Source organism: Rhodoferax antarcticus ANT.BR (genome assembly GCF_001938565.1).
Lineage (GTDB): Bacteria > Pseudomonadota > Gammaproteobacteria > Burkholderiales > Burkholderiaceae_C > Rhodoferax > Rhodoferax antarcticus.
Genome location: NZ_MSYM01000008.1, coordinates 172,101 through 229,003 on the forward strand (window position 1 = coordinate 172,101; position 56,903 = coordinate 229,003).

58 protein-coding genes (2 of these 58 cut by a window edge) are annotated in these 56,903 nt (G+C 58.9%); 33 read left to right on the forward strand and 25 right to left on the reverse strand.

Translation table 11 applies throughout. The features are described from left to right. From BLL52_RS05730 to BLL52_RS05755, 6 genes are all read left to right on the forward strand, one after another. Positions 1–743, forward strand: the 3' portion of a protein-coding gene (locus BLL52_RS05730) for a mechanosensitive ion channel family protein (protein WP_075585743.1). The gene continues 364 nt to the left of window position 1, outside the view; only the last 743 of its 1,107 coding nucleotides appear in the window; the start codon falls outside the window, past its left edge; its stop codon occupies positions 741–743. Between the two features lie 14 nt (positions 744–757). Next, entirely contained in the window at positions 758–1,633 is an 876-nt protein-coding gene (locus BLL52_RS05735) for a prenyltransferase (RefSeq protein ID WP_075585744.1), read from the forward strand. Between the two features lie 188 nt (positions 1,634–1,821). Continuing rightward, entirely contained in the window at positions 1,822–2,823 is a 1,002-nt protein-coding gene (locus BLL52_RS05740) for a TRAP transporter substrate-binding protein (protein ID WP_075585745.1), read from the forward strand. 128 nt (positions 2,824–2,951) lie between these two features. Then, positions 2,952–3,935 (forward strand): TRAP transporter substrate-binding protein, encoded by a 984-nt coding sequence (locus BLL52_RS05745; RefSeq protein WP_075585746.1) that lies wholly within the window; start codon positions 2,952–2,954, stop codon positions 3,933–3,935. Between the two features lie 78 nt (positions 3,936–4,013). Continuing rightward, positions 4,014–4,541, forward strand: coding sequence for a TRAP transporter small permease (locus tag BLL52_RS05750; protein ID WP_075585747.1), 528 nt, complete (start codon positions 4,014–4,016; stop codon positions 4,539–4,541). Continuing rightward, on the forward strand, positions 4,538–5,821 hold the full coding sequence (locus BLL52_RS05755) for a TRAP transporter large permease (protein WP_075585748.1): 1,284 nt from the start codon (positions 4,538–4,540) through the stop codon (positions 5,819–5,821). The genes BLL52_RS05750 and BLL52_RS05755 overlap by 4 nt, the downstream gene beginning before the upstream one ends. A 152-nt stretch (positions 5,822–5,973) precedes the next feature. On the opposite strand, the gene BLL52_RS05760 is transcribed toward BLL52_RS05755, so the two are convergent. The 7 genes from BLL52_RS05760 to BLL52_RS05790 all read right to left on the reverse strand — a co-directional run bounded on the left by BLL52_RS05760 (position 5,974) and on the right by BLL52_RS05790 (position 14,734). After that, entirely contained in the window at positions 5,974–8,550 is a 2,577-nt protein-coding gene (locus BLL52_RS05760) for a DEAD/DEAH box helicase (protein ID WP_241839019.1), read from the reverse strand. Then, positions 8,547–9,587, reverse strand: a complete 1,041-nt coding sequence (locus tag BLL52_RS05765; protein WP_075585749.1) for a Fic family protein — start codon at positions 9,585–9,587, stop codon at positions 8,547–8,549. Before BLL52_RS05765 ends, BLL52_RS05760 begins: the two co-directional genes overlap by 4 nt. Further along, positions 9,580–10,791 (reverse strand): PDDEXK nuclease domain-containing protein, encoded by a 1,212-nt coding sequence (locus BLL52_RS05770; RefSeq protein WP_075585750.1) that lies wholly within the window; start codon positions 10,789–10,791, stop codon positions 9,580–9,582. Before BLL52_RS05770 ends, BLL52_RS05765 begins: the two co-directional genes overlap by 8 nt. Continuing rightward, on the reverse strand, positions 10,784–12,400 hold the full coding sequence (locus tag BLL52_RS05775; protein ID WP_075585751.1) for an Eco57I restriction-modification methylase domain-containing protein: 1,617 nt from the start codon (positions 12,398–12,400) through the stop codon (positions 10,784–10,786). The genes BLL52_RS05770 and BLL52_RS05775 overlap by 8 nt, the downstream gene beginning before the upstream one ends. Continuing rightward, entirely contained in the window at positions 12,397–13,218 is an 822-nt protein-coding gene (locus BLL52_RS05780; RefSeq protein WP_075585752.1) for a KilA-N domain-containing protein, read from the reverse strand. The genes BLL52_RS05775 and BLL52_RS05780 overlap by 4 nt, the downstream gene beginning before the upstream one ends. 134 nt (positions 13,219–13,352) lie before the next feature. Further along, positions 13,353–14,018 carry an N-6 DNA methylase gene (locus BLL52_RS05785; protein ID WP_075585753.1) on the reverse strand — a complete coding sequence of 222 codons (666 nt, stop codon included), beginning with the start codon at positions 14,016–14,018 and terminating at the stop codon, positions 13,353–13,355. Between the two features lie 74 nt (positions 14,019–14,092). Further along, positions 14,093–14,734 (reverse strand): MBL fold metallo-hydrolase, encoded by a 642-nt coding sequence (locus BLL52_RS05790; protein WP_075585754.1) that lies wholly within the window; start codon positions 14,732–14,734, stop codon positions 14,093–14,095. Between the two features lie 597 nt (positions 14,735–15,331). On the opposite strand from BLL52_RS05790, the gene BLL52_RS05795 reads away from it, so the two are divergent. From BLL52_RS05795 to BLL52_RS05805, 3 genes are all read left to right on the forward strand, one after another. Next, entirely contained in the window at positions 15,332–15,727 is a 396-nt protein-coding gene (locus tag BLL52_RS05795; protein WP_075585755.1) for a glutaredoxin family protein, read from the forward strand. A 74-nt stretch (positions 15,728–15,801) separates the two neighbouring features. Further along, complete coding sequence (locus tag BLL52_RS05800) at positions 15,802–16,572, forward strand: sulfite exporter TauE/SafE family protein (protein WP_075585756.1); 771 nt, start codon at positions 15,802–15,804, stop codon at positions 16,570–16,572. A 15-nt stretch (positions 16,573–16,587) separates the two neighbouring features. After that, positions 16,588–20,082: an EAL domain-containing protein gene (locus BLL52_RS05805; RefSeq protein WP_075585757.1), complete on the forward strand. Its 3,495-nt coding sequence runs from the start codon at positions 16,588–16,590 to the stop codon at positions 20,080–20,082. A gap of 85 nt (positions 20,083–20,167) precedes the next feature. On the opposite strand, the gene mtnA is transcribed toward BLL52_RS05805, so the two are convergent. From mtnA to BLL52_RS05820, 3 genes are all read right to left on the reverse strand, one after another. Next, positions 20,168–21,283 carry an S-methyl-5-thioribose-1-phosphate isomerase gene (gene mtnA, locus BLL52_RS05810; RefSeq protein ID WP_075585893.1) on the reverse strand — a complete coding sequence of 372 codons (1,116 nt, stop codon included), beginning with the start codon at positions 21,281–21,283 and terminating at the stop codon, positions 20,168–20,170. After that, on the reverse strand, positions 21,280–22,563 hold the full coding sequence (gene mtnK / locus BLL52_RS05815; RefSeq protein WP_075585758.1) for an S-methyl-5-thioribose kinase: 1,284 nt from the start codon (positions 22,561–22,563) through the stop codon (positions 21,280–21,282). Before mtnK ends, mtnA begins: the two co-directional genes overlap by 4 nt. 300 nt (positions 22,564–22,863) lie before the next feature. Beyond that, positions 22,864–24,987: a bifunctional aldolase/short-chain dehydrogenase gene (locus tag BLL52_RS05820; protein ID WP_075585759.1), complete on the reverse strand. Its 2,124-nt coding sequence runs from the start codon at positions 24,985–24,987 to the stop codon at positions 22,864–22,866. Between the two features lie 146 nt (positions 24,988–25,133). Between BLL52_RS05820 and BLL52_RS05825 the strand changes: the two genes are divergently transcribed. The 3 genes from BLL52_RS05825 (at position 25,134) to BLL52_RS05835 (ending at position 27,925) form a co-directional block, all read left to right on the forward strand. Next, positions 25,134–26,120 (forward strand): sugar-binding transcriptional regulator, encoded by a 987-nt coding sequence (locus BLL52_RS05825; protein ID WP_083633807.1) that lies wholly within the window; start codon positions 25,134–25,136, stop codon positions 26,118–26,120. Between the two features lie 183 nt (positions 26,121–26,303). Beyond that, positions 26,304–26,585, forward strand: a complete 282-nt coding sequence (locus BLL52_RS05830) for a helix-turn-helix domain-containing protein (RefSeq protein WP_075585760.1) — start codon at positions 26,304–26,306, stop codon at positions 26,583–26,585. Next, positions 26,585–27,925, forward strand: coding sequence for a type II toxin-antitoxin system HipA family toxin (locus BLL52_RS05835; protein ID WP_075585895.1), 1,341 nt, complete (start codon positions 26,585–26,587; stop codon positions 27,923–27,925). The genes BLL52_RS05830 and BLL52_RS05835 overlap by 1 nt, the downstream gene beginning before the upstream one ends. 137 nt (positions 27,926–28,062) lie before the next feature. On the opposite strand, the gene BLL52_RS05840 is transcribed toward BLL52_RS05835, so the two are convergent. Together BLL52_RS05840 and BLL52_RS05845 are read right to left on the reverse strand one after the other, a co-directional pair. After that, positions 28,063–28,275, reverse strand: coding sequence for a hypothetical protein (locus BLL52_RS05840; protein WP_075585761.1), 213 nt, complete (start codon positions 28,273–28,275; stop codon positions 28,063–28,065). A 7-nt stretch (positions 28,276–28,282) separates the two neighbouring features. Beyond that, positions 28,283–28,693, reverse strand: a complete 411-nt coding sequence (locus BLL52_RS05845; RefSeq protein WP_075585762.1) for a hypothetical protein — start codon at positions 28,691–28,693, stop codon at positions 28,283–28,285. A 203-nt stretch (positions 28,694–28,896) separates the two neighbouring features. On the opposite strand from BLL52_RS05845, the gene BLL52_RS05850 reads away from it, so the two are divergent. Together BLL52_RS05850 and BLL52_RS05855 are read left to right on the forward strand one after the other, a co-directional pair. After that, positions 28,897–29,619 carry a TerC family protein gene (locus tag BLL52_RS05850; RefSeq protein ID WP_075585763.1) on the forward strand — a complete coding sequence of 241 codons (723 nt, stop codon included), beginning with the start codon at positions 28,897–28,899 and terminating at the stop codon, positions 29,617–29,619. Positions 29,620–29,632: 13 nt separating this feature from the next. After that, on the forward strand, positions 29,633–30,061 hold the full coding sequence (locus BLL52_RS05855) for a universal stress protein (RefSeq protein ID WP_075585764.1): 429 nt from the start codon (positions 29,633–29,635) through the stop codon (positions 30,059–30,061). A 46-nt stretch (positions 30,062–30,107) separates the two neighbouring features. On the opposite strand, the gene BLL52_RS05860 is transcribed toward BLL52_RS05855, so the two are convergent. The 12 genes from BLL52_RS05860 to mnmG all read right to left on the reverse strand — a co-directional run bounded on the left by BLL52_RS05860 (position 30,108) and on the right by mnmG (position 40,012). Next, positions 30,108–30,890: a class I SAM-dependent methyltransferase gene (locus BLL52_RS05860; RefSeq protein ID WP_075585765.1), complete on the reverse strand. Its 783-nt coding sequence runs from the start codon at positions 30,888–30,890 to the stop codon at positions 30,108–30,110. A gap of 85 nt (positions 30,891–30,975) precedes the next feature. Continuing rightward, entirely contained in the window at positions 30,976–31,959 is a 984-nt protein-coding gene (locus BLL52_RS05865; RefSeq protein WP_075585766.1) for a ParB/RepB/Spo0J family partition protein, read from the reverse strand. Between the two features lie 14 nt (positions 31,960–31,973). After that, positions 31,974–32,516 (reverse strand): RBBP9/YdeN family alpha/beta hydrolase, encoded by a 543-nt coding sequence (locus BLL52_RS05870; RefSeq protein ID WP_075585767.1) that lies wholly within the window; start codon positions 32,514–32,516, stop codon positions 31,974–31,976. Positions 32,517–32,571: 55 nt separating this feature from the next. After that, positions 32,572–33,357 (reverse strand): ParA family protein, encoded by a 786-nt coding sequence (locus tag BLL52_RS05875; protein ID WP_075585768.1) that lies wholly within the window; start codon positions 33,355–33,357, stop codon positions 32,572–32,574. A 70-nt stretch (positions 33,358–33,427) separates the two neighbouring features. Continuing rightward, complete coding sequence (locus BLL52_RS05880) at positions 33,428–34,042, reverse strand: LysE family transporter (RefSeq protein ID WP_075585769.1); 615 nt, start codon at positions 34,040–34,042, stop codon at positions 33,428–33,430. Positions 34,043–34,841: 799 nt separating this feature from the next. Continuing rightward, positions 34,842–35,474: a 16S rRNA (guanine(527)-N(7))-methyltransferase RsmG gene (rsmG, locus tag BLL52_RS05885; protein ID WP_420852620.1), complete on the reverse strand. Its 633-nt coding sequence runs from the start codon at positions 35,472–35,474 to the stop codon at positions 34,842–34,844. Between the two features lie 40 nt (positions 35,475–35,514). Further along, the gene (locus BLL52_RS05890) at positions 35,515–36,138 is read right to left on the reverse strand and encodes a DUF4124 domain-containing protein (RefSeq protein ID WP_075585771.1); all 624 of its coding nucleotides are present in this window, start codon (positions 36,136–36,138) and stop codon (positions 35,515–35,517) included. After that, the gene (locus BLL52_RS05895) at positions 36,135–36,755 is read right to left on the reverse strand and encodes a hypothetical protein (protein ID WP_139313315.1); all 621 of its coding nucleotides are present in this window, start codon (positions 36,753–36,755) and stop codon (positions 36,135–36,137) included. Before BLL52_RS05895 ends, BLL52_RS05890 begins: the two co-directional genes overlap by 4 nt. A 44-nt stretch (positions 36,756–36,799) precedes the next feature. Further along, entirely contained in the window at positions 36,800–36,973 is a 174-nt protein-coding gene (locus BLL52_RS21970) for a transposase (protein ID WP_075585773.1), read from the reverse strand. Beyond that, complete coding sequence (locus tag BLL52_RS20290) at positions 36,970–37,392, reverse strand: transposase (protein WP_139313316.1); 423 nt, start codon at positions 37,390–37,392, stop codon at positions 36,970–36,972. The genes BLL52_RS21970 and BLL52_RS20290 overlap by 4 nt, the downstream gene beginning before the upstream one ends. After that, positions 37,326–37,796, reverse strand: a complete 471-nt coding sequence (locus BLL52_RS05910) for a helix-turn-helix domain-containing protein (RefSeq protein WP_158025661.1) — start codon at positions 37,794–37,796, stop codon at positions 37,326–37,328. Before BLL52_RS05910 ends, BLL52_RS20290 begins: the two co-directional genes overlap by 67 nt. 176 nt (positions 37,797–37,972) lie before the next feature. Next, positions 37,973–40,012, reverse strand: coding sequence for a tRNA uridine-5-carboxymethylaminomethyl(34) synthesis enzyme MnmG (gene mnmG, locus BLL52_RS05915; RefSeq protein ID WP_075585774.1), 2,040 nt, complete (start codon positions 40,010–40,012; stop codon positions 37,973–37,975). Positions 40,013–40,167: 155 nt separating this feature from the next. On the opposite strand from mnmG, the gene BLL52_RS05920 reads away from it, so the two are divergent. The 15 genes from BLL52_RS05920 to minE all read left to right on the forward strand — a co-directional run bounded on the left by BLL52_RS05920 (position 40,168) and on the right by minE (position 52,626). Continuing rightward, on the forward strand, positions 40,168–41,382 hold the full coding sequence (locus BLL52_RS05920) for a 6-phosphofructokinase (RefSeq protein WP_075585896.1): 1,215 nt from the start codon (positions 40,168–40,170) through the stop codon (positions 41,380–41,382). A 185-nt stretch (positions 41,383–41,567) separates the two neighbouring features. After that, entirely contained in the window at positions 41,568–42,176 is a 609-nt protein-coding gene (gene gstA, locus BLL52_RS05925) for a glutathione transferase GstA (protein WP_075585775.1), read from the forward strand. 41 nt (positions 42,177–42,217) lie between these two features. Further along, positions 42,218–42,961, forward strand: coding sequence for a rhodoquinone biosynthesis methyltransferase RquA (gene rquA, locus BLL52_RS05930; RefSeq protein ID WP_083633809.1), 744 nt, complete (start codon positions 42,218–42,220; stop codon positions 42,959–42,961). A 78-nt stretch (positions 42,962–43,039) separates the two neighbouring features. Further along, entirely contained in the window at positions 43,040–43,675 is a 636-nt protein-coding gene (gene ccmA / locus BLL52_RS05935; RefSeq protein WP_241839023.1) for a cytochrome c biogenesis heme-transporting ATPase CcmA, read from the forward strand. Then, positions 43,672–44,358 (forward strand): heme exporter protein CcmB, encoded by a 687-nt coding sequence (ccmB, locus tag BLL52_RS05940; protein ID WP_075585776.1) that lies wholly within the window; start codon positions 43,672–43,674, stop codon positions 44,356–44,358. Before ccmA ends, ccmB begins: the two co-directional genes overlap by 4 nt. Further along, positions 44,355–45,092 (forward strand): heme ABC transporter permease CcmC, encoded by a 738-nt coding sequence (gene ccmC / locus BLL52_RS05945; RefSeq protein ID WP_075585777.1) that lies wholly within the window; start codon positions 44,355–44,357, stop codon positions 45,090–45,092. Before ccmB ends, ccmC begins: the two co-directional genes overlap by 4 nt. Continuing rightward, complete coding sequence (gene ccmD, locus BLL52_RS05950; protein WP_075585778.1) at positions 45,079–45,273, forward strand: heme exporter protein CcmD; 195 nt, start codon at positions 45,079–45,081, stop codon at positions 45,271–45,273. Before ccmC ends, ccmD begins: the two co-directional genes overlap by 14 nt. Then, positions 45,270–45,713, forward strand: coding sequence for a cytochrome c maturation protein CcmE (gene ccmE, locus BLL52_RS05955; protein WP_075585779.1), 444 nt, complete (start codon positions 45,270–45,272; stop codon positions 45,711–45,713). Before ccmD ends, ccmE begins: the two co-directional genes overlap by 4 nt. Positions 45,714–45,748: 35 nt before the next feature. Beyond that, positions 45,749–47,752, forward strand: a complete 2,004-nt coding sequence (locus tag BLL52_RS05960; RefSeq protein ID WP_075585780.1) for a heme lyase CcmF/NrfE family subunit — start codon at positions 45,749–45,751, stop codon at positions 47,750–47,752. Beyond that, complete coding sequence (locus BLL52_RS05965; RefSeq protein ID WP_075585781.1) at positions 47,749–48,273, forward strand: DsbE family thiol:disulfide interchange protein; 525 nt, start codon at positions 47,749–47,751, stop codon at positions 48,271–48,273. Before BLL52_RS05960 ends, BLL52_RS05965 begins: the two co-directional genes overlap by 4 nt. Then, a complete protein-coding gene (locus BLL52_RS05970; protein ID WP_075585782.1) occupies positions 48,270–48,737 on the forward strand; it encodes a cytochrome c-type biogenesis protein in 468 nt (155 codons plus the stop codon). Before BLL52_RS05965 ends, BLL52_RS05970 begins: the two co-directional genes overlap by 4 nt. Continuing rightward, positions 48,734–50,080, forward strand: coding sequence for a c-type cytochrome biogenesis protein CcmI (gene ccmI / locus BLL52_RS05975; protein WP_075585783.1), 1,347 nt, complete (start codon positions 48,734–48,736; stop codon positions 50,078–50,080). Before BLL52_RS05970 ends, ccmI begins: the two co-directional genes overlap by 4 nt. Positions 50,081–50,714: 634 nt before the next feature. After that, the gene (gene minC, locus BLL52_RS05980) at positions 50,715–51,497 is read left to right on the forward strand and encodes a septum site-determining protein MinC (protein ID WP_241839025.1); all 783 of its coding nucleotides are present in this window, start codon (positions 50,715–50,717) and stop codon (positions 51,495–51,497) included. Between the two features lie 49 nt (positions 51,498–51,546). Further along, positions 51,547–52,362 (forward strand): septum site-determining protein MinD, encoded by an 816-nt coding sequence (minD, locus tag BLL52_RS05985; protein WP_075585785.1) that lies wholly within the window; start codon positions 51,547–51,549, stop codon positions 52,360–52,362. A gap of 3 nt (positions 52,363–52,365) precedes the next feature. Further along, a complete protein-coding gene (gene minE, locus BLL52_RS05990) occupies positions 52,366–52,626 on the forward strand; it encodes a cell division topological specificity factor MinE (RefSeq protein WP_075585786.1) in 261 nt (86 codons plus the stop codon). A 140-nt stretch (positions 52,627–52,766) separates the two neighbouring features. Here the strand turns inward: minE and BLL52_RS05995 are convergent, their stop codons facing one another. Further along, on the reverse strand, positions 52,767–54,992 hold the full coding sequence (locus BLL52_RS05995) for a heavy metal translocating P-type ATPase (protein WP_075585787.1): 2,226 nt from the start codon (positions 54,990–54,992) through the stop codon (positions 52,767–52,769). A 76-nt stretch (positions 54,993–55,068) separates the two neighbouring features. On the opposite strand from BLL52_RS05995, the gene BLL52_RS06000 reads away from it, so the two are divergent. The 4 genes from BLL52_RS06000 to ppk1 form a co-directional block, all read left to right on the forward strand. After that, positions 55,069–55,266 carry a heavy-metal-associated domain-containing protein gene (locus tag BLL52_RS06000; protein WP_075585788.1) on the forward strand — a complete coding sequence of 66 codons (198 nt, stop codon included), beginning with the start codon at positions 55,069–55,071 and terminating at the stop codon, positions 55,264–55,266. Positions 55,267–55,269: 3 nt separating this feature from the next. After that, positions 55,270–55,944 (forward strand): Crp/Fnr family transcriptional regulator, encoded by a 675-nt coding sequence (locus BLL52_RS06005; protein WP_083633810.1) that lies wholly within the window; start codon positions 55,270–55,272, stop codon positions 55,942–55,944. Between the two features lie 159 nt (positions 55,945–56,103). Beyond that, entirely contained in the window at positions 56,104–56,292 is a 189-nt protein-coding gene (locus tag BLL52_RS06010; protein WP_075585789.1) for a YgaP family membrane protein, read from the forward strand. 406 nt (positions 56,293–56,698) lie between these two features. Further along, positions 56,699–56,903, forward strand: partial view of a polyphosphate kinase 1 gene (gene ppk1, locus BLL52_RS06015; protein ID WP_241839027.1) — the start only. It continues 1,883 nt past the right edge of the window; the window shows 205 of its 2,088 coding nt (coding positions 1–205); the start codon lies at positions 56,699–56,701; the stop codon falls past the right edge of the window.

The following is a 56,903-nucleotide window of genomic DNA, read 5'->3' on the forward strand; positions in this document are numbered from 1 at the left end:
TCCAACGCGCCGCCAACGGCGACGATGTCGACCCCACCACCATTGACGCCCTGGTCAAGCTGACCCGCTTGTTGACGGTGGTGGTGGCGATGATCACCATTGCCCAGACCCTGGGCTTTCACATTGGTGGCCTGCTGGCACTCGGTGGTGTGGGTGGCTTGGCAGTAGGCCTGGCCGCCAAAGACTTGCTGGCCAATTTTTTCGGCGGCCTCACCATCTATCTGGACCGGCCGTTTGGCGTTGGCGAGTGGATCCGCAGCCCTGACAAAAGCATTGAAGGCACGGTGGAATACATCAGCTGGCGGCACACCCGCATTCGGGCGTTCAACAAAAATCCGATCTACGTGCCTAACGCGGTTTTCACCAGCATCATTGTGGAAAACCCGTCGCGCATGAGCCACCGGCGCCTGAAGGAAACCATTGGCGTGCGCTACGACGATTTTGACAAAGTTGCGATCATCGTCGCAGACATTCGCCTGCTGTTGCAGGCACACCCCGGTATTGACACCTCGCAGACGATGATTGTGAATTTCAATCTGTTTGGCCCGTCATCCCTGGACATCATGGTGTACACCTTCACCAAAACCACCGACTGGATCGCCTTTCACGGGGTAAAGCAAGAGGTCTTGTTGCAAATTGGTGAATGCATCAAGCGCCATGGTGCGCAGATCGCCTTCCCCACCCGCACACTGCACCTTGAGACTGAGGCCTCAGCCCAGATGCCCACCGTGCCTACAACTTGAAGGGGCACCAGCCCATGATGCCCCAAACCCCCCACAACCTGTCACCTGCCACCGTGTGGCAGTTGGCGCGGCCCGCCTCTTTGACCCCGACCGGGGTGGCCTGCGTGCTGGGCACAGCCACGGCAGCGGGCTGCGGTATCCAACTGGACTGGGCCGCTGCGCTGGCTGCCCTGCTACTGGCCGTGGGGCTGCACGCGGGCGCCAACCTGTTGCAGGCTGGCTACGCGCAACGCGGTAGCACAGCCGCACCCACCGGCCCGTTTGCCGACAGCGGCCTGCGTTTGATGCAAGACGGCTTGGTCAGCCAGGCCGAAATCCGTCAGCTCGCCTGGGCAGTGTTGGGCATGATGCTGGCCGCTGGCCTGGTGCTGTCGGTCAGAGCCGGGGGGGGTCTGCTGCTGGTCGGATTCGGTGGCGTGCTGCTGGCGGTGCTGTTTGCCGTGCCGCCGTGGCGACTCGGTACGCGAGGCTTGGCTGAGGTTAGCGCGGTGCTGGCCTGGTGGCTGGTGGTGCTGGGCGCAGACTATGTGCAGCGGCACCATTTCTTTTTAATCTCGGTGGTGGACGCGGTGAGCTTTGCGCTGCTGGTGGGGGCTGTGCCGCTGGTGCAGCGCCAGCGCCCTGGCAGTTGGGTCGTGCCCGCGCTGTACGGCTTACTGATGGTACTGGCCTATGGCTGGCTGGTGGGCGGTGTGGCGCTGCTGTACCACCCGCAGCCTGCGCTGTGGGGGCTGGTGTCGCTGCCGCTATCGTTACTGGCCGTGGGCCTGCTCTGGGGCGCCGCGCTGCGACCGCGCTGGGTCTGGCTGGCACCATGGCTCAGCGTCGCAGCGGCGCTGTTGCATGGCTTGACGATGGCGGGCGGCTTGATGACGGTGACGATGTTCTGATGTGCAGCGCAATGGTCAGCGCAGCGACCGGGCTCGCTGTAGGCTTTATGCATTAAATAGGCCTCTAGCCCTTATGCAACAAGCGCTGGCAGCTTCTTTAAACATAGCAGCTATGCCACGGTAAAACGCCTGTCAATCGCGGGGCAGTGGTCATAATGCCCACCATGTCAACTCACCTGCTCCCACCAATGCAACGGCGCGAGTGGCTTGGCGCCTGTGCCGGTGCGGCGCTGCTGCCTGCGGCCCGCGCCGCCATGCCACAGCCGGAAATTACCCTGCGGTTTTCGCATGTGGTGGCCGAAGAAACCCCCAAGGGCCTAGCTGCCAACCGCTTCAAGGTGCTGCTGGAGCAGCGTTCGAGCGGGCGGATTGGCGTGCAGGTGTTTCCCAACGCCCAGCTTTACGGCGACTCGGATGAGATGCGGGCGCTGCAACTCGGTGCGGTAGATCTGGTGGCGCCGTCACTGTCCAAGTTCGGGCGCATCGGACTGCCCGAGTTTGAGCTGTTTGACCTGCCATTTTTGTTTGACGATCTGAGCGCGGTGCGCCGCATCACCCTGGGGCCGCTGGGCCAGCGCCTGCTGCAAGGGCTAGAGCGCCAGGGGTTGGTGGGCCTGGGGTACTTTGACAACGGTTTCAAGCAGATGAGCGCCAACCGACCCCTGCTGGAGCCGAAAGATTTTGTCGGCCTGCGCATGCGGGTGCAGGCCTCGCAGGTGATTGCCGCGCAGATGCGTGCGCTGGGTGCCCGGCCAGTCACGCTGGCCTTCAGCGAAACCCGTCAGGCGCTGGCCAGCGGGGTGGTGGACGGCACAGAGAACCCGGTGTCCAACTTCTGGACGCAAGGCATGCATCAGGTGCAAAGCGACGTGAGCCTGACCAACCACGGCTACCTGGGCTATGCGGTGGTCACCAACCAGCGCCTATGGCAGTCGCTGGCGCGCACTGAGCGTGGGTTGATCAACCAGGCGCTGCAAGAAGCGCTGGGCTTTGCCAACCAAATTGCCGACACGCAAAACGACAAGGCCCTGGCCGCCTTGCGACAGACCAGCAGCGTACACATCCACCGCCCAACGCCCGAGCAACGCCAGCGCCTGCGCCAAGCGGTGCAGCCGGTGCAGCAGCAGCTGGCCAGTCGACTGGGCCAACGCTGCATCAAAGACCTGCAAGCGGCCCTGAACAAGGGTTAAGCGCTACAACTTCCGGACATCGGGGTAAACCCTAGCTGTTGAACACCACAGTTGCAATGTCGCCCAGCGGCCACTAAAGTCCGGTTTTAGCGTGCGGGCGCTCCCATTTTTTTAACGAGGAGATTGACATGGCATTGAAGTTGAAACTGGTCGCTGCTGGCGTTTTGCTGGCCTTTGGTTTGGGCGCGCAAGCCGCTCCGATCATCATCAAATACAGCCACGTGGTGGCCGACGTCACGCCCAAGGGGCAGGCGGCGCTCAAGTTCAAAGAACTGGCCGAGAAGAAACTTCCCGGCAAGGTCGAGGTCCAGGTGTTCCCCAACAGCCAGTTGTTTGGCGACGGCAAGGAAATGGAAGCCCTGTTGCTCGGTGACGTGCAAATCGTTGCCCCCTCGCTGGCCAAGTTTGGCAAGTACACAGATCAGATCCAGATTTTCGATTTGCCTTTCCTGTTTGACGACATCCAGGCGGTGGACCGCTTCCAGTCCAGCCCTGAGGGCCAGAGCATGCTGAATTCAATGGAGAAAAAAGGCATTAAGGGCTTTGGCTACCTGCACAACGGCATGAAACAACTCTCGGCCAACAAGCAGCTGAGCTTGCCCGGCGACGCCAAAGGCCTGAAATTTCGCATTCAGGCATCTGACGTGCTCGACGCACAGTTCCACGCGGTCGGCGGCAACCCACAAAAACTCTCTTTTGCCGAGGTTTACCAGGCGCTGCAAACCGGCGTGGTGGACGGCACCGAGAACCCTTGGTCCAACATCTACAGCAAGAAATTCCACGAAGTGCAGAAGTACATCATGGACAGCAACCACGGCGTGCTGGATTACATGGTGATTGGTAACGCCAAGTGGTGGGCTGGCCTGCCGCCTGACGTTCAAAAGGGGCTGTCCGAAGCCATGGTCGAGTCGATCAAGTTTGGCAACAAGGTGGCCTTTGATGAAGACTTGGCTTTCCGCCAAAAAGTCATCGACGACAAAAAGGCCATTGTGGTGCCCATGACCAAGGAGCAGCTTGCCGCCTGGCGCACCGCCATGCAACCGGTGTGGAAGAAGTTTGAGGGCGAAATCGGCAAAAATCTGATTGACGCCGCACTGCGCGCCAACAAGTAAGCCGTCTTACAGTCCCCACCACCCCGGCCTGGAACCTGCATTAGCGGGCCTGGACCGGGGTCTTTTTTGGAGCATTCCATGAGATTTCTCGACCATCTGGAAGAGTGGATCGTTGCCGGCATGCTGGCGGCCATGACCGCTCTGACCTTTTTACAGGTTGTGATGCGCTATGTGTTCAACAGCGGCTTTTCCTGGGCGCTGGAGCTGACCACGGTGTTTTTTGCCTTCATGATTTTTGTCGGTATCTCATATGGTGTGCGTGTGGGCTCCCACATTGGTGTGGACGCGCTGGTAAAGATGCTGGGCCACAACGCCCGGCGCAATGTGTCGATTCTGGCGGTGCTGCTGTGTCTGTTGTATGTGGGTTTTGTGCTCACCGGTGCCAGCATTTATGTCTTGAAAATGAAGGAAGTCGGCATTGAATTTGAAGACATGCCGATCGAGCGCTGGCAGGTGCTGGCGGTCATGCCGCTGGGCTACCTGCTCACCGGCTGGCGTTTTCTGCAGATTCTCAACGGGCTGATCAGCGGCAAAACCGAAACCCTGACGCTGGCAGACGAGGCCGCTGAAGCCATGAGACTCAAAGCCGAGGACACCCCATCATGAACACCCTGGTGCTGTTTGCGGCGTTGTTTTTCTGCATGGCCATTGGCATGCCGATTGCCATCAGCTTGGGCCTGTCAAGCCTGCTGACCATCTTTTTCTTCTCGCAAGACTCGCTGGCGTCGATGTCGATCAAGCTGTTTGAAACCAGCGAGCACTACACGCTGATGAGCATTCCGTTCTTTGTGCTGGCCGGGGCCTTGATGAGCACCGGCGGCGTGGCCAAACGCATGGTGGTGTTTGCCATTGCGGCGGTGGGCCATTTGCGCGGCGGCCTGGCGATTGCCTCGATTCTGGCGTGCATGCTGTTTGCGGCGGTGTCGGGGTCGAGCCCGGCCACGGTGGTGGCGATTGGCTCGATCGTGATTGCCGGCATGGTCAAAAACGGCTACCCGAAAGCGTTTGCTGCGGGTGTGATCTGCAACGCAGGCACCCTGGGTATTCTGATTCCGCCTTCCATCGTGATGGTGGTGTATGCCGCCGTGACCGAAGTGTCGGTGGGCCGCATGTTCATGGCGGGCGTCGTTCCGGGCTTGCTGCTGGGCCTGATGCTGATGCTGGCGGTGTACTGGCGCGCGGGCAAACTCAAGATCACCCCACCGCCCAAAGCCAGCACCAGCGAAATTTTCAAGGCGTTTCGTGAATCCATGTGGGGACTGGCGCTGCTGGTCATCATCATGGGCGGTATCTACGGCGGCATCTTCACACCCACAGAGGCGGCAGCGGTGTCGGCGGTGTATGCGCTGGTGGTGGCGATGTTTATCTACAAAGACCTGGCACCCAAGCAGATTCCGCATGTGTTTCTGGAGGCAGGGCGCACCACGGTGATGCTGATGTTCATCGTGGCGAATGCACTGTTGTTTGCCCACGTACTCACCACCGAGCGCATTCCGCAGACCATTGCAGAACACATCGTCAGCATGGGCATGACGCCGTGGATGTTTCTGCTGGTGGTCAACATCATCCTGCTGATAGCGGGCAACTTCATGGAGCCCACCGGCATCATTTTGATTCTGGCGCCCATCTTCTTTCCCATTGCCACCCAGCTCGGCATCGACCCGATTCACCTGGGCGTGATCATGGTGGTGAACATGGAGATTGGTATGGTGACGCCACCGGTGGGGCTCAACCTGTTTGTGACCAGTGGGGTGACCGGCATGAGCCTGGTGCAGGTGACCAAAGCGGCGCTGCCGTGGTTGTCGGTACTGCTGGTGTTTTTGGTGATGATCACCTACATCCCGCAAATCACGCTGTTCCTGCCCGATATGGTCTTTGGTAAATAAGAGGGCTGAACTGAAGTTATCAGCTTTTTAGGGCTCTAGCCCCTATAGAATATGCGCTGGCAGCTATTATTTAAATAGCTGCCAGCGCTTTTTTTATTGGCTATCGGCCTCTGATATCCGCCACATGTGGGTTGCTCAGCGCTTGCTGCCCCTCAGTCCCGCGCCACCACCGTGTCATACAAGCCGTAATGGGTCAGTCCATCGTGGCTCAGGAGTCCGGTGTAGCGCAGTGAAGCATCCTCATATCGCCGAAACGCAAACACCGCCGCATTCATCTGCTCGGTGTTGAATACTTTGAGCCGCACCAGCAGGTGAAAGTCCTGCACGGTCAACCCGGTCACGGTCAAAAATAGCTCTGGCTCCAGCTTGGTGATCACATCTTGCAAGGTGTTCTCTCGAAAATCGGTCAAGTACATGAACGCCGGGATGCGCGTGGCAAACTTGATCAGCTTTTCCTGCACCAGCCGGCGCTTGGACTTGTATTCCTTTTCTTCAGCCGAAAGCTCTTTCTTTTCTTTATCCGTCAGCTCCCCGTCTTTGGCTTTGGTCTTCAGGTCTTTGACCTTTTCACTCTTGTTGATGATGGTCTCAATGACGTTGTCTCCCAGCGCGCGCCAGCCCTCGATGCGGCCCACCGCATCCATCGCCTCGGGGCTGTCCAGAATGCGGCGCAGCGTGCCGTTGTCCACATTCACCAGCAGCGCGCTTTCCCACTTGCGCGCCAAGAGCGTGGCCGAGGTGCCCGCCATGGCAATGTCCAGAATGCCGCCCGCATCAATCTGCGTCATGTGGGCACCGTCAAAAGCCAGCACGGGCAAAAAGGCCACCAAATCCCGCACCGCATTTTCGGGGTTGGTCTCGTTGGGCGACAGGCCAATACCGTATTCCGACAACTGGCGCAGCGCCCGCGTGGGCGCAAAGTCGAACACAAAGCACACGGGCTTCAGGATTTCCTCCTCGTTTGGGTTGTCGCCGTTGGGGTTTTTGATGGACCACGGCGACTGCACCCGAAACGCCGCCTGAAAATAACTCTCTGGCGATTTCAGGTTACGCAGCATCAGGATGGCCGACCACTGCGCCACCGTCACGCCCGTGGTGAGCTTGCCGCAGGACAGCGTGATGGTTTGGGTGTCAAACCCACTGCCAATGGCCTTGCGCACCGGCGGCAGCGCCTCCAGCCCAATACCTGCCGCGCTACCAGCGGCCATGATGACCTGGTAGCCAAGCCAAAAGGTGTTGTGCCGCTCGGCTAGCAAGTTCGCCATCGCCTGGCAGGCCGCCACGTTTGGCAAATACCAGAACGAATGCTGCAAATAGGGCAACAGGCGCACGTCAGAGTACGGAAACGGTGGCCGGGTGCCGGTTTTTAACAACTCTGCCGACTGGGCCACATTGCCACCGCGAATGATGTCCAGCCATTTCTGCACGTCGCTCTTGTGCTTGAACTCTGCGGCGGCACCTGTGCCCGTGGCCTCAAAAAACGCATTCAGATCGAACTCATCAAACTCCCCACCGCTGGCAATGGCCAGCAACTCGTCAGGCATTTGGTAGGTGAGCAGCCGCATTTGCGGCAAAGCGGCATAAGGGTTGCGCTTGGGCTGGTGCGTGGCCGCAAGCGCTGCAGACTCCGCAAAAGCCGCTTTGGCGCGCTGCTCGTCGGTGTAGGTCCAGTTGAAGATTTGTTCCTCAATGAACTCGCCCGTGGCCAGCGCCTTAAACGGTGTGCCCGACAGGTACAAATAGGCCCGGGTCGTGATGGGCAGAAAATCGGCCTCTATGTTCGACAGCACGGTCAGGTCTTCGTTGATGGCGTCCAGCTCACCTGCATATTCCAGCTTGGCCTCTTTCTTGGCGACAGAGTCGTCCTCGCCCTCAAACAGCTCCTTGGCCGTGTCGCGCCAAGCACCAAAGTGGTACTCGTCAAACACCACCAAATCCCAATTCACCGCGTGCAGCCACTCGTTGCGCGGCTTGATGTTGCCCGCTGCATCACGCCCCAGCAGGTCTTGAAATGAGCCGAAATACACCACCGGCTTGGCGCGGTCAATCAGCAAAGGGTCGCCCCCCGTGGTGCGCGACAGGTATTGCCAACCGTCAAAGTCCACATGATTTTCCAGGTCGGATGCCCAAGCATCTTCCACCGCTGGTTTGAAGGTCAGCACCAGCACGCGCTTGGTCTGGAGCGTTTTGGCCAACTGGTAGGTGGTAAAGGTTTTTCCAAAACGCATCTTGGCGTTCCACAAAAAGCGCGGCACGGCGCTGGCATCATCAAACCAGATCGATCGGTAATAGTCCCGCGTTTTGTTGACCGCATCAAGCTGCTCATCGCGCAGACCAAAGGTCTCGTGGTGGGTGCCACCCAGCGGCTTCCCGGTGCGCAACTCGGCCAGCACGGTCGCCACATCGGCCACGGAGCAGCGCACCCATTCCAGCGTGGTGTTCTCAAAGCCTTTTTTGACCAACGCCGCCCGCACTTCATGGTCGGTAAAGAGGGAGCCATCGTCACGCTCGGCGGCCTCATCGAGTTCAATGGTGAAGTTCTGGATGGCGGCTGTTTTGAGCTGCTCGGCCACGCGCCGCTTCACATGGCGCGTGGTCTGGCCCACCTTGAGTTGGCCGTGGTGTGCGGCATCGGCAATCGTGTAGGCGTAGATGCGAGGGCGGGCTTCGGGTTTGGGCGTGAGGACTTCGTCGATGGAGGGTTTAGCCACAAATTTGGATTGACTCACGCTGCTCTTTCGATGATTTGCCAATGACCGACCTTGTCCGAACCCACGCGCAGGATTTGACCTTGCTCACGCAATGCTTTGAGATGGCGCTCAATGGTGCGGGTGGTTTTGTTGAGCAAGCTGGCAATTTCTCTGGCTGATAGCTGGGGTTGTTTTGTCAAAAGCGCCAATATTTGCGCAGTTACACCGACATTTACACCGACCCTTGCACCGACATTTACACCGACATCGACCACTGTCCGCGCCGCCACATCAATGTATTTGTAGAGCGAATTGGCAATGGCATCGAGCATAAAGTCGATAAACGGGCGGCAATCCACAACAGCCGTGGCGTGTGAATCCTGCAAGGCCTTGTAATACAGCATCTGGTTGTGATGCACCAGTGTCTCCATCGGCATCCAGGCAAACAGCGGATTCCATTGCGCAAGAATCAGCGTTTGCCACAGCCGCCCAATGCGGCCGTTGCCGTCCCGGAACGGGTGGATGTATTCCAGCCGGTAGTGAACGGCAGAACTCGTGATGAGCGGATGCGCCTCGCTGGTTTGCCCCCACTGCAGCAGCTGATCCACCAAGTTGGGAACTTGGCTTGACAGCGCGCCACGGTGCAATAGCGTGCCATCACTGCCCACCACCGCCACGCCGCCTGTTCGGAACTGTCCTGATTCGCCAATCAGCGTGTCGGTGAGGTTTGCATGCGCCCGCAGCAAGTCGTCCACTGACCACGGCGCATAGCCGGGCATCTCGTTGTAGGCGTGCCAGGCGTTTTGTACCTCTTTGATGTCCTTGGGTGGCCCCCAGACCGGTTTGCCGTTGATGACATCGGTGACCTGGCCCAAGGTAAGCTGGTTGCCTTCAATAGCGGTGGATGCGTGTACCGACAGGATGCGGTTGAGCCGGCGCAGGTGCAGCACATCGCCCGACTGCTCCTCGCTGATCTTGACGCGCTCCATCAAGGCGTGAATGGCACCGATCTTTTCGTGCCACCTCGGGGCTTCTGTGAAGAACTTTTCCAGCGGCTTCACGGGCTTTTTATTCATCAGAACGTTCTTCCAAAGCCGACTCAATCAATCGGCGCTCGCGCTCAACCTCCAGTCGGAGCTGCTCTTCGGTGGGCAGGCTGAGCATGTATTTGGATGCAAAAATTTGCTTGCGGTCGTTCAGCACCGAGTAACGGGCAACGGTTTTGCTCTTTTCTGTGCACAGAATCAGGCCGATGGTGGGGTTGTCGTCCGGCGCTGTGAACAGAGCGTCAAACATCCGCACATAGCCGTCCATCTGACCGACATCGCCATGGGTCAACTTGCCAACCTTCAGGTCGATCAGCAGGTAAAACTTCAGCTGGCAGTGGTAAAAAACCAGGTCGATGAAACGATCCTGGTCTTCGATTCGAATGTGTTTTTGCCGCCCCACAAAGGCAAAGCCGTTGCCCAGTTCCAGCAAAAAGCGCTGCAAGTGGGTGATGACAGCCCGCTCCAGGTTGGACTCATAAAGCGTCTCCATGTTGGGCAAGCCCAAAAACTCTAGAACGTAGGGGTTCTTCAAAATATCGACTGCACCGACAACTGGCGCTGTCAATCTACGTCCTTGAGCCAGCATCCGCGCGGGCTGGGCGCTTTTTAGGGTGCGTTCGTAATAAAACGAGTGGAGCTGACGCTCCAGCGTACGCTTGTCCCAGCCACCTGCAATGGCCTCACGCTCGTAAAAATCACGGGAAACCAAGTTGGTCACCTGCATCAGCACTCGGTAGTGCGACCATGAGAGCTGTGGCGAGAAGCCTCGCGGCAAGGCGTGGGCACTGGGTGGACCGCTCTTGGTGCGCAACTTTAAATTCCGGCCCGCTGCGTATAACAACTCGCAACCCGTCAATTCTCCACCCACTGGGTGGGGAATTGCAGCGCTGGAAGATTCTCCACCCAATGGGTGGGGAATCGGCACCCGGCCGATGAACGCCAGGTAGAACTGCCGGAAGTACCACAGGTTAGACACGGAAAAGCCTTTTCCGTACCGCTGCGTCAGCTGTCGGGACAAATCAGCAACAAGGCCTTTGCCATACGCCGCGCGCTCCTCGCCACCCTGCAATTCCTGCACGATCTCGCGCCCGATCAGCCAGTAGGCCAGCACCATTTGGGTATTCACCGCACGCACGACGTTGCCCCGCGCCTCGTCTAGGATGACGGCGACGCGGTCAAAGAGCGCTTCGGGTTTGGGGGGGAGGACTTCGTCGATGGAGGGCTTACTCATCGTCTACCTCGTCGGCAGCGTCCGTATCAAACAGTTCGGCATCGCGCGCTGCGACTTGGGATTCGATGAATGCGATTTCGTCGTGCGTCAGGCTGTAGCGCTTGTAGAGCTTGGCGTCCGTCCACTCTTGATCGAGAGGAATGTCGGGCACAAACGAATACACGTCGCGTGTCGCGTGTTGTGTGGCCTTGCGGAGTGAGACAAGAAAACGGACAAAGCGCGTGCGGAGGTACTGTGCGCAAAAAGTTGCCGCTTCTTCGCTATCAAAATGTCCGGCCACGAGATAGGTTTCGGTACATGCAGTGCCCGGCTCCGCGATGATTGGTTTGCTCAAGAATTTTGTCTCAACCGCCGCGCTGGTGCCTTGCACTGCTGTCATGAGCACCTTCCATTTGTCAATCCATTGTGGATTGACAGTTACTGCACTTCTATCAATCCAACTTACCTTGCGTGAGCCGAATAGCTTTACCGGTTCCTTCAGTTTCTTTGAATCCGGCTTGCCATGAAAGAATGTGCGAAATCCAAATGGTTTTCCGCTCGAAACCCGACTAGCGAACGCTGGTTCAGCTTTTGCCTGCACCTTTTCCAAAATTGGCACTGCTTCATTGCGTCGAACCAGAACGTCAAACGAATCCAAATGACGTGCAACCGTTGGCCCCATCGGTTGGCCATCCCAGAGCGTTTGCACGCTACATGGGCCGTTGTGCTCGCTATCCCAAAGGAAGTACGAAATACCGCCGCGAATCTTCACCCCCGGGAAACCATCGTAAAGTTTTGGAAAGTCCACAATGTTTCGCAGGCGCTTATCAGCAAGCATCTTTGCCCTGTAGCCGTCAAGCCCTTTACCGCCCGCCATCCAGCGCGACGGCGTGACAAACACCGCATAGCGTGGCTCAAGGTCGAACGCCTTCTCCACGAACAATTGGTAAATAGGTGCCGCACTGGTGCCATAGCCCCCATCGTTCAATTGATACGGCGGGTTGCCCACAATGACATCGAACTGCATATCGTCTCCAAATACCTCGGTCATCCGAGTCTTGATGTGGTTGGTGTGAATGAAGGCGTAGGCGTGGGTTTCCAGCGCCTCGCCACGGTCCATGGCGGCCTGACTGGCCCCGCAAAAGGTGCATTTGCCCAATGTCCCGGTTTTTGCCCATGTGTGCTCGGTGCGCTCAAACCAGATGTTGCCCGCGTCACTGGCAAAGCCCTCGGCAATCGAATGCGCGCCATTGGCGTACTTGGAGCAATACACGCTGCGCCGCGCCAGCAAGCTGGTCAGGCGCGTGATGCCAATGCCAAACACCTGTTTTGTCAGGATGTGGTTCACACGCTCTTGCAGGTCTGGAATTTCCTGCGCCAGCCCCAGGGTGAGTCGACTGGTGATCTCGCGCAGAAAAACACCTGACTTGGTGAACGGGTCCAGAAACCGCACGGTCTTGTTCGCCCACAGGTCGCCGCCGTGGTCCGTGGCCCAGGCCTGGGCCAGCAGGTCCAACATGCGCCCGGCCAGCTCGGGCGGGGTAAAGACTTCGTCGTTTGACAGATTGGCAATGCAGGTCAGCACATCGGGGTTGCGCCCGCGCAGGGTGAAGGAAACCTGTTCGTTCATGGCTGTTTGCCTTGGAGCCGCTGCACACCCACATCGGCCAACAGCAGCTTCATTTGCACGATAGCGGTCTGGTTTAGCAGAGCTAGCCTCTGCGTCTGCGCCAGCCCTTGATGGATGAAGTGCGCGTTCAGCGTTTCCAGATTGGCCAGGCACACCAGTTGCGCGGCATTGGCTTCGTCGCGGATGTTGCCCGTGTTGCCGGGGTTGTCATCACGCCACTGTGCAGCGGTCTTGCCAAACAGCGCCATGTTCAGAAGATCGGCCTCGCTGGCGTAGATCAGATTGGTTTGCTGCGGCGTCAGTTGCGGCGGAATCAGTTGGGTTTTGATGGCATCGGTATGGATGCGGTAATTGATCTTGCTCAGGTTGCGGCGAATGTCCCAGCCCAGTTGATCGCGCTCGGTCTCTTTGAGGCGCTGGAACTCTTTGATGAGGTAGAGCTTGAATTCAACCGACACCCAGGACGCGAACTCGAAGGCTATGTCTTTGTGGGCATAGGTGCCGCCGTAGCGCCCGGCTTTGGAGGTGATGCCGGTGGCACGAGTGGCTTCTATCCAGCGTTTGGGTGTCAGGGTGAAGCTGTTCAGACCTGCTTGCATCCTAATCCCGTCGAATTCCACGGGATTAAAAGCGGGGTTGTTGAGTTGCTCCCAGATGCCCAAAAACTCCAGGGTGTTTCGGTTACGTAGCCAGTTCCGAATGATGTCGTCCGTGTGATCGCTGTCTTTGTAGCGTGCAATGTCGGTGAGAGAAATGTAGTCATCCACACCACCGGAAACCATCGTGATGCTCGTGCCCTTAACTTCAATTTTGGCCATTTGCTTCCTCCTTGTTCTGTGACGATAGTGTGCAGGGATGAGGTCACAATTTGTGACTCCATAGCGGGGTACAGAGGTTTGAGATCACAGTTTGTGATGTCATACGCCGAGACTTGCAATGCCAGGCTGACATTTCAAGTTGGCACCTGCAAAGCCGCCAACTCACGCACCGTCATGGGCGGGTAGGTTTTGATGGGGGTGAAAATTTCATGCTTGCCCAGGTCGGCAAACAGTGAGCCTTCCTCGCTGTATTTTGACGAGCCGGTGAGCACGTCAAACCGAAAGTCACGCTGTTGAAACTTGCCTTTGCCCAGATAGCCCCATTCGGCAAAGGTGATGGGCGGACGGTCTTTGACGGGCTGGTCGCCCATGTCGCCCACGGCGCGCATGGTCAGCGCGTCGCCGTGCACCAAATTTGTCGAGAGCACATGCGTCGCGGCCCAGTACAGGTCGTCAGCCTCAGTCAGGTTGAGGTACTGGGCAAACACATCGAGCACGTTGGCGCGGCATTCGGCAATGTTGTCGACCAGCAGTTCGATGCCGTAAATGCACATCAGCCCATACAGTGCGAAATGCTGGCGCTCGAAATCAGACTTGCCGTATTTGAGTTCCACTGCGGCGAGCTTGCGTTTGAGTATTTGCACGATGAAGTTGCCACTGCCGCAAGCTGGCTCTAAAAAACGGGCGTCAATGCGCTCGGTTTCTTCTTTCACCAGGTTGAGCATGGCCTCCACCATCCATGCAGGCGTAAATACCTCGCCATGGTCGGCAACGCGTTGTTTGGATTTGACGAGGTTCATATTTATAAGAAATCAGGCTCTAGCCCTTATGGAACGTGCGCTAGTAGCTATTAATTAAATAGATGTTCGCGTTTTTATTGGCCATCCGCCACATAAGGGTTGCTGCGCCGTTCACGGCCGAAGGTGCTCTCGGGGCCGTGGCCGGGGATGAACACCGTGTCGTCACCCATCGGCCACAGGCGGTTTTTGATGCTGGCGATCAGCGTGGCGTGGTCGCCTTGCGGGAAGTCGGTGCGGCCAATCGAGCCGGCAAACAACACATCCCCCACAAACGCGCGCTTGGCCTCGGGCGAGTAAAACACCACATGTCCCGGCGTGTGCCCCGGGCAATGGCGCACCTGCAGCGTGCAATTGCCCACGGTCACCGTGTCGCCATCGTGCAGCCAGCGGGTCGGCTTGAACATTTTGGCGGGTGCAAAGCCAAACATCTTGCTTTGCGCTGGCAGACCATCAATCCAGAATTGGTCGCCCTCTTGCGGGCCGATGATGGGCAGATGCAGCCGCTCGGCCAGTTCGCCCGTGCCACCGGCGTGGTCAATGTGTGCGTGGGTGAGCCAGATTTGCTCCAGCGTCAAACCCAGGCGTTTGACCTCGGCCAGGATCAGGTCCAGATCACCGCCCGGGTCAATCACGGCAGCTTGCAGGGTCTGGTCACACCAGACCAAAGAACAGTTTTGCTCGAACGGGGTGACGGGAATCGTGAGGTACTTGAACATGGTTTGAAAGTGTTGGCTGGAGGGTTCGCTGGCAATGATGTGTCGACTGTACCTGCGCGGGTGGGTGAAACATGCGGGGTCATCATGCGCTTGGATTGAGAGCAGCGATGACGCCTACAAGGTATTTCGCGACAGCTTCTGATTCCCAGCGGGTCGGCGCCATCTTTACCGGGCTTATGTTCGTTGCCATACCGACAGCCCTGGCGAGTGGGGGTGAAATGGTTGGTCGGATGTCGTGAAACGCGTCAGCCACGAGATCCGGTCGTTAAATTTATATCTCCACAACTCAAAAGAGGCACTTTATGAACAGCATCATCTATATCGTTGGTTTGGTCGTCGTTGTTATCGCCGTCCTGTCGTTTTTCGGCATGCGTTAGGGCCAAAGCTGACAAGTTCTTTGGCTGCAATCGCCCTGGAGTAAACGCTCAGACCGTGGCGGGGCACGTCAATGTCTTGGCATGAAGGCTTAACCGGAAGTGGGTCTGCTCGCTCGCACACCCAAGCAGTACCGCGCATCGGCCACCGGGCTGACGTTGCTACTATGCATTAGCTTGGCTACGGCCAGCGCATTACCCCTTCCACCTTCTGAATGCCTTGATGAAACCCTTGATTCGCCTCTTTTTCCGAACCCTGCGCACGGTGCTGGGTCCGTTCATGCTGATGTTTGAAGCCCTTAGCCGGCAGAAACCGGTGCAGCGTGCGGTTGACAGCCAAGCCAAGGTCGACCAGGCTTGTGGCAGTCTGGTGCTGTATCACTTCAAAACCTGTCCTTTTTGCATCAAGGTGCGCAAGGAAATGCACCGCTTGGCCCTGTCGATTGACAAGCGCGACGCGCAGCACGATGCCAAAAACAAGGCTGATCTGGTGGCGGGCAGCGGCGACGACAAGGTGCCGTGTCTCAAAGTCACCGATGCCCACGGTCAGGTGCAGTGGATCAAGGATTCCAGCGCCATCATCAGCTACCTGAATCAGCGCTTTGGCGCTGCGGCCTGAGCAGCTTGCAACCCGCAAGATACTGATAAAAATGCAGGCGCCATGGGCGCGAACACGCCAGCGACCGTCGGCAAATGCCCCTTGATTTCTGGACCCATGCACCCCTACTTGCGGGCGCTGCCTTTGCCGCTGGCGTGCTCAATGCCATAGCTGGGGGCGGCAGTTTTCTGACCTTGCCAGCGCTGGTGTTCGTGGGCATACCGCCCATCATGGCCAACGCCACCAGCGCGCTGGCGGCGAGCCCGGGCTACTTGGGCAGCACGCTGGGTTTTCGCGACGAACTGCGCCAGCTGCCCCTGGCCCGGCTGAAACATGAAATGGTGATCTGCGCCATCGGCGGTGTGGTTGGCGCGCTGCTGCTGCTGGTGACACCGGCCAAAGTCTTCTCTGGCATCGTGCCTTGGCTGCTGCTGTTTGCCACGCTGCTGTTTGCCGCCGGGCCCACCTTGGCAAAGCGCGCCAAGGCAGCCTCGCAGACGGGGCAGGGTCTGGACAAGTGGCGGGAGCCTGGTTTGCTGCTGACCAGCATTTATGGCGGTTATTTCAATGGCGGGCTGGGCATCTTGCTGATGGCGCTGTACGCGGTTACGGGCGAGTCGCGCATTCACACCGCCAACGCACTGAAAAACCTCAACTCGCTGGTGCTGTCGTGGCTGTCGGTGGCCGCCTTTATTGTGGCCGGGGCCATTGCCTGGCGCGAGGGCGTGTTGATGATGGTGGCTGCCACGGTGGGTGGTTTTCTGGGCGCACGCTGGGCCAAGCGATTGCCCGTGACATGGGTACGCATCGGTGTTATTGTTACCGGCCTTGTGATGAGTGTGGTATTTTTCGCCCGCCATGTTTAGCTGGAAAACGCCGTGATGTTTGAGATTTTTCCCTGGAACCCGCAGCTGGAAACCGGCATCGCTCTGGTCGATGAGCAGCACCGGGTGCTGGTCAGCCTGCTCAACCGGCTGGCGCAGCTGCATGTTCAAGGCGCCACCGAGTCTGAGGTTCAAACCATCCTGGGCGAGCTGGCCGACTACGCCCATTACCACTTCGCCACCGAAGAGGGCATCTGGGGGGCTTCGCTGGCGGGTGATGACTGGCTGGCGCAACATATTCAAACCCACCAACGCTTTTTTGACCCTATCGTTGCGCTGCAAAGTGGCAACAAGCCATTTCAGGTCGTGCTGGACGATTTGTTTTCTTACCTGACCCAGTGGCTGGCCTACCATATTCTTGAGAGCGACAAACGCATGGCACTGGCCGTCAAAAGCCTGGCCGATGGCCTTAGCTTGGACGCTGCCCACCAAAGCGCCGACGACCAAATGCGCGGCGCTACCGCCACCCTGATCCAAGCCCTGCTGGCCATGTACCAGACGGTGTCGGCCCAGGCGCTGGAGCTGATGCACGAAAAGCTTGCCCGCCTGCGCGCCGAACAGGTCTTGCTCAGAGATCAGAAGCGCTGGCTTTTCCTGAACGAAGAAGCGCGTGGCGAACGCTCGGTCAATGCCTCGCCTTTGGAAAACACGCTGCGCACCATCATCGACAACGTGCCCGCTGGCCTGGTGGCAGCCGACATCATCACCTCCCGCTTCACGTTTGCCAACCCCTGGTTCTGCCGGATGCTGGGCTACAGCCTGGACGAACTCCTGGACATGGGCCCGATGGACATTCACCCGCCAGAGGCCTGGCCAAGCGTGCAAGCGGATTTTGAGCACATGATGGCCGGCGAAAGAAAAGAGACCCTGGCCGTGCCCGTGCGCCGAAAAGACGGCAGCATCTTCCTGGCCAACGTAGAGCGCATTTCCATCGAGCTGGGTGGGCAAGTGAACGTGTTGGCCGTCTTTGCTGACGTGACGGAGCAGGTGGTGGCGGAGAACGCGCTGCGCAACAGTGAGGCCCATCTGCACACCCTGGTGGACACCATCCCCGACCTGATCTGGCGAAAGGATGTCAACGGTGTTTACCTGTCATGTAACCCGGCATTCGAGCGACTTTTTGGCGCGACTGAGGTCGCCATCGTCGGCAAAACGGACAACGACTTTGTGGCCAGCGACTTGGCCGAAAGCTTTCTTGCCCACGACCGTGCCGCCGTGGCCACACTGCGACCCATGATCAACGAAGAATGGGTCACCTATGCTGACACGGGCACGCGTGCCCTGCTGGAGACCACCAAGGTGCCGATGCGCGATGCCAGCGGCAAATTGGTTGGTGTGCTGGGCATTGGCCACGACATTACCCAGCAACGCCAAGCCACCGAAGCACTGCAAGCCGAACGCGCACGCCTGCAAAACGCCATTGATGCTGCCCAGGCGGGCACCTGGGAGTGGGACACTGCCACCGAAGTGCTTCGCGTCAACGATCGCGCCGCAGAGATGCTTGGCTACCCTCTTGGGGCACTGCGTGAAGTGCCCTACGCTGAGTACAACGCCTGGATTCATGCCGATGACCAGCTGATTCACAAGCAGCTGATGATGCGCCACCTCAGTGGCGAGCTACCGAATTTTGCGATGGAACTGCGCATGCGCCACCAGGACGGCCACTGGGTTTGGTGCCGTACGCAGGGGCGTGTGATGCAGCGCGACGCCCAGGGCCAGCCGCTATTGGTGTCAGGGATCAGCATCGACATCAGTGAGCAAAAAACGCACCGCGAGCTGATCGACCACATCACCCATAACGACGCCCTGACCGGCCTGCCCAACCGCCAAAGGTTTGTCGGCGTGCTGGCTCAGACCATGGCAACGCACACGCCAGATCGTCATCTGGCAGTGGCCTACATCGACCTGGACAATTTTTCGGCCATCAACCTGATACACGGGATGGAAGTGGGCCACCAGCTGATTGTGGCGGTGAGCCAGCGGCTGGCGGGCGAGATGGGTCAGAACCAATACCTGGCGCACATCGGAGGCGACGAGTTTGCCGTCATCATGAGCCAGTTGCAGCAACCAGAGGACAGCGTGACCCGGGTGGAGGCACTGCTCAAGGTGATCGCCGACCCGCTGCCATTGAACGGCTTGACGCTGTCCGTCACCGCCAGCATTGGCGTGGCCCTGCTGGCCCCGGGCGACAAGGTAGACGCTGAACAACTGCTGCGCCAGGCCGACCAGGCCATGTACCGGGCCAAGCAGTCGGGCAAAAACCGCCGCTACCAGTTCGACCCTGTTACCGACGAAATCACCCGCGAGCGCCTGGCCCGCGTCGATGAAATTCGGCAGGGCTTGTTGCGCCATGAATTCGTGCTGTATTACCAGCCCCAGGTGCGGCTGAACACCGGCGAGGTGATCGGTTTTGAGGCATTGATCCGCTGGCAGCACCCGCAGCGCGGCCTGCTGTCACCCTATGCGTTCATCGGTTTGGTTGAGCAGCATCCGATGGCCATCACGCTGGGCGACTGGGTGATCGACACCGCTCTGGCACAGCTGGCGCAGTGGCAAGCGCAGGGTCTGAAAACCTCGGTGAGCGTGAATATTGACGCCATGCAACTGCTGGACGCCGACTTTGCCGACCGCCTGCAGCTGCAGTTGCGCCGCCAGCCCACGGTCAGCGCCAGCCAGCTGGAACTGGAAATTCTGGAAACCGGCGCGCTGGGCAACACGGCGCAGGTGTCGGCCCTGATCGCTCAGCTGCAAGAGCTCGGGCTCTCATGTGCGCTGGACGACTTTGGCACGGGTTATTCGTCGCTGACCTTTCTGAAGCAACTCGGCGCGCGCACGCTGAAGATCGACCAGAGTTTTGTGCTCGGCATGCTCGACGATGCGGAAGACGCCACCATCGTCAACAGTGTGCTGGGGCTGGCCCGCAACTTTGACCGCCTGGCGGTGGCCGAGGGCGTGGAGACCGAGGCGCATGGCTGCCTGCTGATCGAATTTGGCTGCGAATTTGGCCAAGGTTATGCCATTGCCCGACCCATGCCTGCAACGCAGGTGCTGCCTTGGCTGACGCAATGGCAGTTGCCCGCGAGCTGGGCCAGCAGCCGCAAGGTCGGACCGGCTGGCATTCCGATGCTGCTGGCCGAAGTGGAACACCGTGCCTGGATGAAAAAAATCAAGGCTTATGCCACGCTTGGCGACAAAGCCTTGTTGCCAGCCGACAGCCAACACTGCCGCTTTGGGCATTGGTTGCGCCGGGGCAGCACCGTTGATCGGCTTCAACACCAACCTGGTTTTTCCCAACTGCAAGAGCTGCACAGCGCCATCCATCAGCGCGCCAATGCGTTGACGCACCAAATAGCCCAAGGGCAGATGGCTTTGGCCCGCCAGGACTTGGGGGCCGTTGAACTGCTGAGCCAGCACCTGCTTTCCGAGCTGCGCAGTTTGCGCCAGAACCAGACCGAGGCCAACGCAACAAACTCGGTCTTTGGCGAGCTGTAGGGCGCCAGCGCCAAGGCTTGCGTTTAATTACTAAATGAATAGCTACTCGCGCTTGTATATCAAGGGCTAGAGGCCAATTTGACGTTTAATCAGCCGAAGCAAAATGAGGCTGCGGTTGCGGCCCAAACAGCGCCGCAATGGCCGCTGGCGTGGCAGCGCATAGGCCACGGTCGGTGATCAGCGCGGTCACCAGACGCGCCGGTGTCACATCAAAGCCGGGGTTGGTGTTGGTGGGCGTGCCGGTGGGGCTGATCTGCACGGTGCTGAGGTAGCCGTGCGCATCCAGACCCGTCATGTGCGAAATTTCTTCCCCGGCGCGGTCTTCAATCGGGATCTCGCGCACGCCGTCATGCACCGACAAGTCCAGCGTGGGCGAGGGCATGGCCACGTAAAACGGCACATTGTTGTCATGCGCGGCCAGTGCCTTCAGGTAGGTGCCGATCTTGTTGCAAACGTCACCCCGGGCGGTGACGCGGTCGGTGCCGACGATGCACATGTCCACCTGCCCGTGCTGCATCAAATGGCCGCCAGCGTTGTCCACGATCAAGGTATGCGGCACGCCGTGCTGGCCCAGTTCCCAGGCGGTGAGTGAGGCGCCTTGGTTGCGTGGGCGGGTTTCGTCCACCCACACATGCACGCCAATGCCTTCGTTGTACGCCTGGTAAATGGCCGAGGTGGCGGTGCCCCAGTCCACCGTGGCCAGCCAGCCGGCGTTGCAATGGGTGAGGATATGGATGCGTTGGCCGGGCTTGCGGCGCGCCACCTCGCGAATCAGCGCCAGCCCATGCAGGCCCAGCTGGTGGTTCATAGATACGTCTTCGTCCGCCATGTGGGCGGCCAGCGCAAACGCAGCTTGCACGCGGTCTTGTGGCGGGCGCGGCAGCAGGTCGGCCACCATGCGCGCCAGGCCCCATTGCAAATTCACCGCCGTCGGGCGGGTGGCGAGCAGGGTGCGCTGGGCCGCCAGCAGGCTTGTGTCGCTGCTGTCGTGGCGCATGGCCACCGCCAGACCGTAAGCGGCCACCACGCCAATCAGTGGCGCACCACGAATCCACATCTCACGAATCGCACGCTCAAAGCTCGCCACGTCCGGCAATACAGCGGTAATGAGTTCATGCGGTAAAAAGCGCTGGTCGATGACTTCGACCTGAGCGTCGGCATTGAGCCAGACGGTACGCCAGGGGTGGCCTTGAATTTTCATAGGGTCAATGTCCTGCATTCCTCGGCCAGGTCGGTGACCTCGCTGATGCACTGAAAGTCTGTACGGCCCAACAGCAGGGCCTCGGCTAGGCGCAGCGTGCGCACCTCGATCTGCGCGCGTGCTGTCGCGTCGGGAATGGCGGCAATTTCTGCCACCTTGGCCAGCCCGAGGGTGCGGCGGACCAGCTCGCAACCGGCAAAGCCCAGGCTGTCGCTGAAGACGCGCTGCATGAAAGCCTCACGAAACAGGCTCAGGCTGGCATCGTCGCGGCCACGGCCCATGAAGCTGGTGCCGGTGCTGGCGTCGTGCGCCGCCCACAGCGCGGTGAACTTTTGCGCAAAGCCATCCCACACCTGGGCCACTTGTTCCAGCAGCCAAGCCTGGTAGGGCACGGGGTCTTGCGCGGCGTTTTGCGCGGCGTTTTGCCCGGCCTGCACGCGGTGCCAGTCCTGCGACAGGTAGGCGCTGAGCAGGTTCGCCAGCAGCAGGCCCACGTCAAACCCGATCGGGCCATAGAAAGCAAATTCAGGGTCGATCACATAGGTGTCCGTCTGGTTCACCATCACCGAGCCGGTGTGCAGGTCGCCATGCAGCAGGCTTTCGGCCTGGTTCATGAAGACCCACTTCATCTGCGCGGCTGCCACGCTGACAGCGGGGTCGTTGTGCAGCCGCTGCAGCGCGGCGCGCGGCAGGGAAGGGCTGTAAACATTGGTGGCGTGGTCTTCAAACGGGTAGGTGAAGATCAGGTCTTCGGTGATCTTGCACAGCTCGGTGTTGGTGGTGGCGGCCACGGCACGCTTTTTATCCGCCGCACTCAGGTACAGGTCTGAGCCGTGAAACAGCGTCTGCGCCATGTAGCTGGACAAATGGTCGGCCAGGTTCGGGTAAGTGATGCCGTCGATCAAACCCTTGCGCAAGATGATGTGCGCGCGCAAGTGCTGCATGGCGATCAGCGACTGCGCGCTCTCAAAGTGCAACACCTCGGGCACATGCTGCGGGCAACGGGCACCAAACACCTTGAGCGCGTGGGCCTCACGGTCAGCGCGGTGGCGGGTAAGCGGCCAGCCTTCGCCCACCAGGCGCAGGTAGGGCAGCGCCTGCTTCACCACCACACTGCGCTCGGGGTTGGTGCGGCTGCCGACGAAATACACCAGATTCAGGTTGCCGTCGCCGACCTCCACAATGTCGAGCGCGTCCATGTCGCCCAGCAGCGTCAGCAGCTCAGGCACCTGGCGCAGGTAGTTGGCCAAGGTATCCGGGGTCAAGGCTTGGTAGGTCATGATGGTGATGAACTTTCAAACAACAATTTAATAGCACTTAGCGCATATGTACAAAGGGCTAGAGGCACTTTTGATACTAACTGTAATGCCTCCCAAGCGACACCCCCATCAGGGCATTTTCGCAACAGCTTCTAGCGGCTTGCGTTGGGTGTCTGACGCAGCGTGGACTTGGGGTTTTGCCAAATTAAGGAGGAGGCTTGGGGCAGAGCCCCAAGACGGGGGACATTCGCGGCGTCAGACACCCAACGCATGCAGCGGGTTAAAGCTGAGAAAGCAGGCATTACAAACTGTCCAGTCAAGTCAACGCAACATGGCCGCCACATTGCCCCCGTCTACCGTGATCACATTGCCGGTGGTTTTGGGCAGCTGCGCCGACACGACAAAAGCCTGCGCCACGTCCTGTGCGGTGACTTCCTTGCCCAGCAAATTACCACCCATGTAGTCGGCTTCGCTTAAACCGCGCGCCTTGGCACGCTTGGCAATGGTCTCATCATTGAGAAGGCCTGAGCGGATGCGGTCGGCATTCACCGCGTTGACGCGAATGCCGTCCTTGCCGTGTTCCAGCGCGTATTGGCGCATCAGCGCCAGCAAAGCTGCCTTGGAGGTGCCGTAAGCGCCAAAGTCCGGCCCCGGGTTGATCGCCTGTTTGGACACGTTGAACAGCAGCACACCGCCCAAACGCTGCTGCTTCATGATCGCCACAGCCGCTTGCGCCACCCGCTGGTGGGCAAAGAAGTTCACCTCAAAACTTTGGCGCAGCACATCGTCAGGCAGGTTCAACATACCGCCCGACAGCGCCACACCGGCGTTAGAGACCACGATGTCCACGCCACCAAAGCGCTGCACCACGGCAGCAAACGCGCAGCGCAGCGAGTCGGCATCGGTCACATCGCATGGCAACGCCAAGGCCAGATGACCAATACTGCTCGCCACCGTTTGTGCGGCGGCACCATCCAGATCCAGAATGGCCAACTCCGCACCCTGCGCGGCAAAGGCACGTGCGGTGGCCGCGCCGATACCGCTGCCCGCACCGGTGACCAGCACCACCCGCCCCGCCATCGGCTTGGCCGTGCTCTTGCCCAGCTTGGCCTGCTCCAGCGACCAATATTCCATGTCGAACTCATGCGCCTCGTTGACCGGCTCATAGGTGCCACAGGCATCTGCGTCGGTGACCACCGCCATCCAGGAGGCCATCACATCGGCGTTGACGCTGGCCTCAGCCGCCGTTTTGCCCACGCCGACCATTCCCAGCTGCGCGATGAGCATGACGCGCGGCAGCGGGTCCAACATCTTTTTGATGCCGCCCACGCGTGTATTGTTGCGCTCGAAATAGGCTTGGTAGCGGGCCACAAAGTCGGCCATGCGCGCTTGCATGTCGGTCACCCAGGCGTCCAGCTGGCCCACCCGCGGCGCGCCCAGCACCAACGGGCGGCCTTTCATGCGGATCACATGGTCAGGGGTGGCCACGCCGCGCTGCGCCACCTCGGTCTGGCCGATGCCGTTGGCAAATGCGAGGGCTTGCGCATCACAACGCAGGTCCAAAATCCAGTGCTGTGGGCTGCCAGCCGGGGCCAGGTCGGCCATCGCGGCGCGCAGGTAAGGCGCCACTTCAGCCATGCTGGCGACGTTGACGCAGGCAGTTACCGGCGTGGCTGTGTAAGAGGCTGAGTCAGTGAGTGCTTCAGAGGCAGTGTCAGAGGTGGTAGAAGCGGCCGCGGTTGTGCGGTTAGCCTTGCGCGCGGCAATAAAGTCTTCGGCCCGCGTTACAAAATCAATCATGCGCTCGTAAGACGCTTGGGCCGTGTCACCAAAGCTGAACAAGCCATGCTTGGCCAGCAACACGCCATACGCCAGCGGGTGCGCCTCTACCGCGCGCGCCACCACCTGTGCCAGCTCAAAGCCAGGCATCACATACGGCACCCACACCACCTCGTCGCCATAAATCTGGCGGCACAGCGCCTCGCTGTCGGGCTGGTCGGCAATGGCAATAGCGGCCAGGGCATGGGTGTGGTCGATGAAGGTGTGCGGCACATAGGCGTGCAGCAGCGCCTCTACCGAGGGCGTGGGCGCGGTGTTGTCAAGCAGATTGGTGCGCAGGGCGTTAACCATGTCTTCGTCAGACAGGCGATCAAGCTGGCGCAGGCGGTGCAGGTTGGCCATCCGCACGGCCGGGTGACCGGCGGGCTCAATGGTGGCCAAGTCCCAGCCGCTGCCCTTGACGCACAGCACCGGCACCGCGTCGCCCAGCACATCGGTCATGCTCAATTTGACCGAGGTGTTGCCGCCACCGTGCAACACCAGCTTGGGGTTGGCGCCGAGCAGGCGCGCCGAATAGGTGCGCAGCGCCAGCGCGGGCGGCACGTTTTGCGCGCCGTAGTGGGCCACGCAGGCGGCGGCGTCCTGATCACTCCATAGACTCTTCATAAGCGCTCTCAAAAGGAAGTAACATAAGTTTGCAAAATTCAACAAATGTTGAGGTTTTACATATGTACGTAGTTTCCATCATTTGTTGACGGGAATTCTCCCGGACTAACTCGCACCGTGTCCACCGATCAAAAAAAGGACGCTTCATGAGCACGCTCAAGGCACCCAAACTGGCCAAGCCCGCCAAGCCCGCAGGCGCCAACCCACCCAGCCTGGACCCGATGCTGTCAGCCGCCTGGCTGTATTACCAAGACGAGCTGACCCAAAGCGACATTGCCGAGGTGCTGGGCGTGTCGCGCGCCTCGGTCATCAACTACCTGCATGAAGCGCGGCGCACCGGCGTGGTGAAGATCACGCTGGAGAGCGAACACTTCACCGCCATGCGACTGGCGCAACAGCTGTGCAAACGGTTTGGGCTGCAGCGCTGCATTGTGATCCCCGACGACCAGGGCCGCCGCCCGGCTGCCGTGCGCTTGGGCGAGGCCGGGGCGCAACTGCTGTCTGATGTGGTGGCACAGGGCGATATGCTGGGCGTGTCTTGGGGGCAGACGGTGCTGGCGCTGTCCAAAGCCATCTCGCCGCAGCGCATCCCGGGCCTCTCAGTGATCCAGATCACCGGCAGCATGCTGGCCACCTTCGCGTTTTCGCCCGAACTGTGCACCTCGAACATTGCCGACCGCTTTGGCGCGCGCTGCATCAACCTGCACGCGCCAGCACTGGTGTCGCGCGCCGAGATCCGCGACCTGCTGTACCAGGAACCGGCGCTGATTCCCCAGCTCCAATTGCTGCAAACCTGCACCAAAATCGTCTTTGGCGTGGGTCACCTGGACCAGGACAGCACTATTTTTGGCTCCGGCACGGTCGTCACCGAAGATTTGCAGCCCTACATCACACAAGGTGCGGTAGGGGTGATTGCCGGGCGCTACTTTGACAGCGCGGGCAAGCCCGTTCACGGGCCCCTGGATGAGCGCATGATTGGCCTGACACTGGCCGAGATCGACAAGATCCCGATGCGCATCTGCGTGGCCGGCGGTGCCGCCAAAGCGCCAGCCCTGCGCGCGGCACTCCAGGGCCAGCACGCCACTATGCTGGTCACTGATGAGTTAGCGGCGCGGGCGTTGATGGACGCTTAGACCATGTCAGCGCAAGGGCTCAAGTCGGTTGACGCGTCGAACGCTGGGGTCGCCCTGCCAGCCGTCAGTTTGCGCTTTATCACGTAAAAATCATACTGACATAGTATTGTCTCTAGATGATTTATTGACAATATTATTTTTAAGTGATAACGTGACAATATCATTTAAAGGTGGTATTACGCTATGGACTATGTCGTCTCAATTTCGGGCCAGCTCGCGCCTCAGCTGCGCTCCATGCGCAAAGTACGCCAGCTCAGCCAGACGGACCTTGCCCGCAAACTCGGCGTGTCCCAGTCCCGCATCGCGGCAATTGAGCGCAACCCTGCGGCGGTCAGTGCGGGGCAGCTTTTGGACTTGCTGAAGGTTTTAGGCGTCGACTTGGTCTTACGCGATACGCAGGCACCGGTCGGCGCCCCATCTCAAGTGTCCAACACGTCCAACACCGGCCCTAAAGGAGAGTGGTGATCAGCGCACTTTCAATCTGGATGAACGGTGAATTAGTTGGCACTTGGAGCGTCGGGCGCACCGGCAATCACAGGCTGGACTATGCGCCCTCTTGGCGGGCGTCTGCGCGCAGCCGACCGCTTTCCTTGTCGCTGCCTTTTACCGCAGACAACCGGCTGGATGGCGACGCGGTACGCAACTATTTTGACAACTTGCTGCCAGACAGTGAGAGCATTCGCAAGCGCATCAGCACCCGCTTCCAGACCAAAGGCATGAGCGCGTTTAAGCTGTTGCAAGCGGTCGGCCGTGACTGCGTGGGCGCGGTGCAGTTGCTGCCACTCGGGGCTAGCCCGGAAGGCTTTGACCAGATCAGGTTTGAAGCCCTCTCGAGCGAGCAGATTGCCAAGCATCTCAGCACCTTGGGTGCCCCTGCCAGCGTGGGGGCTCAGGACGATGAAGAAGATTTCCGCCTGTCGATTGCTGGGGCGCAAGAAAAAACGGCACTGCTTCTGGTGCGCGGCCAATGGGCTCGACCGCTGGGCGCCACGCCCACCACCCACATACTCAAGCCACCCATCAATATAACCCAGGGGCGCAACCTGGACCTGCGGCTGTCTGTGGAGAACGAGTGGCTTTGCAGCCAAATTGTGCGAGCACTTGGTTTGCCGATGGCTGAGAGTCAGATTCAGGACTTTGGCGAGCGGCGGGTGCTGTTGGTCAAACGCTTTGACCGAAGCTTGTGCCCAGAAGGTTGGATTGCCCGATTACCCCAGGAAGACTTTTGCCAAGCAAAAGGTGTTTCCAGCGACCAAAAGTACGAGCAAAAGGGCGGGCCCAGTATCGAGGCATGCCTGGAGGTGCTTAAAGGGGGAGAGGCTTTTCATGAAGATGGGCGCAATTTTTTGTGCGCCCAGCTGTTGTTTTGGTATCTGGCCGCCATCGACGGGCATGCCAAGAACTTTTCCGTATTTGTACTGCCCGGCGGTCGCTACCGGATGACGCCCTTTTACGATGTGCTCTCAGCATGGCCGCTGATGGGCACTGGGCCACACGCCCTGCCGTACAAGAAAACAAAGTTGGCGATGGCCGTGCGTGGCAAGACAGCACATTACAAGTTGTCAGAAATTCAATATCGCCACTGGGAAGCGCTGGCCAAGCGAAGCGCCGTGGAAGGAGCCTGGGAGGCGATGCTTGACATGACACACCGCTTGGACGCAGCGCTGGACGCGGTTGAAGAGCAGTTGCCAGCCGACTTCCCCATGGCGTTGGCTCAGACGATATTTCAGGGCGTAAGCCGACACTTGAAGCAGTTCAAAACGGCTGGCTCCACCTCTGGTGCTTCGAGTAGTCTGATGTCGTAAGCTATGAGCCGGGTGCATTGTGCCCGGTGCTTGCGGTGAAATTTTCACGTCTCATAGCTAAAAGTTAGCTGGCGGCAAGGTGGCCGACAGACCCAGCGCTCATTCACCTCAGCGCACGTCAGATTGCAGTCTGACATTCATTTAATAGCTGTTGGTACAGCGAGCACCAGGGCTACAGGCGTTTTCGTTAACAACAACGCAGCCGCCATTGATGGTAGGGCGGCCAGAGCCGACACCTTCTCGGCCACCGCTGACGCGATGAACTGACTCAACGACGTGCGGTCTTGTGCAGCTATGTCACGCGCCAGCTGATGCAGGGATTCGGGCAAGCGACCACTGATCACCCCCATGGTTAGCTTATAACTTTTGGCACAAAGGGCCGTCCACCGGCCGTACCGCTTGCGCGGCAATCAGGGTCACAAGTTGGTGGATTTCTTCAAAGTTAAAGGTGTTCACCAGTTTGCGCCCCAGGTCAGGTGGCACGCGCACCAGGCAGTCTTCACCACCGGGCAGCGTGACCTGCACGCCCAGCACATCGTTGGTATCAGCGCCGTCGGCGGCGTCCAGCACGTCGCGCTGGTGCAGCATCAGGCGGTTGTACTCGGCCTCGATGGCGTCTTGCACCGCGTCGCTCAGGTCTTCCTGCACCTGCACCACCCAGCCGCCCATTGGGTCGGGGCGAAGCTGGCCGGGCGCACCCAAACCTGCAGCAAAGCTGAGCAGCGCATCGGCCAGCGCAGCGTCGAAAAAGATGTAATCAAAACCCACGCTGACCGCCTTTCGTCATGATGGCCCTGCCGCAGACTTTAGCGGTACGGGCCTGAGGATGCTATTTACAGTGTAGCTTCTGGCCTTTGATAGTGTTGGGCTAGAGCCGTATTTCTTCAATATGTTTCGTGGTTCAGCAGAGCCGTCTGGCCGCTGCAGGCCCGGCAGTGAATGCGACATAGCGGCACCTTTAAAATCACCCTATGCCTGACATGACCTCGTCCCTTTTCTGGATTGCCGTTCTGCAAATCATCGCCATCGACATCATGCTTGGCGGTGACAACGCGGTGGTGATCGCCCTGGCCTGCCGAAAACTGCCACCCGAGCAGCGCAACAAAGGCATTTTTTGGGGCGTGATTGGTGCCATCGGGCTGCGGGTGGTGATGATTTTCTTTGCCCTGCAGCTGCTCGCGGTGCCCTACCTGAAGATTGTTGGCGGCCTGCTGCTGCTGTGGATTGGTGTCAAGTTGCTGTTGCCCGAGGATGAAGAAGGTCACGACAGCATCGAAGGCGGCACCACGCTGATGACCGCCATCAAAACCATTGTGGTGGCCGACGCGGTGATGAGCCTGGACAACGTGATTGCGGTGGCGGGCGCCTCGCATGGCTCAATGGTGCTGGTGACGCTCGGCATTCTGGTGTCGATCCCGATCGTGGTCTGGGGCAGCAAACTGGTGCTCGCCCTGATGGACCGGTTTCCGGTGGTCATCACCCTGGGTGCCGCACTGCTGGGCTGGATCGCCGGGGGCATGCTGCTGACCGACAAAGCGCTGCCAGACGCCTTGGTGCAAAGTCTGGGGCCGTGGCATTACCTGCTGTCAGCGGCCGGCGCGGCGCTGGTGGTGCTGCTGGGCAAATGGCTGGCCAGCCGCCGCCCGGTGCGCGCCGGCGTTGAGCTGCCCGCCGCCCCAGATCAGAGACATTAAGGAGAAACTGACGATGAACAATGCTTGCCTGATCGCCATCGACGGCTCAAAGCCGTGCCTGCGCGCGCTGGAATACGCCATCCAGGATGCAGCCACGCGCAAGGAAGCGCCGCATATTTACTTGGTCAATGTGCAGCCCGGCCTGTCGCCCAACGTGACGCGTTTCATCGACGGCAAGACGGTGGAAAACTTTCACCGCGACAACGGCGAGGAGAGCCTAGCCGCTGCCAAAGCGCGGCTGGGCGCAACCGGCTTGTCGTCCTCAAGCCATGTGATGGTGGGGGAAGCGGCGCCGAGCCTGGTGCAGTTTGCGCAAAGCAAAGGCTGCAGCCTGATCGTCATCGGCACGCATGGCTTTGGCACCATGATCGGCCTGGTGATGGGCTCGGTGACCACCAAGGTGGTGCACTTGTCCAACGTGCCGGTGCTGCTGGTCAAGTAATTCCAGTTCTAAATCATCCCTGGCGTTGTTGATTCGCCTTGCCGTGCTAGAGCGCTGTCTGCGGCTTAGCGCCTAGACACAACTGATTTGGAAACAGAATAGGCGGCATCTGGTAGAGCCAGACGGGCCGGCCATCAGGCGCCTGTAGCCGCGCGTGAGACTGCAAATCAGCTGCTTCAAATTCCAGACTCACCAACCAGGCACCGGGGCGAAGCTCGTCAAGCGCTTTGGCGGCGGCGCGCGGCATGCTCTCGGGCCGCTGAAACAGGTAGACCATGTCATAGGCTGACCAGTCGGCCCGCCAGATGTCACCCTGGCGTACCCGCGCCCAAGGGCAGCGCAATGCACACAAACCACGCAACGGCCAGCTCCATTCCAGCCCATGCAACTGGGCTTGCGGGTAAGCAGCACGCAGGGCGTTGAGCCCATCACCCAGGCCACAGCCCGCATCCAAAATAAGAGCGCTCGGCGCCAGCGCTGCTTGGGCTGGAAGGCTTTTTAGTGCATGAAACGGAGTCGGAAACAAGGGTGCGTCACGCCACGCATTGAGCGGGTAGATCAGCAACAGCAGCAGTAGCGGCAGCAGCCACGCCCAAGCTGGCAAGGCTACCGCGCCCGAGGCGGCGAGCAACAGCGGAAAGCCCAGCGCAATGATGCCCCGGCGCCACCAGCTTTCTCCCAGCAGGCTGGCTACCACGCCTACCCCACAAGCGGCACCGACCGCCAGCAACGGGTTGACCCCACCGCGAACCAACAGGCTGAAGACCCCCCAAGCCAGCGCCCACACCAACACGGCGGGCAGCGGCCACAGGCGCATGAGTGCCTTCATGCGTAGCTAGCCGCCCCTGAGGCGAGTGTGACGTGGCAAGGCTAAGAAGTCAGGCGCGCCAGGTTTGCTCATCCACGGCAACCCGTCAGATTTTTTGCAACTTCTCAATCAGCCCGTTGAGCTCGTCCAGCGAGCCAAAGGCAATGCTGAGTTCACCCATTTCTTCCATGCGCCCAGCGCGTTTGACGCGTTTTTTGACGCGCACTTCCACTTCAGCCATCAGTAAATCCGACAGTTCTTCTTCCACGCGCTTCAAGTCACGCGATTTCTCTTTTTTGGGCTTGGAGGCCACCAGCGAAAACTCAGCACCGAGCTTTTTGACCAAGCCCTCGGCCTCACGAACCGACATTTTTTTGGCCGCAATCTGGCTGGCGGCGGTGATTTGCATGGCCTTGTCCAGGCTCAGAAGCGCACGCGCGTGACCCATGTCGACGTCGCCAGCCATCAACATGGTCTGCACTGGCTCAGCCAGGTTCAACAGGCGCAGCAGGTTGCTGGCAGCGCTACGGCTTCGACCCACGGCTTGTGCGGCGGTCTCATGCGTCAGGCCAAATTCCTTGATCAGGCGTTGCAGGCCTTGCGCTTCTTCCAGCGGGTTAAGGTCTTCGCGCTGCATGTTCTCGATGAGCGCCATGGCCGCAGCAGAGGCGTCGGGCACGTCGCGCACCAGCACCGGGACGCTGTCCAGACCGGCGATTTTGGCGGCCCGAAAGCGCCGCTCACCGGCGATGATCTCGTACAGCGGCCGCCCCGCCCCGCCCGTGGGCGCATCAGGCGTGAGCTGGCTGCGCTTGCGTTCGGCGTCGGCATCACCCAGGCGGCGCACCAGAATCGGCTGCATGATGCCCTGCGCCTTGATGGATTCAGCCAGCTCGTAGAGTGCGCCTTCGTCCATGCGGGTGCGCGGCTGGTACTGGCCGGGCACCAGGTCACTCAGCAGTAAGGTGGACGGCTGGCCGCTGTTGCCAGCGCTGGCTGGCGAGCCATCTGGCCCCAGCAATTCATCGACCGTGGGGCCTAGCAGGGCCTCCAGACCGCGGCCCAGGCCTTTGAGTTTTTTGGTGACCATGTGGGTGTCCCTCCTTAAATTTGAATCAGTTCTTGCAGCAGCGCCCGCCCGTCAGGCCAGTTGCCCAGGCCAGAGTCGGCGTTGATATGGCCGCGCGCGCCAATGTTCACCAGCTGCGAACCCCAGGCGTTGGCAAACTGGGTGGCGCGGACCAGGGTGCAATACGGGTCATCGGTGCTGGCAACCAGCGTGCTGGGAAACGGCAAAGGTTTCAGTACCAGCGGCGACCAGCTGCCCAGCACCGGGCGCAGCTCTTCGCGCTCGGCGTCTCCCGGTGCCACCAGCAGCGCGGCCTTAACGCGCTGGCTGTTTTTGGAGTGCGCGGCCCAGGCTGCCACCAGTTGGCAACCCATGCTGTGCGCCACCAGCACGGCGGGCGCATGCAGCGACAACAGCACGTCTTCCAGCCGGGCGATCCAGTCACCGCGCAGCGGGCGCATCCAGTCATGCTGCTCAACGCGGATGCCGCCCAGCTGGTCTTGCCAGAGGCTTTGCCAGTGCGCCGGGCCAGAATTTTGCCAGCCCGGCAGGATGAGAATGGGGGGTGAGGTAGACACTATAAAATAAATAGCTGTTGGCGCATGCCCTATAAGGCCTAGAGGCCAATTTTTCTTACATTTTTTCGATTCGTGCCACCATCTCGGTGGCAAAGGCCACAAAGGCTTGCGCCCCCTTGGATGACGGGTCAAACACTACGCCGGGCACGCCGTAGCTGGGGGCCTCGGCCAGGCGCACGTTGCGCGGAATCATGGTGTCAAACACCTTGTCGCCAAAGCGGGCCTTGAGCTGCTCACTCACCTGCTGCTGCAGGGTGATGCGCGGGTCAAACATCACCCGCAGCAGGCCGATGATGGCCAGGTCTTTGTTCAGATTAGCGTGCACCTGCTTGATGGTGTTGACCAGGTCGGCCAGCCCTTCCAGCGCAAAGTATTCGCATTGCATCGGCACGATCACACCATGCGCGCAACACAGGCCGTTGAGGGTGAGCATCGACAGACTCGGCGGGCAGTCGATCAACACAAAGTCGTAATCCGCAGCGACCTCGGCCAGCGCGGTTTTCAGACGCTTTTCGCGGCGCTCCAGGCTGACCATCTCCACCTCGGCCCCGGCCAGCTCGCGGTTGGCACCCAAAATGTCATAGCCACAGTTGGCGTCCACCAGCTTGGCGCTTTGCACCCGTGCCTCGCGCACCGAAGCGGATTCCAACAACACGTCGTACACACTGAGTTCGAGCTTGCGCTTGTCAATGCCAGAGCCCATAGTGGCATTGCCCTGCGGGTCCAGGTCAACCATCAGCACCCGCTGCCCGACCTTGGCCAGGCCGGCGGCCAAGTTAACGGTGGTGGTGGTTTTGCCAACGCCACCTTTTTGGTTGGCAATGCAGAATATTTTGGCCATGAGCGACTTCACTGAGAGAACAACAAAACAGAATGGGGTAAAGGTTTCACGTGAAACAAGGTCAGCAGGATCAGCGCGACACCACCAGCTTGATACCAAAACCGATCAAAAACAGACCGGCTACTTTTTCCAACACCTGCGAAATCAACGGGTTAGCGCGAACCTTCTCCGCCAGAAAATACGTCAACAGAGTTGAAGTCAGGCCGTAGAAAAAGGTCAGCGCCGCAATGGTGGCGGCCATGAAGGCATACGTCACCAAGCCCTGCTGGCGCACCGGGTCGACGAACAGCGGGAAAAATGCCATGTAAAACAAAATCGCCTTGGGGTTGAGCAGGGTGATCATCAGCGCCTGCTTCAGGTAGTGGTGTGGCTTGATGTTGAGCACCGGCGCCGCACCCGGTTTGGCCAGCAGCATCTTGCCACCCAGCCAAGCCAAGTAGCCCGCACCCAGCCACTGCACCGCATGAAAGGCATCCGGATACGCGGTGAGCAGTGCCGCCACGCCCGCTACGGCCGACCACATCAGCACCTGGTCACCCAATATCACGCCCAAGGTAGCGGCCAACCCACCCCGGATACCGCCCTTGCTGGTGGAGGTGATCAGCGCCAAATACCCCGGCCCAGGTATCAGCAGGAAAACGAGAACGGTGACAACAAAAGTGGCGTAGTCGGTGATGCCGAGCATAGGGATCTTTGAACTTGGGAGGAAGTGAGTTTACGTTGGAATTGTTGGGGGTTGAAACCGGGTTTGGATCGGGTGTCTGATCCTTACTGCCTCGTGCTTTGTTAGCCTGAAATACAGCCGTCGTTGCCAACGCAGTGAAGCCATCCAGGACTTCTGAATGCCTGGATCGCCACGGCCTTCGGCCTCGCGATGACGGGAGCTCTGTTCAAGGTCCGTGTGCGGTATCGACCGGATACGTCTGGCTCGTCATGACGGCAGGATTTTCATCCTCTGGGGTGCTATCAGTGCCATGAAAGTTAGTGTGTGCGTCAGCATCATTCCACACTATGGTATGCACCCTGACTCCATGGGTGCGGTTCAAGCTGCTGTGGTGTCTCTCAAAATAAACGCTTCATGTCAAACCCGGCCCGACGACTGGATGATGCGCATGCGGTCTCAGGGTGAAATCACGCGCGAGGTGGCGGGATCAGTACGCGTGCGACTGTCGACGCGCGCCTTTCACCCTGAAGCCCGGTCGCATCACCCAATCACCGCGCCTAGCGCTATCTGGGGCAGAATTTCCGCTGTGATCCTCAGTCCCGTCGATTCACATCCAGCCAACGCAGGCAATTTTTGACTTCTGTCTTACCCCCTGCCAGCGCACCAAAACTGCTTGCAGAATCAGTCGGGTGGTGCGCTCTGCGTAGATCAAGGAGGAGGCCGCAGGCCGGGGGACACGAAGCAGAGCGCATCACCCGGCTGATTCCGCCAGAGCCCCGACCTCGGCCAGACTCGACGCACAACAGCAACCACAAAGCAGTCAACCCTCTACAGCAGGCCGCATCCACACAATACAGCGCTCAGCCCCCAGCCCCGGCACATCAAGTTGTTCCACGTGAAACACAGCCACCGAAGCTGGCAACGCAGCCATCTCGTCAGCCGGGTGTTTGCCCTTCATGCCCATCCAGACACCTTGCTCTGCCAACGCATTGACCGACCAACTTGTGAAATCAACCAGAGAAGCAAACGCGCGCGAACTGACCACCTGGTATTTGTCAGTCAAACTCTCCACCCGGGCATGGATACCCCGCAGATTGGGCAGCCTGAGCGTGACCGCCACCTGTTGAATGAACGATGCTTTTTTGGCCACGGTGTCCACACAGTCCACCTGAATACCCGGGCACATGATGGCAATCACCACGCCAGGCAGTCCGGCACCGGAGCCCACATCCAGCAACCGGACACGCTTCGCCACATCCTCGCCCAAAACTTGCTTCGCTCTTAGCTGCTCGCGTAAAGGGGCGATCACAGCCAAGCTGTCCAGCAAATGGTGGGTCAACATAGCTGATGCGTCGCGCACCGCGGTCAAGTTGTAAACCTTGTTCCACTTCTGGATCAGCGCCATATAGCCCAGCAAGGCCAAGGTTTGCGTCTCTGATAGCGACACACCCATGGCGGCGGCAGACTGCGTCAGTGTCAGCCGAAAAGATTCGTCAACGGCATTCACGGGCGACTTCTGTTTCGATTTGGTTCAAAACCTGCTGCTCCTGTGCGCTCAGGCTGGCGCGTATGGTGCGGCGCACCTCGATCACACGCCGTTTTTCCTGGCAAGCCAGTTGCACCTCCTGAACCTTGCGCTCGGCCGCTTTTCGATCCATTTCGGCCTGGGTGATGCCACTGGTCTGGACGGCACACTTCTCTTCAAAGCGTGCCATGTCCTCGATGACCACCGCGTCAGGCGTCTGATCGGAGGCTTGTTTTACATAGCGTGTGATGCGGTCACTCAAGGCACGGCATTCTGGGGTAAACGCGGCACGCATCCGGGTCCGCATGGCTTCCCTTTCCATCGCACTCGCATCCTTGCCGGCTGGTGGCGGTGGTTCGACCGTGGTGGTGGCTGCGGGGCTGGCCGCGCCAAACCGGGTCTTGCCAGCTACCTGGCCGACAGTGCATGGCTGGTCACTGAAGATCACTCGGCCATCTGGCGTGGTGCACTTGTGCACATCCGCCCACACGCTCTGCCCCGCCAGCAGCCCCGCCCAGCAGCTGACGAAAAGCCACTGCGTACCACGCCGTTGAAGGGCATGGACCGGTTTCACGGGAAACAAAAGTTTCATGGTTCGCTGTCCCAGCAGTTGCCGGGTTGATCGTTGATATGCACCCAGAAGCGGGTGTTGGAACTGAAGTCTGACCCTTTATCACCCTGGAGTCCCCAGCCGCCTTGGCCGCCATGGAACTCGGCCATCCTCCAACCTGGCCCGAATTCTGCAGCGCAGCGCGCCGTGGCAACGTCAAGCGACTCCAGCACTGCGCCCATCACTGGTTCGGTCGCCGCCAAGCTGCCTGATACCCAGCCCTGATAAACGCCGTCTACCACACCTTCGGGCTTGGCTGCGCCCGTGGTTTTGATACATAACACCGGCAGCACAGTGCGGCAACTTGTGTCGCCTCGGTAAGGGTTACAAGAAGCTTGGTGCGGCCGGTCTAACTGCCTGGGTTCACCGTGGCAATTCAGGCCTACGGTGTCTGGCGGCTGCTTGCCGTCAGAGGGGACCAGGGCAAATGTCAAGCCAAAGCCAATCGGTCGAACGGCCTGTGCTGCTGGCGCTGGCGTCACTGGCGGCGCGGGTGGTGGCGAGCTGATGTGTTGCAGCTCAACCTTGGCGGACAGCACTGCACGCTCATCCATGCCTTTTTTGATCCACAGCGGAATCAGTAACAAAACCAGCAGCACGGCAAGCAATAACCAGATAAGCTATTAATATTAAGTTAAATACGTCAAAAGTTAAATTCATATTTGGACCCAAAGTTGTCAAGTATGTCACCAACATCAGCCTCCAAGGTTTCGCTGTCGCGACACTTGGCGGACACCCAGGTGTATTTCATCAGGTGCCAAAGCTTTTCAATACGATTAAGCTCCGGACTATACGGAGGGAGAAAATAAAGTGTCACACCTTGTTTTCCAGCAAAGCCATGATTGGCTTGGTCGCCTTCGCTTTGTGAACTGATGCATTGTCAATGATGACGGTTATTTTCTTCCCAACGTGTTCCTTGAGCAAGCCAATGAATCCAGCAAATATTTCTGCCGTTGTAGATTGCCAAATTTTGGCGCTGAATAGTTCCCCGGTGGACAGCATGGCAGCCAGCACGTTGAGCCGTTTTCCGCGTTTGGCCTCACTCAAATGACGACTTCCTTTGGGTGTCCAAGCGCTGCGATTGGGGTGTACTTGCGAGAATCCTGCCTCGTCACAGTAGGCCAACACCATCTCACCCGCAGCGGCTTGCGAACGCAGTCCAGCGATCTCTACTTGGGCAGATCTGAAAGCGGCTTCGTCTCTTTTTTTTTGAGTGATGAACGTGTGCGTTTCCAAACAAATTGGGCCTTCTTCAATGCCTGGGTCAGTGTGTTCAGATGCACCAAAGTGCCGCCGGCGTCGACGTGCTTGGCCAACAGCGCCTTGGCTGTCAATGGCTCCTTCTCAGCCGCGTCCAAGAGCCTTTCAAGTTGCTCTGGGGTGATCTTCCTTGGCGCGCCACTGCGAGGTGCATCAACCAGCGACTCAAAACCACGCTTGAGCCAATCCATACGCGTCAAGCCGACTGTGCGAATATCTATGCCAACAGTTTCAGCAATCACTTTCATGGATAGTCCATCATCAAAGAGAATCAATGTTTTGGCGCGTTCACGCTCACGCCAGTTTGAACCACGATCAATAATATGTTGCAGCTGGAATCGCTCTTGCGGGAGTAAAGTTAACGTCACCTTCTTTGCCAATTGAAACTCCAGTTATATTGGAGAATAGATTATAAATGGAATTAGTATAATCCAATTTTATATGCGTATTTAATTTAACATTTTTAGCTTACGCTTCATGACAATGCCCCTATTCTGCGCGACGTCGTCGAGTCAAGTCGTTGACTCGAATAACAAAACCTCGGCACCAGCCACATTCAAACATCCAGCATTGTCTGCGTGGTCAAGCCGCGAGAACCGCTTTTCTTCAGATACACCAACAGCAGCGACACGCTAGCCGGGGTGATTCCCGATATTCTGGAGGCCAGTCCCAAGGTTTCCGGACGATGTTTATTTAATGTGTGGCGCGCCTCAAAACTCAGCGCAGTCACTTGCAAATAATCCAGGTCTTGAGGCAACTTCAAATGCTCGTAGTACGCGGTGCGCTCTATCTCGGCGTGTTGCCGCTCGATGTAGCCCGAGTAAGTTGCGTCAATTTCAACTTGCTCAACCACCTCGGCTACAAAACGGTCCGGCGCCGACCAGGCGTCGTCTGTTTCACGTGAAACATTTACCAAGAGTTCTGGTACCGCATACTTGCCACCTTCCAGCGACATCAACCCAGGGTAAGTCACGCCAGGGCGTCGCAGCAGGTCGGCCAGGTTGTATTCATGCTCCAGCGCCTTGCCCAAAACGCGCTCAGACTCGGCAGCCGCCAAGTTTTTCGGGCTGACCCAGATACTGCGCAGGCGCTCTGTTTCACGTGAAACAGCATCGCGTTTGCGGCAAAAAGCTGCCCAGCGGATGTCATCGACCAAACCCAACTGGCGCCCCACTTCGGTCAGACGCGCGTCGGCATTGTCTTCGCGCAATTGCAGCCGGAACTCGGCACGGCTGGTGAACATGCGGTAAGGCTCGCTCACGCCTTTGGTGATCAGGTCGTCCACCATCACGCCCAAGTAGGCCTGATCACGTCCCGGAAGCCAGCTGTCGCCACCGTAACTCACGCTGCCCGCCGCGCTGGCCGCAGCAACGCCGCCGCCCATGGCGCGCACCTGCAGGGCGGCATTGATGGCTGCAAACAAGCCTTGCGCTGCGGCCTCTTCATAACCGGTGGTGCCGTTGATCTGGCCGGCAAAAAACAGCCCGCCAATCACCTTCGTCTCAAACGTGCTCTTGAGCTGGGTCGGGTCAAAGTAGTCGTACTCAATGGCGTAGCCGGGCCGCAGTATGTGCGCGTTTTCCAACCCTGGCATGCTACGCACCAGTGCGTACTGAATGTCAAACGGCAGACTGGTGCTGATGCCGTTGGGGTAATACTCGTGGGTCGTCAGGCCCTCGGGCTCCAGAAAAATCTGGTGACTGGTCTTGTCGGCAAAGCGATTGATCTTGTCCTCAACGCTGGGGCAATAGCGCGGCCCAATGCCGCCAATCTTGCCGGTGAACATCGGGCTGCGATCAAAGCCGCTGCGGATGATGTCGTGGGTGCGTTCGTTGGTGTGGGTGATCCAGCACGGCATCTGCGCAGGGTGTTGCTTGGGGTGCCCCCGAAAACTGAACACCGGCATCACCGGGCTCATGCCACCCGGCATGCCATCGCCAGGCTGCTCCGTGCATTGCCTGAAATCAATGCTACGCCCGTCAATGCGTGGCGGTGTGCCGGTCTTCAGGCGGCCTTGCGGCAGCTTGAGTTCTTTCAGGCGCGCACTCAATGACACCGCAGGCGGGTCACCGGCGCGGCCCGCTGCGTAGTTGCTCAAGCCGACATGGATCTTGCCGTCCAGAAAAGTGCCTGCGGTCAGCACCACCGTGCTGGCACGAAACTCGATACCGACTTGCGTCACCGCCCCCACCACCCGGTCGCCTTCCACCATCAGGTCATCCACTGCCTGCTGAAACAGCCACAGGTTGGGCTGGTTCTCCAGGCGCTGTCGGATGGCGGCCTTGTACAAAATGCGGTCGGCCTGAGCGCGGGTCGCGCGCACCGCGGGGCCCTTGGAAGAATTGAGAATGCGAAACTGCACGCCGCTCTCGTCGGTGGCTCCCGCCATGGCGCCACCCAGTGCATCCACCTCTTTCACCAGGTGGCCCTTGCCAATGCCGCCAATTGACGGGTTGCAGCTCATTTGGCCCAGCGTCTCAATGTTGTGCGTCAGCAGCAGCGTCTTGCAGCCCATCCGGGAAGCGGCCAACGCCGCCTCGGTGCCGGCATGGCCGCCACCGACGACGATCACGTCAAAGTGTTGAGGGTAAAGCATGGTGATTCCATCGAAGCGGCGGGAAAGGCGATTTTACCGACGGCGCCAAAAACTACGCCCAGCCTGGCTTGTGCTCAGCCAAAACCTGACAGGTTCAGGGGCACAATGGGCGTTGACAATTTCCGTTCCAACCCCTTTTGAAAGAGGACAAAACCATGGCACCCGGAAAAATTCTCGTCGCCCAGGGCGGCGGCCCCACCGCCGTCATCAACCAGTCGCTGGTGGGCGTGGCCCTAGAAGCACGGCGCTTTGGCCATATCGGCCACATCTATGGCGCGCGGCACGGCGTGCGCGGCATCATCGACGAAAACTTTGTCGACCTCACCCAGGAGACTAGCCACAACCTGGAGCTGGTGGCCAACACGCCGTCAAGCGCGCTGGGCTCCACCCGCGACAAGCCGGATGCAGCCTATTGCCACGAGATTTTCAAGGTGCTGCAAGCGCACAAGATAGGCCACTTTTTCTACATTGGTGGCAACGACTCTTCAGACACGGTGCGCATCGTCAGCGAAGAAGCGCAGGCCGCCAACTACCCTCTGCGCACCGTCCACATCCCCAAAACCATTGACAACGATCTGGTCGGCAGCGACCACACACCCGGTTTTCCATCAGCAGCGCGCTTTGTCGCGCTGGCGTTTGCCGGCGCCAATCTGGACAACGCCGCCTTGCCCGGCGTGTATGTGGGTGTGGTCATGGGGCGCCATGCCGGTTTCCTGACAGCCGCCTCCGCCCTGGGCAAAAAATTCCCTGACGACGGCCCGCACCTGATTTACCTCCCGGAACGCACCTTTGTGCTGGAGAAGTTTCTGGCCGATGTGAAAGCCACCTACGAGCGTTATGGCCGTTGTGTGATCGCGGTGTCAGAGGGCATCCACGATGCGTCCGGCAGACCTATCGCAGCACTCCTGGCCAAAGAAATGGAGCATGACGCGCACGGCAATGTGCAGTTGTCTGGCAACGGCGCCCTGGGCGATCTGCTGTGCCAAGAGATCAAGACCAAGCTCAACATCAAGCGCGTGCGCAGTGACACTTTTGGCTACATGCAGCGCTCGTTCATCGGCTGCGTCTCGGATGTGGACCAGCGCGAAGCCCGTGAAGTGGGTGAAAAGGCCGTGCAGTTCGCCATGTGGGGCGACCGGGACGGCTCGGTGGCCATCAAGCGCACTGGCTTCTATTCGGTCGACTACGAGTTGCTGCCCCTGAGCACGGTGGCCGGCAAAACCCGCACGATGGAAGACGAGTTCATCACCGAAAGTGGCACCGACGTGACCGATGCATTTCGCATGTATTTGCGTCCATTGTTAGGCTCAAAAATGCCCGACGCCTTCCGCTTGCGGCACAATCCAATCGCCAAAGTTTTGCATTGTTAAATTGGCCTCTAGCCCTTATGGTATAAGCGCGAGCAGCTATATTTTTGATATAGCCATCAATCACCTTTGAGGTGTGGGGGCCTCAGAGCAAGCCAAGAGCACGACCAGTTGATGCGGGTTAGCATTGACCAATCCTTTGTCTACAACCTTGCCCCACCGATGCTGGCACCCCCTGAAAGACTCGCGTGAAACTTTATTATTCGGCTGGTGCCTGCTCTCTATCTACCCACATCGCCCTGAAAGAATCAGGACTGGACTTTGAGGCTATCGCAGCGCCCACCAAAACTCACAAGCTCGCCGACGGCACTGACTACTACACCATCAACCCGCTCGGCTACGTGCCGCTGCTGGTACTCGGTGATGGCCGGCAGCTACACGAGGTCGCCGTGATCCTGCAATATGTGGCTGATCAGGTGCCACAGCTCGCGCTGGCCCCGGCTAACGGTACCTTTGAGCGTTACAAATTGCAGGAATGGCTCAACTTTATAGCCACCGAACTGCACAAGGGCTTCTCACCCCTGTTCGTGCCCGGTATGCCCGATGAGGCCAAGGCACTGGCCAAAGCCCGCCTGTTGGGCCGCCTACTTTGGGTCGACGGTGAGCTCGCCGGCCATCACTTCCTGATGGGCGACACCTTCACAGTGGCTGACGCCTACCTTTTTGTAGTGCAAAGTTGGGGCAAGCATGTGGGTGTGGAAACGACTGGTCTGCCCAACCTGAGCGCCTTGGCTGCTCGCGTTGCGGCACGCCCGGCGGTACAGGCGGCGTTACGCGCTGAAGGTTGGGTCAAATAAGCCGTCTTGCCATCACACCATCCCTGACTCAAGGTCTGTTCATGCTTCTCGAAAAATCCAATCTCCGCCAACTTGACCCCTCCTTGACTGGCGTCGCCACTGCTCCCCACGCCCCCGTTGTGGTACCAGAGTACCTGGAAAAAACCTATTGGTGGGCCTACACCCACCCCAACGCGGTGCGCGTGTTTGAGCGCCAGTGGCTGGTGAACCTGATCTTGTGGGGCAATTTTTCGCGTCTACGTGATCTGGCGCTGCAGGACATGGGTGAGGTGATTCATGGCCAGGTGCTGCAGGTGGCTTGCGTCTATGGCAACCTGACAGAACACATCGTGCGCCGCCTTGACCCACAGGCCCGCCTCAGCGTGATCGACGTGGCCCCGGTGCAAATCAAGAACCTGCACAAAAAATTGAACGACAAAAGTCAGGTCAGCATCTTGCAACAAGACGCTTCGCGCATGGCCTTTGCCAATGCCAGCCAAGACACCACATTGGTGTTTTTTCTGCTGCATGAAATGCCGTTAGCCGTGCGCCGCAAGACCATTTCTGAGGCGCTTCGCGTCACCAAGCCGGGTGGCAAGATCATCTTTGTGGACTACCACAAACCGGTGTCGAGCAGCCCGTTTCGCTACATCATGGTGCCGATCCTGACGACACTGGAACCCTATGCCATGGACTTGTGGAACAACGACATTACCGCCTGGCTGCCCGCTGCTGTCTCTTTCAGCCAGATCGACAAGCAAACCTACTTTGGCGGCCTGTACCAAAAGCTGGTGATTACCCGTTAAAAGGGTGCGGTAACCAAAGGCACGCCGTGCTTGCGCCAGTCCGCTGGATAATCCACTCTTTTTGCTGCTGGCGTTACCTTGACCATTTCTCCCGTACTGACACTGTCCAAACTTGGTTGCACCAGGGGTGGGCGTCAGCTCTTCAAAGACCTTGACTGCACGCTGCAGGCGGGGCATTGGCTGTATGTTGCCGGTGCCAATGGTGTAGGCAAGACCAGCTTGCTGCGCATGCTGTGCGGGCTGGCCCTGGTGGAGTCTGGCGAGATTCTTTGGAACGGCGTTCCGATTGCGTCACAGCACGACAGCTATCGGCAAGACCTGTGCTACCTGGGGCACCTCAATGCGCTGCAGGAATCGATGTCGGTGCAGGAAAACCTGATGTTTACCTCGGCACTGGGTGGCGTGGCACTGGCCGAGCAAAAAGCCAGGTCCGTGCTGGAGCGGTTTGGCCTGCGCGGGCGCTCGCAGCAACTGGTGCGCCACTTGTCCCAGGGCCAAAAACGTCGCGTTGCTTTGTCACGGCTGGCATTGAGCCCGGCTCGGCTTTGGGTGCTTGACGAGCCTTATGTGGCCATGGATGAAGCGGGCATTCAGATGCTCTCAGACCTGATCGCCGCACACCTGGACAAGGGTGGTTTGGCCGTGCTTACCAGCCACCAGCGCGTGCCAGTGGGCGCGCACCCGGCACAACTGCTGGAACTAAAAGCACCATGACAACGACACTCGGCGCAGGCGCGGTCATGCTGGCGGTGATCAAGCGCGAAATCGCCCTGGGCCTGCGGCAAAAAGGCGAGGTACTGACCCCACTGGTGTTTTTCATGGTGATTGCCAGCCTGTTTCCACTTGGGGTGGGCGCCGAGTCCAGCCTGTTGCTGCGCATGGCGCCAGGCGTGTTGTGGGTAAGCGCCCTGCTGGCTGCCATGCTGTCGCTGCAGCGCATGTTTGCCACGGACTACGCTGATGGCTCGCTGGAACAAATGGTGCTGTCACCTACCCCGCTGGGCCTTTTGGTGCTGGCGAAGGCGCTGGCGCATTTTCTACTGTCGGGTGTGCCGCTGGTGCTGATGGCGCCGGTGTTGGGTTTGCAATTTGGTTTGGACGGCCGGGCGCTGGGTATCCTGATGCTGTCCTTGCTGCTGGGTACACCGACGCTGAGTTTGATTGGCAGCATTGGTGCCGCGCTGACATTGGGCGTCCGCGGCGCAGGGGTTTTACTTTCCTTATTGATCCTGCCGCTCTATATTCCGGTGCTCATTTTCGGTGCCGGTGCGGTTGAAGCCGACGCTGCCGGCCTGGGCTTTGGCGGGCATCTCTCCCTCCTGTCTGCCCTGCTGGTACTCTCCTTGTTTTTTTCGCCGATAGCGACAGCCGCCGCCCTGAGGATTTCTCTGGAATGAATACACCTGTGACTCGCTGGTTCAAGTTTGCTTCACCGCAAAGCTTCTACTTTTTGGCCGGAAAAATGTGGCCCTGGTTTGCCGCCTTGGCCACTGTTCTGCTGCTGGTTGGGCTGTGGATTTCTTTCTTTGTGGCACCAGTCGACGCGCAGCAGGGTCAAGGTTACCGCATCATCTTTGTCCATGTACCCGCCTCGCAGATGTCAATGCTGATCTATCTGGTCATGGCCGCCTGGGCTGGGCTCGGCCTGGCGTTCAACACACGCCTGTCGGGCATGATGGCCTCGGCGCTTGCGCCTACCGGTGCACTGTTTGCATTTTTGTCACTGGTCACCGGTGCGCTATGGGGCAAGCCAATGTGGGGGGCCTGGTGGGTGTGGGATGCACGCCTGACTTCTACGCTGATCCTGCTGTTTCTGTACCTCGGCTTCATGGCGCTGCACGCCAGCATTGACGACCCACGCCGCGCTGACCGCGCAAGTGCCGTACTGGCCCTGGTGGGTGCGGTGAACGTGCCGATCATTTACTTTTCGGTCAAATGGTGGAACACGCTGCACCAGGGTGCGTCGGTGTCGCTCAAGGGCAGTTCGATGGCAAGCACCATGCTCACCGGCATGCTGATCATGGTGGTGGCCTTCTGGATGTACGCCATTGCGATCGCACTGGTGCGGGTGCGCAACATCATTTTGGACCGGGAACGTCATACGGAATGGGTGAAACATGCAGTGGCATAGCTGGGCAGAATTTTGGCAGATGGGTGGCTACGGCTTCTACGTCTGGGGTAGCTTTGGCATCACCGCGCTGGTGGTGATCGCTGAGATCTGGCAGGTTCGGGCGAAGCGTCGCTCGCTTTTACGAAACCTTTTGAACGAAACCAACTCTCAAGACGACATCAACTCGTCTTCAACATCATGAAACCACGTCAAAAACGCGCAGCCATCATTGTTGGCGGTCTCGCAGCTGTCGGTTTGTCGGCTTATTTTGTGCTCAACGCGTTTGAGAGCAATCTGGTGTTCTTTTTTACGCCCAGCCAGATTGAATTGGGAGAGGCGCCCAAAGACCGCACTTTCCGCGTCGGCGGCATGGTCAAGGAGGGCAGTTTGCAACGTGTCAACCTGACGTCAAACTTTGTGGTGACCGACACCGCCAAGGAGGTCAAAGTGTCGTACACCGGCATCTTGCCCGACCTTTTCAAAGAAGGCAAAGGCGTGGTAGCGCAAGGCAAGCTTGACAGCTCTGGCCACTTTGCCGCGTCTGAAGTGCTGGCCAAGCACGATGAAAACTACATGCCACCCGAGGCCCAGCATGCGATGGACCAGGCGCAGATTGCCAATGCGACCAAAAGCCTGAAGTAACCCGCCCCGCCCCCACCTTTATCTGGCAACACACCATGATTCCTGAACTTGGTCATTTTTCACTGATTCTTGCCTTGCTGGTCGCGGCAAGCCTGGGGGTTCTACCACTGGTGGGCGCTTACCAGAACCGTGCCGACTGGATGGCGTACGCCCGCCCGAGTACGCAGGCCTTGTGGGGGCTCACCGCTTTTTCGTTTGGTTGCTTGACCTACGCCTTTTACACCAGCGATTTTTCGGTGCAGTACGTGGCGCACCATTCCAACTCCAAACTGCCTGACCTGTACAAGATCTCCGGCGTCTGGGGTGGTCATGAGGGTTCGCTACTGCTTTGGATGTTGATGCTCAGCAGTTGGATGATGGCGGTCTCCATCTTTTCCCGCCAATTGCCAGATGTGATGGTCTCGCGCGTGTTGGGTGTGCTGGGCCTGGTATCGGTGGGCTTTATGCTGTTCATGCTGCTCACCTCCAACCCATTTGCCCGACTAGCCGACATCCCCGTCGATGGTCGTGACCTGAACCCGATGCTGCAAGACCCGGGGCTGGTGTTTCACCCGCCCTTGTTGTACATGGGCTACGTAGGTATGGCTGTGCCATTTGCTTTTGCCATTGCTGCACTGCTCAATGGTCGGCTAGACGCTGCCTGGGCGCGCTGGTCGCGGCCCTGGGCCACCGCAGCTTGGATCTTTCTGACACTGGGCATTGCCCTGGGCTCTTGGTGGGCGTATTACGAATTAGGCTGGGGCGGCTGGTGGTTCTGGGACCCGGTTGAAAACGCGTCCCTCTTGCCCTGGCTGGTATCCACCGCGCTGATCCATTCGCTGGCGGTGACTGAAAAGCGTGGCCTGTTCAGAAACTGGACGATCATTTTGGCAATCAGCGCGTTCTCGCTGAGCCTATTGGGCACCTTCCTGGTGCGCTCGGGTGTGCTGACCTCGGTCCACGCCTTTGCCTCCGATCCCAGCCGGGGCGTGTTCATTCTGGGCTTTCTGGCGGCGGTGGTGGGGGGCTCGCTGATCCTTTTTGCATTGCGCGCAGGCAAAGTGCAGGTGGGCGGCAGCTTCTCATTGGTCTCGCGGGAAACCTTTTTGCTGGTCAACAACGTGTTGCTGACCACCGCCGCTGCCAGCGTCTTGCTTGGCACGATCTACCCGCTGATTGTGGATGCGCTCAACATGGGCAAGTTGTCGGTCGGTCCACCCTACTTCAACGCCGTGTTTGGGCCCATCATGGTGCCGGTCCTGGTTTTCATGGTCATCGGCTCATACGCCCGCTGGAAAAACGACAGCGTGTCTGAGATCGCCAAGCGACTGCGCCCAATTGCCATTGTGTCGGTACTAGCGGGTTGTAGCCTGCCACTATTGGCAGGCAGCTGGTCACCCCTGGTTGCCATGGGCTTGACGCTGGCGGTGTGGATCATTCTGGCTTCGGTGGTGGGCATTTATCGTCATGCCAAAAACACCCGCTCTGGTCAGTCCACCCCACTGTCTTTTTGGGGCATGCACGTGGCCCACATCGGTATTGCCGTGACCGTCATCGGCGTCACCATGGTTAAAGGCTACGAGACTGAAAAAGACGTGCGCATGTCTATGGGCGACACGGTCATGGTTGGTGGCTACACCTTCAAACTCACCGGGATCGGGGAAATAACCGGCCCCAACTACAAGGCTGATGTTGGCACGGTTGAATTGCTGCAAGGCGACAAGCTATTGACAACACTGCACCCAGAAAAGCGGACTTACTTTTCTTCCACCATGCCAATGACCGAAGCCGCCATTGACAGCAGTCTCACCCGCGACGTGTACGTGTCACTGGGTGAAAAACTTGAAGACAGCGCCACACCAGCCTGGGCGATGCGGGTGTATCACAAGCCCTTTGTGACCTGGATCTGGTTTGGTTGTCTGATCATGTCGCTTGGTGGCGGCATGGCCGCGCTAGACCGACGCTACCGCAAAAAACTGACCCAGCGCGCCAGTCTGGACACCATAGACACCGGTGCCAAACCTGCCGGTTTGCAGCCTGACCCCTCTTTGTCGACATGAAGAAAACGCTGATCCCGCTGATTGTCTTTGTCGTTCTGGTCATCTTCCTGGCCATCGGTCTGACCCGTGACCCCAGCGAAATCCCGTCGCCATTGATTGGCAAGCCCGCCCCGGTGTTCACCGCACCGGTGCTCAACGGTGGTGGCATGCAGTTCACCAACAAAGACATGCTGGGGAAAGTCTGGCTCCTCAACACCTGGGCTTCATGGTGTGTGGCTTGCCGCCAGGAGCACCCGCTGATGATGGAACTCGCCAAGGCCAAAATTTTGCCCATCATCGGTCTGGATTACAAAGACAAGGATGAGTTGGGCATGCAATGGCTTGCGCGATATGGTAACCCCTACGATGTTTCCATGGCTGACCGCGACGGCCGCATCGGTATGGACTTTGGCGTCTATGGGGTGCCTGAGAGCTTTCTGATCGACAAAGCTGGCATTATTCGCTTCAAACAAATTGGCCCCTTCACCGAAGGCGACATCAACAACAAACTGTTGCCCCTGGTGAAGGAATTGCAAAAATGAAAATCTTGCTCGCACTTTTTCTGGCGCTGCAGATGGCGCTGGCGTGTCACGCTGATGAGGCCGCCCCATTGGCTGAAGACCCGGTGGTGGAACAACGGTTGATCGTCATTGCGGAAGAACTGCGCTGCCTGGTTTGTCAGAATGAATCGCTGGCCGGATCCCGCGCTGACCTGGCGATGGACTTACGCCGCGAGGTGCGCAATCTGATCAAGGACGGCAAGACTGACGCTGAAATCAAGGACTTTCTCGTCAGTCGTTACGGCGACTTCATCTTGTATCGCCCGCCGGTCAAACCCACCACCTGGCTTCTCTGGTTTGGACCGCTGGTGTTGCTATTGGGCGCTTTATGGCTGTTGATCAGCACCATCCGACGCAACCAGCAGCAGAAAGAGCCGCCCTTGCTTAATCCGCAGCAGCGCGCCAAGGCGCAAGCCCTTCTTCAAGAGACTGATTCAAAAAAATGAATGTATTTATCGGTATTGCAGCGCTGTTGACGCTGCTGGTGTTGACGTGGCTGCTGTTTCCGCTACTGCGATCACGCAACCAAGGCAGTGTTTCGAGTGAAGGTCTAAACGCTGCCATCCACCGTGATCAGCTGCACGCCCTGGAGGCCGATCTGGCACGTGGTGTGATCAACCAGGAGGACTTTGAAGCCACGCGCGACGAACTCCAGCTCAGGCTGTTGGACGACACGCAAAGCACGCCTATCGCAACAACCAAAGAAGGTAAACGCTGGCTGTCACCCCGCTCAACCGCGATCATCGTCGCACTGGCAACGCCTCTGCTGACCGTCGGCCTGTACCTGCAAATTGGTAACCCAGCACTGGTCGACCCGGTCCGAAGCCAAGAACTCGGTGAGCAGGAACTGCGGGATATGGTTGACAAACTGGCGCAGCGCCAAAACGCCAATCCGACCGACCTGCAAGGTTGGACCATGCTGGCTAGATCATATCGCGCGATGGGTCGTCTGGAAGACGCGCGCAATGCCTTTGAGAAAGCGGGCAGCTACACCGACACCTTACCCGATGCACTGTTGGACTACGCCGCTGTATTAGGCGGACTGCAAGGCAACAGACTCGACGGCAAGCCCACGACCTTAATCGAGCAGGCGCTGAAGGTCAGCCCGGATCACCCTGGCGGTCTGATGATGCTGGGCATCAGCGCTTACCAACGTGCTGACTATGTGAATGCTGTCAAAAGCTGGGAACAACTTCTGAGGCTGCTTGACCCGGCGTCATCCGACGCGCAGCAAATGCGCGGCAACATTGCCGATGCCCGCGCTCAGGGAAAGATGCCACCCGCTGACACCACCAAACTGCCGCCTGTACCTGCGGGCGCTGCCGCAGGCGGGATGACACCCGAGATGATTAACGAGATGGTGCAGCGCCTGGCCGCCCGACTGCAAGACAACCCCGAGGATTACGCTGGCTGGGCGCGCCTGGCCAACGCTTACAAGGTACAAGGCAGACTTGACGAGGCCGTACAGGCCTTCGCCAAGACCGGGCCGCTGCTGGCGTCTGATGTCAGCATCATCACCCAGTACGCCGACTTGCTCGCCATGCGTGCCCAGGGTGACTTCAAGGGCCAACCGATCACGCTCATCAACAAGGCACTGAGCATCGACCCAAAGCAGCCCAACGCCCTCATGATGGCTGCCCAAGCTGCGTACCAGGCCCGTGATTACGCCAAAGCAATCGGCCACTGGGAGACGGTGCTGACCGTCCTGCCCAAGGATTCAAAGGATAGCCGCCAAGTTCAGGCTGAGATAGCCGAAGCCAAGAGAAAAATGACCGCTGCCAAGCCGTAGACCACACGCCAATCCACCCATTGCCAGATCCGCGCATAGCTCGGATCTGGCTTTTTTTCGTTTACGGGAAGCGCTTAGGGATGCACCTAACAACGCGGGGAGTATCAGACGGCCCCGGCTAGCGTCATCCGAGCCCATTTCAAACATCTAGCGCAGCGCAACATGATGCCGCTGCACCCATTTCAGCGTCTGTCAGGGTCCAGCATCGACCTTGGATAAGGCTGTGCATAATTGATCTGAAAAAACAAAGTTATCCACATTTATTTTCAGATCTAAGACTTGTTCATATTTTTGAGACAGCAGAAAAGCACACTCCTACACAGGAGTTCCATCGAAACAAGCTACTGATTCATAACAATTTTTTCTACTTATCCACGAAAAGCTAGAGACCTTAACTACTACTACTATTTGATATTTAAAGAATTGGTTAAAGATAAGAATAAACTTTCTTTCACATTTCGATAAGCCTTTTCACTTTTATATTTGCTTGTGCATAAGCCGAATAAAATTAACCACTACGGCGTTTTAGCTGACCAATCAAGTAACATTTGCCCTGTCATTCGCCAGCACCCTGAGCCCCAGGCTGATCGGTGCCAACTCTCTTCCCCTGCTGACTATTTCCTCGCCAAAATCTGTGACTGCATCCTTTGAAATCAAGAGCGCGCACCTGCCGGTGATGACCCTGCTCGCCAAAACCGCTGATTTGCAACAGGTTGCCGTTGAGCTGCTAAAACGCTACGGCCCCGCCAGCGACAATGCCGAGTTCTTTGAGCACGATGCAGTGGTGATTGATAGTTCAAAAACCAAGACGGCAGTGGTTGCCAAAGATCTGAGCGACCTGATGCAAGCGCTGCTAACCTGCAGGCTCAAGCCGGTGGCTTTTCGTGGCAGTCTGATCGGTGATGCGTCAGCGGCGCTGGCACTGGGTTTGGTGATGGCGCCACTTGAACTGGTACGCAGCCAAACAAGCGCTGCAGAGGCAAAAAAAGCCCCGCCCGTGCAAGTGGAAGTCATCCGCGAAGTCGTGCGGGATGTGGTGCGCGAAGTGGTACGTGAGGTCCCTGCCCCCGCAGTGCCAACCCTGATCATTGACAAGCCGATACGTTCTGGCCAAAAGGTGTACGCCCGTGGTGCCGATCTGGTGCTGCTGGCCATGGTGAACCAAGGCGGTGAGGTGGTTGCAGATGGCAATATTCATGTGTATGCCCCGCTGCGTGGCAAGGCTATGGCAGGTGCCAGTGGCAACGCCAGTGCGCGTATTTTTTCCATCTGCCTGGAGCCCGAGTTGATCTCGATTGCCGGGGTTTACCGCACCAGCGAAAATCCATTGGCGCCCGAGATCCAGGGCAAGGCAGCGCAAGTGCGTTTGAGTGACGATGGCCAGGAAAAGCTGCTGTTTGAAGCCCTGACCAGTTGATGGCATCTTTGAGACGCACCCGAATTCTTATTTGAAAGATTGTTTAGCTATGACCAAAATCATTGTGGTGACTTCTGGCAAAGGCGGCGTGGGTAAAACCACCACCAGCGCCAGTTTTGCAACCGGCCTGGCACTGCGTGGTCACAAAACCGCTGTCATCGACTTTGACGTGGGTCTGCGTAACCTGGACCTGATCATGGGGTGCGAGCGCCGCGTCGTGTACGACCTGATCAACGTCATCCACGGTGAAGCCAACCTGAACCAGGCGCTGATCAAAGACAAGCAGTGTGAGAACCTGTATGTGCTGGCCGCCTCTCAAACTCGTGATAAAGACGCCCTTACCCAGGACGGTGTCGAAAAAGTGCTGGCTGACTTGTCTGCCATGGACTTCGAGTTCATTGTGTGTGACTCGCCCGCCGGTATCGAGACCGGTGCGCTGATGGCCATGCATTTCGCTGACGAGGCGCTGGTGGTGACCAACCCAGAAGTGGCGTCAGTGCGCGACTCAGACCGCATTCTGGGTATGTTGTCGAGCAAAACCAAGCGCGGCATGTCTGGTGCCGAACCGATCAAGGAACACTTGCTGATCACCCGCTACAACCCGGCACGGGTTAACCAGGGGCAAATGCTGTCCCTGCAAGATATTCAGGACATCTTGCGCATTAAACTCATTGGGGTGATTCCTGAGAGCGAAAGTGTGTTGCAGGCGTCCAACCAGGGTGTGCCTGCTGTGCACCTGAATGGCAGCGATGTGTCTGAGGCCTACAAAGACGTGGTCGCCCGTTTCCTCGGCGAGGACAAGCCCCTGCGTTTTACCGAGCCGCCCAAGCAAGGGTTGCTCAAACGCCTGTTTGGGGGGAAATAAAGCATGTCTTTTTTCTCATTTTTTCTTGGTGAAAAAACGAAGACGGCCAGTGTGGCCAAAGAGCGTCTGCAAATCATCTTGGCGCACGAGCGCAGTGGCCGCAGCCCGGCCACGCCTGACTATTTGCCTGACCTGCAGCGCGAACTGATTGCGGTGATCAGCAAATATGTCAATATCAACCCGGACGACATCAAGGTCAACCTGGAGCGTCAAGACAACTTGGAAGTGCTTGAAGTCAAGATCGAATTGCCGGACAAGCGCTAAGCGCTGGCTTTGATCAAAATTAGTCGAGCTAGTAGCCCATTGATCCTGCGAAGTTGCAAGTTGACATGGTTGGCATCCAATCAATTTTACTATTTAATAGATAGCAATATTCCCTTATCAGGCAAGGGGTAGAGGCTAATTTAGTCGTTTATTTTTGGCTTCCAGCGCTTAAGCAGCAGGGCGTTGCTCATCACACTGACCGAGCTCAGGGCCATGGCGGCACCGGCCATCACCGGGCTAAGCACGCCGAATGCTGCCAGTGGGATGCCGGCCACGTTGTAAATAAACGCCCAGAACAGGTTTTGCCGGATCTTCGCTACCGTGCGGTGCGATATGTCCAGCGCAGCGGCCACCAGCGCCAGGTCGCCACGCATCAAGGTAATGCCGGCGGCGTGCATGGCCACATCCGTGCCACCGCCAGCGTTGGCCATGGCGATGCCCACATCGGCCGCAGCCAGGGCGGGTGCGTCGTTGACGCCGTCACCCACCATGATGACCGTTTGACCGCCCTGCTTGAGCCGGGTGATGTGCGCAGCCTTGTCACCGGGGAGCACGTCGCTGATGACCTCATCAGGCTGCAAGCCGACGCGTTTGGCCATGGCTTGGGCGGCTGCCTGGTTGTCGCCGGAGAGCATCATCACCTGGATGCCTTGGGCGCGCAGATTGGTCACTGCCGCAGCGGCGCTGGGTTTGGGTTCGTCACCGAAGGCCATCACTGCCAGTACCTTCAGCCTACCCGCATGGCTCAAAGCCAAGGCAGACAGGGTGGCGCCGCGGCTTTGTAAGTCCAACAGCGCTTGCTGAAAAGGCTCGAACGTGCCGCCCAACTCGGTTATCCAGGCCAGGTTGCCAATCAGGTACTCGGCTCCAAGCACCGTGCCTTGTAGCCCTTTGCCCGGGGTGGACAGCACTTGACTGACCTCCGGCAAAGCCAAGCTCTTGTCCGCTGCTGCCGCTACCACTGCACGCGCCAGCGGGTGGCTGCTGCCGCTCTGGACAGCCGCAGCCACAGCCAGCAACTGCTGCTCATCCACGTCGGGGTGCACCACAAAGTCGGTCAGCCGGGCGTGGCCCACGGTGAGCGTGCCGGTTTTGTCAAACACCACCACCTGGGCTTTGTGCGCCAGTTCCAGTGCCTGCGCGTCTTTGATAAGAATGCCATGCTGGGCCGCTACGCCGGTACCGGCCATGATGGCGGCTGGCGTGGCCAACCCCAGCGCGCACGGGCAGGCAATCACCAGCACCGTTACCGCGTGAATCACCGCCACGTCGAGTGCGTGGCCGCTGAGCCACCAACCTAAAAAGGTGGCCAGTGCCAGCACAATGACCACCGGCACAAAAACTGCGCTCACCTTGTCCACCAGCCGTTGAATTGGCGCCTTGGCCGCCTGCGCGTCTTCCACCAGTTGGATGATGTTGGCCAGTACCGTGTCCACACCCACTGCCGTCACTTGGATGACGACGCGCCCGTCGCCGTTGAGCGTGCCGCCAGTGACAGGGTCACCCACTGTTTTGGTCACCGGTAGCGGCTCGCCGGTGAGCATGGACTCGTCCACCTGGGTCTGGCCCTCCAGCACCCGGGCGTCCACCGCAAAACGCTCACCGGGGCGAACCACCAGTTCGTCACCGGCAAGTACCTCGTCCACCGGCACGTCCACCTCGCCATCCAGCCCCAACAGGTGCGCTACCTCTGGCCTCAGACCGTGCAGTGCGCGAATGGCCGAGGTGGTCTGCCGCTTGGCGCGCGCTTCCAGCCATTTGCCCAGCAGCACCAGGGTGATGACCACTGCCGATGCCTCAAAGTACAGGTGCGGCGTGGCACCGCTTGACGACTTTAGCCATAGCCACACCGACAGCGCCCAACCCGCTGAGGTGCCCATGGCTACCAGCAAGTCCATATTGCCGCTGCCCGCCTTCAGCGCATGCCAGCCCGCCTTGTAAAACCGCGCCCCCAGGATAAATTGCACCGGTGTCGCCAGTGCAAACTGCAGCCAGGCGGGCATCATCCAGTGCTGGCCCACCGCGCTACCCAGCATTGGCAGCATCAGCGGCAGCGACAAAACCGCGCCCAGCGCCACCGGGCCAAAGCCCGCCCAGGCGCCTTCAGACGGTGCATCGATGGCGGCGTTGGCCGCCACCGGTTCATAACCCGCATCGCGCACCGCGCGTTTGAGCCGTGCCTCAATTTGCTCGGAGGGCAGCACCATGATGCGGGCCGACTCAGTGGCCAAGTTCACCGCCACGTCTTGCACGCCGGGCACTTTTTTCAGGGCGCGCTCGGCCCGGGCCACACACGAGGCGCAGGTCATGCCGTGGATGCCCAGGTCGATGCGCAGGTTTTCCGGGCTGGAATTCAGGGTTGTCATGGGTGAGAGGGTTGTATCAATTGGCACAGCGTTCACAATACGCGCTTTGTAATTGCCCTATTTTCAGAGGTTTTGTATGAAGTACAGCTTTCATGTTGAAGGAATGACCTGCGAACACTGTGAGAAGGCCGTGGTGCGCGCGCTGCGCCAGCTGGACCGGGACGTGCAGGTGGTGGCAGACCGCACGCAGAACAAGGTCGAGGTCGAGTCCAGCGCGTCGGCACAAGACATTACCCAGGCCATCGTTGACGAAGGCTACAAGGTGGTGGCTTAAGCGATGGCCAGCGCTCTTGCCTGGCCGATGGAACAGGTGACCGACCTGTACCCGTCGCTCAAAGAGGTGCAGCCCAGCCTGGTGGAAGTCAGCGCGGTGCTGCAGCCGATGACGGTGCCTGCTGACACGGTGCTCTTTAGTGAAAACGCTGCCTGCCAGGGTTTTCCGCTGGTGATTGAGGGCGAAATCAAGGTCTCGCGCAGCTCGGGCGATGGCCGCTCGTTGGAACTCTACCGGGTGGTGCCGGGTGAGCTGTGTCTGGTGTCGAGCGCGAGCTTGTTTCGGGCTCAGCCGCTGTCGGCCTTTGGCATCACCACCAAAACCAGCACTTTTTTACTGATCCGCCCCGACTTGTTCAAGCAATGGATCGACACCCCGGCATTTCGCAACGACGTGCTGGGCCTGTTCGCCGAGCGCATGTCGGACCTGACAGCGCTGGTAGACGCGGTGGCGTTTCACAAGTTGGACCGTCGTCTGGCCGCTGCGCTATTGGGCCGCGGTCAGCAGCTTGCCCTGACCCACCAGGCGCTGGCCGACGAGCTGGGCACGGTGCGCGAGATGGTGACCCGCTTGCTGCACCGTTTCGAGCGTGATGGCTGGGTGACGCTGGGGCGCGAACAGATCACCATCGTCAACAGCGCCGCCCTGCGCGCCATGGTCAGCAGCAACCTGAACTGAATTTTTTTTGGGCTGAGGTTTGGGCCGGCCATGCGTAGCTGCAGTCGCAACCTTGGGCCACTGGGTGACTTGAGTCACAGATGAAACCGCCTTGTTAAGCGTGTAATCAAACGGTCGAACTGGTCGTCGGCTGGTTTATTACTTTTTCAAGGAGTTTTCATGAATGCAAATGTTGGCGGTATTGACCGCATCCTGCGTATTGTTGCGGGTTTGGTGCTTATTGGCTTGACACTTAGCGGCACCATCGGCGTGTGGGGCTGGATCGGCCTGGTTCCATTGGCCACCGGTGCCATGAGCCGCTGCCCGCTGTACCCGATGATTGGTCTCAACACCTGTGCCAAGAAATAAGCAGCCTGCGCTGCGGTTCTACAAAAAGCCTGCCCGGCTTGTCCCGGCAGGCTTTTTGCTATTTATAATATAGCTATTACCGCTTATTTCATAAGGGCTACAGGCCGATTTAATGTAAAGTTATCGGACGGCAAGATGGGAATGCCCGGGGCCTCATACTGTCAAAGGTCCACCATTTGAGGCAGTCGGCACTTGCGAGAGACAGACGCTCGTCATCAAAATGACATGCCAATCTGTCACACTCTTTGAATAACCCTCTCAGGCCCGCATGACTGATACCGCCCCCACCCCCGCTGAACCAGTTCCTGGACCCGGTCCCGTGACCGTTATCGCCGCTGTGATCGCACCGCCCCCCGCAAAAGCGAAGGTCAAGGCGAGCACCAAGGCCAAAGCTAAGAACAAAGCCATGCCACTTCCGCCCCCAAAGCCAGTAGACACCAGTTGGCTGGACCGCGATGTGAGCCTGTTGACTTTCAACGCGCGGGTGCTGCACTGGGCCAAAAAGACCGACGTGCCGCTGTTGGAGCGGGTGCGTTACCTGACCATCGTGTCATCCAACCTGGATGAATTTTTTGAGGTGCGCGCCGCGCTGTACACCAGCCTGGCCAAAC

Coding starts and splice junctions, on each gene's coding strand:
- BLL52_RS05785 (WP_075585753.1), bottom strand. CDS start 14,018: ATGAACCTCGTCAAATCCAAACAACGCGTTGCCGACCATGGCGAGGTA.
- minE (WP_075585786.1), top strand. CDS start 52,366: ATGTCTTTTTTCTCATTTTTTCTTGGTGAAAAAACGAAGACGGCCAGT.
- ccmC (WP_075585777.1), top strand. CDS start 44,355: ATGAATACACCTGTGACTCGCTGGTTCAAGTTTGCTTCACCGCAAAGC.
- BLL52_RS05860 (WP_075585765.1), bottom strand. CDS start 30,890: ATGAAGGCACTCATGCGCCTGTGGCCGCTGCCCGCCGTGTTGGTGTGG.
- BLL52_RS05830 (WP_075585760.1), top strand. CDS start 26,304: ATGGACTATGTCGTCTCAATTTCGGGCCAGCTCGCGCCTCAGCTGCGC.
- BLL52_RS05865 (WP_075585766.1), bottom strand. CDS start 31,959: ATGGTCACCAAAAAACTCAAAGGCCTGGGCCGCGGTCTGGAGGCCCTG.
- BLL52_RS05805 (WP_075585757.1), top strand. CDS start 16,588: ATGTTTGAGATTTTTCCCTGGAACCCGCAGCTGGAAACCGGCATCGCT.
- BLL52_RS05995 (WP_075585787.1), bottom strand. CDS start 54,992: ATGACAACCCTGAATTCCAGCCCGGAAAACCTGCGCATCGACCTGGGC.
- mnmG (WP_075585774.1), bottom strand. CDS start 40,012: ATGCTTTACCCTCAACACTTTGACGTGATCGTCGTCGGTGGCGGCCAT.
- BLL52_RS05790 (WP_075585754.1), bottom strand. CDS start 14,734: ATGTTCAAGTACCTCACGATTCCCGTCACCCCGTTCGAGCAAAACTGT.
- BLL52_RS05745 (WP_075585746.1), top strand. CDS start 2,952: ATGGCATTGAAGTTGAAACTGGTCGCTGCTGGCGTTTTGCTGGCCTTT.
- BLL52_RS05755 (WP_075585748.1), top strand. CDS start 4,538: ATGAACACCCTGGTGCTGTTTGCGGCGTTGTTTTTCTGCATGGCCATT.
- mtnK (WP_075585758.1), bottom strand. CDS start 22,563: ATGACCTACCAAGCCTTGACCCCGGATACCTTGGCCAACTACCTGCGC.
- BLL52_RS05890 (WP_075585771.1), bottom strand. CDS start 36,138: ATGAAACTTTTGTTTCCCGTGAAACCGGTCCATGCCCTTCAACGGCGT.
- BLL52_RS05850 (WP_075585763.1), top strand. CDS start 28,897: ATGCCTGACATGACCTCGTCCCTTTTCTGGATTGCCGTTCTGCAAATC.
- minD (WP_075585785.1), top strand. CDS start 51,547: ATGACCAAAATCATTGTGGTGACTTCTGGCAAAGGCGGCGTGGGTAAA.
- BLL52_RS05825 (WP_083633807.1), top strand. CDS start 25,134: ATGAGCACGCTCAAGGCACCCAAACTGGCCAAGCCCGCCAAGCCCGCA.
- BLL52_RS05740 (WP_075585745.1), top strand. CDS start 1,822: ATGCAACGGCGCGAGTGGCTTGGCGCCTGTGCCGGTGCGGCGCTGCTG.
- BLL52_RS05840 (WP_075585761.1), bottom strand. CDS start 28,275: ATGGGGGTGATCAGTGGTCGCTTGCCCGAATCCCTGCATCAGCTGGCG.
- BLL52_RS05855 (WP_075585764.1), top strand. CDS start 29,633: ATGAACAATGCTTGCCTGATCGCCATCGACGGCTCAAAGCCGTGCCTG.
- ccmB (WP_075585776.1), top strand. CDS start 43,672: ATGACAACGACACTCGGCGCAGGCGCGGTCATGCTGGCGGTGATCAAG.
- rquA (WP_083633809.1), top strand. CDS start 42,218: ATGCTTCTCGAAAAATCCAATCTCCGCCAACTTGACCCCTCCTTGACT.
- BLL52_RS05770 (WP_075585750.1), bottom strand. CDS start 10,791: ATGAGTAAGCCCTCCATCGACGAAGTCCTCCCCCCCAAACCCGAAGCG.
- BLL52_RS06005 (WP_083633810.1), top strand. CDS start 55,270: ATGGCCAGCGCTCTTGCCTGGCCGATGGAACAGGTGACCGACCTGTAC.
- BLL52_RS05780 (WP_075585752.1), bottom strand. CDS start 13,218: ATGGCCAAAATTGAAGTTAAGGGCACGAGCATCACGATGGTTTCCGGT.
- BLL52_RS05970 (WP_075585782.1), top strand. CDS start 48,270: ATGAAAATCTTGCTCGCACTTTTTCTGGCGCTGCAGATGGCGCTGGCG.
- BLL52_RS05775 (WP_075585751.1), bottom strand. CDS start 12,400: ATGAACGAACAGGTTTCCTTCACCCTGCGCGGGCGCAACCCCGATGTG.
- BLL52_RS05795 (WP_075585755.1), top strand. CDS start 15,332: ATGAAACCCTTGATTCGCCTCTTTTTCCGAACCCTGCGCACGGTGCTG.
- BLL52_RS06000 (WP_075585788.1), top strand. CDS start 55,069: ATGAAGTACAGCTTTCATGTTGAAGGAATGACCTGCGAACACTGTGAG.
- rsmG (WP_420852620.1), bottom strand. CDS start 35,474: ATGGGTGTGTCGCTATCAGAGACGCAAACCTTGGCCTTGCTGGGCTAT.
- mtnA (WP_075585893.1), bottom strand. CDS start 21,283: ATGAAAATTCAAGGCCACCCCTGGCGTACCGTCTGGCTCAATGCCGAC.
- BLL52_RS05920 (WP_075585896.1), top strand. CDS start 40,168: ATGGCACCCGGAAAAATTCTCGTCGCCCAGGGCGGCGGCCCCACCGCC.
- BLL52_RS05800 (WP_075585756.1), top strand. CDS start 15,802: ATGCCCCTTGATTTCTGGACCCATGCACCCCTACTTGCGGGCGCTGCC.
- ccmD (WP_075585778.1), top strand. CDS start 45,079: ATGCAGTGGCATAGCTGGGCAGAATTTTGGCAGATGGGTGGCTACGGC.
- BLL52_RS05960 (WP_075585780.1), top strand. CDS start 45,749: ATGATTCCTGAACTTGGTCATTTTTCACTGATTCTTGCCTTGCTGGTC.
- BLL52_RS05765 (WP_075585749.1), bottom strand. CDS start 9,587: ATGAATAAAAAGCCCGTGAAGCCGCTGGAAAAGTTCTTCACAGAAGCC.
- BLL52_RS05965 (WP_075585781.1), top strand. CDS start 47,749: ATGAAGAAAACGCTGATCCCGCTGATTGTCTTTGTCGTTCTGGTCATC.
- ccmE (WP_075585779.1), top strand. CDS start 45,270: ATGAAACCACGTCAAAAACGCGCAGCCATCATTGTTGGCGGTCTCGCA.
- ccmI (WP_075585783.1), top strand. CDS start 48,734: ATGAATGTATTTATCGGTATTGCAGCGCTGTTGACGCTGCTGGTGTTG.
- BLL52_RS05820 (WP_075585759.1), bottom strand. CDS start 24,987: ATGAAGAGTCTATGGAGTGATCAGGACGCCGCCGCCTGCGTGGCCCAC.
- BLL52_RS05735 (WP_075585744.1), top strand. CDS start 758: ATGATGCCCCAAACCCCCCACAACCTGTCACCTGCCACCGTGTGGCAG.
- BLL52_RS05875 (WP_075585768.1), bottom strand. CDS start 33,357: ATGGCCAAAATATTCTGCATTGCCAACCAAAAAGGTGGCGTTGGCAAA.
- BLL52_RS05880 (WP_075585769.1), bottom strand. CDS start 34,042: ATGCTCGGCATCACCGACTACGCCACTTTTGTTGTCACCGTTCTCGTT.
- BLL52_RS05750 (WP_075585747.1), top strand. CDS start 4,014: ATGAGATTTCTCGACCATCTGGAAGAGTGGATCGTTGCCGGCATGCTG.
- BLL52_RS06010 (WP_075585789.1), top strand. CDS start 56,104: ATGAATGCAAATGTTGGCGGTATTGACCGCATCCTGCGTATTGTTGCG.